A 53686-nucleotide genomic window follows, 5' to 3' on the forward strand; every position below is an offset into this window, starting at 1 on the left:
AGGTTATAACTGAGAACGGCCTCTCGGAGACGGAACGGCCCATCCTTATCTCGTAGCCCTCAACGACCATTCCCTTAGCTCTCTCCCAGAGGACTTCAGCCTTCAGATGGTTCGTCCGCTTTTCCCTCGTGAAGACGGTTTTCGCTGGAAGGAGTCCGATACCCTTAACCCTTCCGCGCTTCGATTCGACCTTGTCTATAATCTCCTCCCCAAGCATCTGGAAACCGCCACATATTCCGACGACGAAAGCCCCTTCGCGGTGGGCCTGAATTATAGCCTCCTCAATGCCATTCTCGCGCATCCAGAGTAAATCTTCAACCGTGTTCTTGCTCCCGGGAATTATGATGACGTCGCCCTTTATTTCCTCGGCTCTGGTAACGTAGTCAACGCCGTTGGCCCAGTGGAGCGGTTCAAAATCGGTGAAGTTGCTTATGTGAGGGAGCTTAACTATCTGGATGTGAAGCTTGCCCTTAACCTTCGGGAACTGAGTTAAGGAGTCTTCCTCTGGTAGGTGGTGCTCAACGTAGGGGATAACTCCAAGGGTCGGCTTCCCGTAGCGCTTCTCAAGGTACTCAAAGCCCGGCTTTAGGAGGGACGCATCACCGCGGAACTTGTTGAAGACGAAGCCCATCACAAGTTCCCGCTCTTCTTTGCTCAGAAGCTCCATCGTGCCGACTATCGAGGCGAAACTACCCCCTCTATCAATATCAGTAACGAGGATAACCCTCGCGTTGGCGTGTTTTGCCACTCGCATGTTGGCTATGTCGTAGTCCTTCAGGTTTATCTCCACTGGACTGCCGGCGCCTTCGATTAGAACGAGGTCGTGCTTCTCCTTCAGCTCGTCGAGGACCCTCATTGCCTTTCGGAAAAACTCTTCCTTCCGCGAGAGCATGTAGTCTCTGGCTGAGACACTACCTATGGGTTTTCCCATGAAGACGACTTGGCTCCTCATGTTTCCTTCGGGCTTGAGAAGGATTGGGTTAAACTTCACGCTCGGCTTCTTTCTGCAGGCTATCGCCTGAAGGTACTGGGCGCGGCTTATCTCACCACCTTCGATGCTCGGCGCCGAATTGAGGCTCATGTTCTGGCTCTTGAAGGGAACGACGTCGTAGCCGAGGTTAGAGAAAATCCTGCATAATGCAGTGACAAGGAGAGACTTACCTGCCCCAGATGATGTCCCCTGAACCATCAAGGCCTTTCCCATTTTCCCACCAAGGAACATTGGCCGAAGGCCATATAAACCCTTGGATAAAACCTCCAGCGGTGGTCGAAGTGGAGAGCCTTTTCCTTCTCGTCTTGGGAAACACCGAGATAAGCACAGTCCCGGGAATAAGCGTGGCCGGAGCAACGCCCGAACTAACGAAGCTAACACCGGTTGCCGATGCCGAATACCTCTTTCACGAGAAGCCTCTAACGATTGATGTCATCCCTGTAACGCCTGAGGGTCATCCAACTCCTGCAATAATCGCCAAAGCATCTAAAGAGCTGGCAAACTTCCCGGTTCTTGTGGTTCGTGGGGGGACTTATTTAGCACCCCTCGTTCCTCACGTTCATATAAGCAACGCCGTCGGGCGGGACTTTAGAAAGGAGCCAGCTTTACCTGAGTTCGGTGAGATAATAAGGCGTGCCAAGCTTTTCGGAGAGGAACTGAACAAGATGTCACTCAAGGAACTCGTTATCGGAGAATCAACACCCGGAGGAACGACAACCGCCCAAGCAGTCCTCTGGGCACTCGGTTACGAAGCCAGGACCTCCTCGGCCTCGCCGGACAACCCTCAGAGTCTAAAGGAGCGGGTAATCAGCGAAGCTTTCAAGCGAGCTGGCATTGAAAAGGGTCAGTTGAAGGGTAATCCCCTCGAGGCACTGAGACAGTTCGGCGACCCGATGATGGCAACGGTGGTAGGCCTGGCATTGGGCTTCAGGAAGAATATCGTCCTTGCCGGCGGAACCCAGATGTTAGCGGTTTCTGCCCTGCTAAAGGCCCTCGGTGAGGATTTGAGTCGCTTCATGATAGCAACCACTAAGTGGGTGGTCAATGATAGGAGTGCGACCTTCTTGGATACGGCCAAAGAGATAGGGATAGTAACGTATTCTGCTGACCTCGACTTCTCGAAGAGCGAGTTCAAAGGTTTGAGGGACTACGAGAAGGGCTACGTCAAGGAAGGAGTTGGCGCTGGAGGAGCAACTTGGTTGGCTGTGAAGGCTGGCTTCTCGCCGAAAGAGGTTAGCGAAAAGGTCGAGGAGCTTTACAAGAGACTCATGGAGATGCGGTAATTTCTATGGTTCTCTTCTGCCTTTTTGCAAAAGGGCATGATAACCTGTATATTAAAACCTTAGAAACTGAGAGAACATAGGAACTTAAGATTTGAGAAATAACTCGGAGGATGATACCATGTTGCTCTCGGAGATAAAGAAAAGGGCCTTAAAGCTGATTGATGACCTTGAGCTGGTGGACTTCGGCTTTGCCTTACCTTACACATGGGTTTTACTCAAAGGACCGGAGGGAAAGGCCCTCGGCGTCGCGATGACCCTGCCGGAGGAGGTTCAGCGTTACAGGAACTCGATAGGCGAGCCTTCACTCAATGCCTTCATCGAAAAGGCCGACAGCCTAAACGTCATCGAGAGGACCTTAGGGCTGGCCGCCATCAACGCGGTTTCACAGTATTACATTGACCTGAGCGATGCTGAATTTGCCGACGTTCTTGAACTCCTGCCCGAAAACGCCGGTAAAATTGCCCTAATAGGCAACATGCCACCCCTAGCGAGAGAACTTCGAAATAAGGGCTATGAGATATACGTATTCGAGCGGAACGCCAAGCTCTGGGATAGAGATACTTACAGCGACGCTTTGGAGTACCACCTTCTCCCCGAGATGGACGCGGTCATAGCGAGCGCCAGCTGTTTGGTCAACGGGACCATAGACCTTCTGTTAGATAGGGCGAAGAAGACTGAGCTCTTCGTTCTCACGGGCCCAACGGGTCAGCTCCTGCCGGAGTTTCTGAGGGGGACAGGGGTTACACACCTGGCCGCGATGAAGGTGATAAACCTTAAGAGAGCCCTCCTAGGGTTGAAGCTCGGCTCCTTCAGGGGCTTCGAGGAGGGGAACAGGAAGTACGTCGTTAAGGTGCCCTGAGTTTCGCAGTGGTTCCGCTAAATTTATATTCCCAGCTAGATGTATACATTCCGGGGGTGGTACTATGAAGAGAATTGCATTCGTGCTGTTCGGAATTCTCCTCCTTGGTGCTATCGTTCCACAGGCTGGTGCAATCCCTGTGACTGGAAACAAGGGCATTTCACCAACACTCATAATGACCCTAACGTACTTCTACTACAGGAACTACAACGCCCTCCTTCCAGAGTTCAACGCCACCTACCAGAAGGTCCTTAAGCTCGGCGTTGACAACGAGACACTCTCCCAGGCGATGAGTCTCTACGCCAACGCCACGCTCTTTATGGAGAAGGCCACCAACTTCTCCGTCGGCGGAAACGTCCTTGCTAGCCTTGGAAGCTACCGGGTCATGATACTTGTCAGGAACGCCTACTTCTACCTCAGAGACGCCATCAGTGTCCTCACAAAAGCAATGGAGAACGAGACCACTGTAACGTGAAGTGCCCTTCTTAGAGGGAGTAACTTTTTAACCTCCCTTTTCAATTTTAACCCCGGAGGTAAAAGATGCCGAGGGGAATCTACGAATGCCTTAACTGCGGTTACCGCGAGGAGAGGGACTCCAGTGAACCCATTCTTGAAGGTTCCTGTCCTCGATGCGGCGGCGACATGATTCTTGTTGGCTATTCCTTCGATTCAAAAGGCGGAATTAGTTTAACGTCCCCAGAGGACGTAACGTCTGCTTTGCCCCCCGAGGTTGAAGCCAAGTTGAGGACTTTCTATGACCTCGATTTCGCGGGTTTTGATGGGAAGGTTTTTATCTTCGAGGTCAGGGAAATCCTGGAACCCAACTTTGAGAAAGTCCTCCGTGAGGTAGAGAGATTTGGCTACTGGTGTGCCCTTAAGAAGCGGGATGGTAAGGTTTTACTCTTTGTATTTCCCGCAGGAGAAGTGAAGCCGGACAATAGATGGCTCCCTTGGGTTTTCCTGCTCGCCACTATAGCCACGACCCTCTTTGCCGGTTACATGCTGGCCCTGAACTACATCTCGGTTCTTGACTACTACCATCTCCCCGGGATGAGGGACCCCTACCTGATAGCCCTTTCGTTTTCGGTTAGTGTTATGGCAATTCTTGGAACCCACGAGCTCGGGCACAAGATAGCGGCCGCTTACCATGGTGTCCGCGCTACGATGCCGTACTTCATACCCTTTCCCTTTAGCCTAATTGGAACCCTTGGCGCTGTAATCCGGGTTAAGTCTCCCCTTCCCACGAGAGACGCGGCGATAGACTTAGGTGTGAGCGGACCGATTGCGGGATTTCTGGTGGCTATTCCGGTGACAGCTATAGGAATTAAGCTCTCCGTGATTGTCCCATCAAGCTCGCTTCCCAGTTCGGAGGGAGGAATATACTTTGGGACGAACCTGCTCTTTGAACTTCTAACGAAGGTTGTACTCCACGTTCCTGAGGACTACGTTGTGTTCCTCCACCCGATTGCCATGGCCGGCTGGGTTGGACTGCTTGTAACCTTCCTGAACCTAATTCCCGTTGCCCAGCTCGACGGCGGCCATATTCTGAGGGCCTTCATCAGTGAGAAAACTCACAGGATAATAACCTATGCAACGGCCTTCGTTCTATTTGGGATGAGCTACCTCTGGAGCGGCTGGTTTATATGGGGTCTCCTGGTGTTGTTGATTGGCTCCGCAGGCAATCCTGGGGCGTTGGATGAAGTTTCACCGGTGTCAAAGAAGAGAATAGCTCTGGCCGTAATTGCGGCGGTTATCTTCATTCTCACGGCGACACCAAGACCAATGTGGACTACTTAGATTTGCCGGCCTCCTTGAGTATCTGCTCAATGTCGTAGTATATTGAGTCCCTGGAAACGCCGAACACCCTTGCGAGCTCCGAGATGTTAAGGACCTTGGGGTTGTAGTTGAATGCCTCCAAGACCATCGCTATCAGCTTTCTCCTCTCTTTTAGAGTGTATTCTTCGATGGACTTTCGTCTCTCAAAGACGTTGTAGACCACTACACTAACGGCGTATGTCCTCCTCGTCACGGGGGTTGTGTATGTTTTTACCTCAAATTCGACTATTTTGCCATTTTCGGGAATCACTGGGTTAAGTTTTTCAAGGGTTTTGTTGATTGCGTCCTCCTTGTTTCTGCCGGAGGAAAAATCGGCTCTCACGACCTTGTGGGCTGTTAGAGACTTGTCAATGACTAGCACCACACCCAGGTTCATAAATGCTCCAAAGCTCAAATGTATCTTTGCAGAATTTACAAAACCCGGAAGATCTCGTAAGATATTTTCTGATTTTTTGTTGATTTCTCCAATGCAATCTTCAATGCTCGATGATTCACAGTGAAAACTTACTAACATAAGAGAGCACCCCTTGGAGCCTTTGCAATATTGCGCATGCCTATACTCAGTATTGAGTAGAAAGATATATAAGCTTTTTTAGTCGAGTTTAAGTTGAAGTAACTCTCTGGAGGTGATTTGCCATGATGAGGAAGGCCCAGGGTGCAATTGAGTACCTCTTCATGATTGCCGCGGCGCTGGTTATAATCCTGATAGTTGTCAGGCAACTGCAGAACAGGGGTAAGACGGCTTCATCAACTGCCAACACAGCCGAGACTTCAATAAACAACACCCTTAACAGCATGCTCAGTGGATGATGTGGGTGATTTTGTAAAGTGTTAGTTCCATTTTTAAATTTCTCTCTTAATGTTAATTTGTAAATATTTATAAGTGCACTGTATACAATATTTGGTCAGGGGTGCAATATGAGGCATAGTGCTCAGGCATCACTCGAGTATATATTTATGTTTGTACTTGCACTTGTTGTTATATACTTGGCATTAAAGGAGTTTATAGATCCTCGAACTGGCACTATACGGAAGGAAGGACAATTTGTAAATGCAACAATCGACAGGGTTAAAACTTCTCTAGATTCTATACTTTCTTCTGAACCATGATTTGAAAAGGACCTCTTACTAGAATTTTATTTTCTGAGACATCAATTTTTCCTGTAAAGAGGAAACATATTTTCGGGGTGCAGAGAATTACGTTATTCACAGAACCTCTATCAATTGGGACTCCTTCATGTAATATAATACCTTTAGAGATTGTAATCGTTGATATAACATTTGCAGGAAGAGATACATTGATTGAGTTATTACTGAGAACAATTTCCCCGTGGATTGTTTTGTTGTTTGTAATGGCTAATATATTGTACAAACTAGACTCATTATTATTTCTAAAAAGCTTTAAAAGTTGGGGGGATAAATTAAAATTAATATTAATTTTGGTCATATTGTAATAAACATAGAGAGAAACCCTGTGGAGGTTGACTCTCCATGGATAAGTAGGTTTTTTAAAGGAAAATAAAGCGATAATTTCCCCATCTTTTAAGGACTCTCCAAATAACAGAGTACCATTTTGGAGGGTGTAATTAAACAATAACCCATATACCCGTTGGAGGGGCTTGTTTTTCATCATATTGAACATCCAAGTATCATAAATCACATAATCGGGAGAGTACTCTCTGGCTATATTTACTAAGTTGTACTTCCTAAGGTATCCTAGTCCAAAGGTATCGACCATATATGGAACAACTTTGAGTTTCAGATAATACGCGTCCATAGGGTTAATCGAAAGGTATGTGCCATTTAACGCTTCTTTGTGGACGTAGTTTGATAAGTCATTTCTGAGCTCTTTGGTGTGGGGAGCACAGGCTATCCTGAGGGCTCCCTTTGGGTAGTTATAAGCAATCCCTACGTTAATCAGTGTGAGGAGGAGAATTAGGGTCATGGTGATGCCAAGAATCTTTATCTCTAGTTGTTTGATTTCAACAACCCCTGAGAGGAGATACAAATAGGAGACTAATAACAGGGGATATATGAATCTTGGATTGGGAATTATGGGGACTGCAATCAGGTAGAATATCACGTTCAGGAAGAAAAGGGCTTTGAGAGGCTCGGAAAACTTAATTTTGTTTCCAAAAGCTTTAATGATTAGGACTGTTGCAACCAAAACAATAAGGGGGGCATAGTAAGCAAGAAGTTCGAGGGAAGATTTTTGAATATTGGACAAAATGTTTCCTATAATCCAGAAAATTCCGACGAAGGGATACCCCCTGCTGCTTTGCGCTATGTAAGTTTGATACACATAGTCAGGAGAAACCAGAACACCAAGTGGAACCTCTATTAAAGCCTTTGATATAATCACGAGGGAAATTAATACCGCTCCATAATTAATGACTCCCTTAAGTTCCTTGAGCGCGTGTTGGAGAGGTTGAAGATATTTGATGTTGATTACATAAACAGTTAAAAACACCCAGAGGAAAAGAAAAAGGATACACGTATATACGTGGCCGACCTTTGTTATGGGGTGTATTCCTGGGACACTGGCGATTATCCTAGTTACTTCCTGGGGATAAAGCGTGATTGCTGCCATAGAGATCATCGTCCAGAGCAGATAGGTGAGAGGGATGATATACGATTGCCGACGGGTTAGAACTTTTGTTCCTGACAATATCAGGTTTCTCAACTCCTCGGACTCGTAGAGAACCAAGAACACGAAAACTGCAAGAAGGTAAGGTATCATAGTAAATTTAGTGGATGTTCCAATAGATGCAATGATTATTGTTAGATATGCGTATAACCTTCTTTTCTCGTTAAGATATTTTGCGAGGAACCAGAGGGAGAGGAGTGTGAAGAACTCAATCATGCTCTCGTGAAGAACGAGGGTGTTTACCTTAATGGCCAGAGGGTCCATTGCTATAAGAAATGCGAACGCCAGCCCGAGTTTTTCACCGGTTAATTCCCTTCCCGTGAGATAAGCTAGAAAAACTGATATTAATCCAAGGAAAAGCGAGAAAGCACGGCCTACTATATAGTTATCGCCGAAAAGTCTCAGCCAGCCGGCTAAGGTGTAGTAGTAGAGGGGGGGATGGACTGCAAAAATGTCCCTGTAGGGGAGAACTCCATGGTTGATGAGGCGGGCGATAAGAAGATACGTACCTTCATCATAATCAACATATGAGTTCATAACGGGTAGAAGAGGAAATCTAATTATTAATGTCAAAAAACATATCAGTAGCAGGTAAAATGAGAACTTCCTCATGTTTTTCACCCCATTTTAATTCTATACACCATGAGCACTCCTAAGGATTTAGTTATTTCTATTGTGTTTAAGGAATTTTTTTGAATAATTGCACTAATTTTGACAACGTTAAGTCCTCTATTTAACTCTTGGGTTAATACTCTCTTTCCGTTGATACTTACATTAATTTCCATTTTTGTAGATGCAAAGAGAGTGAGGTATATTTTATCATAGTTTTTGCATGGATTAAATGCTATTATTCCCGTCTTCCCTGAAAGCCAAGCCACGTATAGTCCATTGAATGCAAAATATTCAACGTAAAAATATTTCTTGGTAAATCCCCAAACATAATATTTACCAAATTTATAAACGTCTCCGGGAAGCGTGCTGGAGCATAAACGAAGATTATCGAGGATAACTTTTTCATTTTTAGAAAGATTATGAGATGATAAATCAAAAATCCAGTCATTTCCGTTTATCCTAAGAAGAGAGTACCTCTTAGCAAACTCTAGAGGATTTAAACTGGGTGCGTTGGTATCTATAAAAGCAAGGGTATTAGGTAATGTCTTATTTTTAGATAGAACCTCTTCTACAAACCTTTCTATTGTTTTGCTCCCGATATGGCATTTCCTGAAATACGGTTCCGAAAGGAGAGTGTAATTTGTCCCCTCAAAAAAAGGTAACCATGGTGATGAATCAGAATGACAAGATCCTAAGATGGACGTTGAACTGTAATGGGTTGAAATCCAGTTGAAATCCTCAATCACATCAGGGGTTACATAGAAGTTTGCTTCGGCTGAAACAATGTCTCTAGCTGTTCCATAAGCTGGAATTAAAAAAAAGGATGCAATAATCAGTGTGTAAATAAACACCGAAATACCTCTTACAAGTTTATTTTTGAGACTACTCCTAAAATAGTTCAGAAGAAGTGATAGACTTCCCATGCCGGTACCAACTAGTACAGGAAACAATGGCACGGTCCACAGAAACTGCCTTTCCATAGCTGCAGCACTGTAAAACGGAATGGGCATGTTGAGTGTAAGTTTATCTATATTTAATAAAACAACAAATAGAATGAATATATAAATTGAAAGAATTTCAGGTTTTTTCGATGACTTTTTGAGTAAATAGTAGGTAAATCCTAAGATAATGAAAAGAACCTCAGCATAGTTGTTGTTCCTAATAGTCGCCCACTTCCACATGAACTTAAAGAATGTCCAATTATCATGGCTTGTTGATACATTAAAAAAGTATGCTCCCTTAGCTTCAATTCCTCGAACAAGGATTTCAGTGAAATAGGGATTGAGAACAGCATAAAAAAGTAGTGGGATAATGAGATAAACAAAGATTGTCTCTCCAACACTTCTTTGAAGAAGTTTACTTGTCTTTAGACCTGTCTTTAGCACGATGTATACTGTAATTACTAGCACATAGTTTTGAAAAGAGTAGGGATGGAAGAATATAGATGCTGTTCCAATAATAACCCCGAGTATTTTATAAAAGATTATTCCACGTCTAAGCTCATTGTCGTTAATATAAGAGAAAGTTAGAGTTAACATGACCAAGAAAAAGTAAAAACCGATAAAATTTGGTTCAACATAAACAAGTAAATAATAGTGGACAATGTTCGTGGAAATTATAGCGATGATAGAGTACATAGCAATTTTACTATCAAACCATATTCTTGCAAAAAAATATACCCCAAACACAAACAATAACCACGCCAGAGTTCGTATGGCAAGCATAACACTTGGTATTGATGAGCTAGTAATTTTCACCAAATAACCCGCTAGAGAATGGTATCCCCCCGGGTAATAGACCACACTAAAGGAAGGAGCATCCATTGGGAACATTGAATCAGATTTAAGCATATACAGTATTTTCGTTGCATGAAAATAGTTATCAACATTATCAGTAGGATAAGTATATGCGAAATAATGGACAGTTACCAAAAGAAGTGCTGAAAGAAGAATAGTAAATGTCTCCTTAAAGTCAAGTGATAACTTTGAATGTATCTTAGCTCCCAGAAGTAGCGAGGTAAGGGCAACAAAAAGAGTATATCCCCAGTAATATGTATGAAGGGGAATATTAAAATCACTACTAACATAAGCTCCGATAACAAGAACGGAAAGGCCCAATGCAGGAGAGAGTGTAAAAAGCATGCTAAACGGAATTCTAGATTTCGTCAAGAATATCAAAAGATTAAAGCCAAGGATAAAAGGAATGAAAAATCCCAAGTATGGATTGTTCAAATAATTTGCCAAAAAAATAACAACAATTGTTAAAAGACTCCACGACATGAGCTTTAGTATTTTATCCATAGTGATCCTCATCATAAAGCATTGAAAGTAGGGAAGTCTTATAAAACATGCACCTTAGAAGAATTTTAATGGGGTGACAATAATGGCGTTATTCGGCTTTGGCTCCAAAAAGAAAAAGGTCAGGGGGATGCTTGAATCGGGACAGTTCGAGCTTCTAGTTCAGGAGGCAATAAAAGACAAAAAGGTCATGGGTGCGATAGTGGAGCTTCTGGACGATGAGAACCCGGGAATTGTGGGCGATGCACTTCTGGCGCTCACCCAGATTCTAGAGACCAGCAGGGAAACACTATCGAAATATATGAGCGAAGACAACTTCAAGAAGCTGATGGCACTAATTCACCACAGGAATCCCTACATAAGGGAGAATGCCATGGTGCTCGCCTATGATATTATACGAACCTATCCAGAACTGGCCAAGAAGTATCGCTCTTGGATAGTCGAGGAGATTAAGCAGGGCCTTCGCGAGGGTAAGAGAGATGAGAAGGGTTTCCTCCTCGTCGTGATAGGGGAACTTGGACTGAGCGAGTTAAAACCCCTCGTCGAGGAACTCACGGGCGTTGAGGACAAGGTCGTCCTCCCGTTCGAGGGCAAGAAGTGGGTTCCCCTCGGCCAGATTGCCAAGGAAACACTTGAAAAGCTCTGAGGTGGTTTCATGAAGGATTTGTTGCTCTAAGTACTCTTCCTTTTTCCCTGTTTCTCTTCGGATGGGTCATCCTTGCTCTAACGATAGCAATACTCAAGTGGCTCACGGTTAACGTTATAGTTGAACTTCTTGTGATTGGCCTGCTGAACTTTCTCGGAGTTACCCGCGTTCCCATCAATCCAATGACCCTTCTCATACTCGCCGTCGGTGGAATCCTCGGGGCCTTCATTCTTATAGTCCTCTCGGTTCTGCACCTCCTCTAACGCCAAACTTTTATAAGGGCCCCTTCTACCCAGAAACGGGAAGAGAAAGGGGTGATGCTCATGTCTCACAAATCAGCTGAGATGTACGAACTGAAAAAGAAGGTCGAGGAGCTCAAAAGCTATCGAGGTCGTGCCACCGAACTGGTAAGCCTATACATTCCAGCTGGCTACGACATAAACAAGGTCATGCAACAGTTGAGGGAAGAGTACGGAACGGCACAGAACATCAAGAGCAAATCAACTCGAAAGAACGTTCTTGGCGCGTTAGAAAGGGCCATGCAACACCTCAAGCTGTATCGAAAGACTCCCGAGAACGGCCTCGCTCTCTTCGTTGGCAACGTCAGCGAGCAAGAGGGTGTTAGCGACATAAGACTCTGGGCTATAGTTCCGCCGGAACCCCTCAAGGTCCGCCTTTATCGCTGTGACCAGACCTTTGTCACAGAACCGCTCGAAGAGATGCTCCGCGTAAAAGATGCCTATGGGCTAATAACGGTCGAGAAAAACGAGGCTACGATAGGGCTCCTTCGGGGGAAGCGCATAGAGGTTATAGACGAGCTTACCTCGAACGTTCCCGGAAAGACTAGAGCAGGTGGTCAGTCGGCGAGGCGTTATGAGCGCATTAGGGAGCAGGAAACCCACGAGTTCATGAAGCGCATAGGAGAACACGCCAACAAGGCCTTCCTACCGCTCCTTGAAAAGGGCGAGCTCAAGGGAATAATCATCGGCGGTCCCGGGCCGACGAAGGAGGAGTTCGTTGAGGGGGACTACCTCCACCACGAGCTCAAAAAGAAAATCATCGGCGTCGTTGACATAAGCTACCATGGCGAATACGGTCTCAGGGAGCTCGTTGAGAAGGCCAGCGACATACTCAGAGACCATGAAGCAGTGAAGGAGAGAAAGCTCATCCAGGACTTCTTCAAGCACCTCGTCAAAGATACTGGCATGATAACCTACGGTGAGAAGGAGGTAAGGCAGGCCCTCGAGCTCGGAGCCGTTGATACCCTCCTCATAAGCGAGGGCTACGACAAAGTTCGGGTGAGAGTCAAGTGCAACAACTGTGGCTGGAGCGAGGAAAAGACAATGAGCGAGCAGGAGTTCCACGTCTACAAGAAGAAGCTAACGCACTGCCCCAAGTGTGGAAGCCAGAACCTGAGTTTTGAAAAGTGGGACGTTGCCGAGGAGCTCATCAAGATGGCAGAGGAGGCCGGCTCAAACGTTGAAATAATCTCCCTAGACACTGAGGAGGGCCAGCAGTTCTACAAGGCCTTTGGTGGATTGGGAGCTTTCCTCAGGTACAAGATTCATTGAGCCCCCTTTTCTTTAGCTTGTTATGAGTTTAGTATATGAGGAAGTCAAAGTGAGGCCGTTTCCAAGAGAGTTATCAAAAGATTTCCTGAGGGTGGGCTTCTCGGAAGTTGGCCTGAAAGTTCCCGAGGAAGAGATAGAAACTCGATGGCATTCCCTGCTGGCTTGTGGAGTTCGGTTTCAACTACTGGAGGAGAGGTAGCTTTGAATGTGCAATGGGGGGAATGATTGCAAGGGCGCAATCGGTGATAAGGGAGGAGCCGGTTGACGTCGTTGAAAAAAATACTGAAGGAGTGAAGTCACATCTTCTCCGGGGCCTCTATGCCGAGGACATCCAGACCGTTCCTGAGAACCTGCTTGACGGCTAAAACGAGCAACAGGCGTTCCTCTCTTATGCCTTCCTCAGCTTTAAGCACAGGGTGGTCCATGTAGAACCTGTTGAAAAGCGAAGCGAGTTCGTTGAGGTAGGCGGGAATCAGGTGGGGCTTGATGTCCCTCCCGGCCTGCTCTATAACCTCCGGGAATTTGGCGAGGAGCTTTATCAGTTCCTTCTCGCGGTTGGTGAGCTTCGAAAAGTCGGCTTTCTCAAGGAGAGCCCTCCAGTCCGTTTCGATTCCGCTTTCCTCGGCCTTCCTGATTATGGAGGCACAGCGGGCGTGGGCGTACTGGATGTAGGGAGCGCTCTCGCCTTCGAAGTTGAGAACATCATCCCAGCGGAAGGTGATTATCTTATCAGGGCTGTACTTGACGAGGTTGAAGCGCACCGCCCCAACGCCAACCGCTTCCGCTATCTCGTCCTTTTCCTCCTCACTTAAGCTGGGGTTCTTTTGTTCAACTAATTCCCTCGCCCTCTGGACGGCTTCATTGAGGACTTCATCAACTGTAAATCCGACCCACGTTCCCTTCCTGCCTGAGAACTTGCCCTCTTCACGGACAACGTGCTCGTAAGCTAAGTGGTGGAAGTTCTTCGCGCTTTCCTCGAAGCCGAGCAATTGTAGGGCATATTTTATCGCCATTTGCGGATGCCTCTGCTCTGCTCCAATTACATTGATAACTATATCGGCCCTTCCAAACCTGCCCGGCATCCCCTCCCCATCCGGTGCGGTCGTCCAGGTCTCGTGGTTTTCCCGCCTGTCCCAGACCTTATACAGCATATCTGACTTCACCTTGCCGAACTTCCAGAGGTGATAGGCTATGTCCTTGCCCGTGTATGTGGCAGTTCCGTCGCTCCTCCTGAGGACCAAAAACGGGTTCTTCATGTCTGGGAAGAGCTTCCTCAAATCCATCACGAAGGCTCCCTTGTATTTTCCCTCCTCGGCCCAGAAGAAGTTCTCGTTCTTTTCGATGAGCTCGTAGGCTTCCTTGAAGATTCCGCTCCTCATTATGTCGCTCTCCCAGCTGAGTAAATCATAGGCTATGCCCATCCGATAGGTAGTGAGCATTTGGGCTTTGACAACTCTCTCGGCCAGTTTCCTTCCAATCTCGGCTATCTCGTTATCGCCCTCTTCCAGCTTCTTCATCAGCTCGCGGACTTCCCTATCTACATTGGAGTTCTCCTCAATTTTTTTGTTCACCTCGACGTAGAGCAGGCCCATGATGTGGTCTATGAAGTCCTCCTTGAGGCCCTTTTCACGGAGTTCAGACTCAATCCTCTCGAATTCCTCCTTGAGGTTGAGGTATCCCCAGAGAACCTGCGCAAACTGCACCCCAAGGTCGTCTATGTAGTTCTGAACCTCGACGGTGTAGCCGAGCTTCCTCATAATCCTCGCCATAGTGTCGCCGAGAACGGCGTTCCTCGCGTGCCCCATGTGGAGTGGTTTCGTTGGATTAACGGAGGTGTGTTCAACGATTACCTTTTTGCCCCTTCCAGTCTCGCTCTCACCGTAAGATTCACGTTTCTCAAGGATTTCCTTTATGAGGGCATTTCCAAAGTAGGAGTAGTCGAGGTAGAAGTTTATGTAGCCGTTCACGGCCTTAACTTCCCTTACTCCTTCGGGAAGGTTCTCACCGATTCGTTTAACCAGTTCCTCCGCTATGAGCTTCGGAGCTTTCCTGAAGACCCTCGCGAGCTGGAAAGCTAGGGCGGTTCCAAAATCCCCAAGCTCGATGCTCGGCGTATCGTCGAAGGTTATCTCGCCGTCCCACTCCTTTCCTACCTCGGTAAGCATCTCGTCGAGTGCCTTCCTGAGCGCGAGCCTCGCCTTCTCCTGAATTTCCCTATAGGCCATCTTTACCACCGCTCTCAATTCAGCCCAACCTTTAAAAGCTTCCCCTACTTACTCTCTCCGGGGGTGAGAAAAATGAAGCACCACGTCGGCGAGCACAAGGCCAAGAAGGGCCTCATAAGGATTGAGTTTGACGAAGAAAATGGCATAGCTGAGCACGTCAAAATTACCGGAGACTTTTTCATGCACCCTGAGGAAGCCCTTCATGAGCTTGAGCAGAAGCTTGAGGGACACAGGCTGGAGGAGCTTGAGTATCTGATTGATGAATTCTTTGCGATGAGGCTCGACGTGGAGATGCCCTACGTCAACGTCGAGGACTTCAAGATAGCCCTCAAGAAAGCCATCAAAGGGTGATATCGTGAATGCAAAGAAAATCTTCAGTCTGCTTTTGCTGACCTTTGGTGTTGGGATAGTTTTCGGCGTTGCCTATGCCTACGCTCAGCCTGAAAGAGCGGGTGAATACGTTCTCAAGCTGGCCAACGAGCTCGGTGGCCTCTCGCCGAATCCATTCGATAACTTCATCAAAATATTTACCCACAATGCAAGTGTTGCGCTCCTTGTCTTGGTCTCTGGATTGTTTTTCGGCTTGGGGCCTTGGGTGATGATGTTTTTCAACGGTGCCGTTGTTGGGGTTGTCGCAGGGGTTTTTGTCGGACATGGCTTTCCCGTTGAGAAAATTGTTCTGGGCCTAGCTCCTCATGGAGTAGTTGAAATCCCTGCCTTTGTTCTGGCCGGAACAGCTGGGGTTCTCTGGTACAAGAGCATAAGAAACTCGGAGGAACCGGCGAAAGGATTTAAGGAGGGAATGAAAACGGCGTTGAAGCTCTACGGTTTAACGCTTATCATGCTCTTACTTGCGGCTTTCATTGAGGCTTACATAACCCCCAAGGTTGCCGGCCTCTGAGACCTCAAAACTTCCGCTCTCCTCATAGGTTTCTATTTCCTTCAGTATGGCATCCATAGGATTTTCAAGGCCCGAAACAACGCTCCTTATGTAGTTTCTGTAGCTTTTACCCGACTCCATCATGTACTCCGCGACCTCGGCTATTTCCGCGGGGTCAGTGGAGTGGAACTTAACGCCGAGCTCGACAAGCCATCTGGTAACGGCCAAGAGCCTTCCCGGGTAGGTAGAGATTGTCGGTGTCCCAAGGGCTATGGCCTCCCTGTTCATAGTTCCCCCGGCCCCTATCATTAATCTGGCGTAATAAAGCAGGCTCAAGCTGTCAACGGGTTTTTTCGGCATTATAACGTTATCAAACTGCTCAAAACGCCTTCTCTGCTCCTCCGTTCTTGGGAAGAGAACTATCGGCATCTCGGGCAGGAGTGGGATTACATCCTCAAGGATGCTCTTCTCGGGGCTGTTGAAGTAGTTGGCCTTGACCGGCTCGGTGCGCATCACTATGTAGCCGTTCTTCCTGAGGCCGAGCTCCCGCAGAACTTTTCTGCTCGGTCTGAAGCCGTAGAGGTGCGCCAGCTCCGAGAAGCCGTTGACGGGCTTCATGCCGTTGGGGTCGGCACCGCACTTGAGGAGCTCGTAGGCGTCTATTGCCTTAGGATACAGGAGAAGCTTGGTCAGCGGGAGCATCAGCTTGTTCTGGGCTATTGCCGTCTCGTTATCAACGAAACCTATGCTCGGAATTCCGAGGCCGAAGGCAACGCGAGGTGCCTCAACGGAGTGCTTGTAGATGGACAAATCCGGTTTTTCCTCGATTATCAGCCGGCTGAGCTTGTAAACTCTCTCGGCACTCGCTATGAGTTTACCCTCGAGCGTGGAACCTCCATGCTTCCCGACCACGTAGTAGTCAAAACCTAGCATGTCAAGAATCTCCGTTAAGCCATCGAACTCCCTCGTCGTGATTAGAACCTCATGACCAGTTTTTTCAAGCTCCTTGATGAGACCCTTGAAAAAGTGAACGTGAGGCGCGTTCGTTATATCAATCCACACCTTCATTCTACCACCCGCCGATGAATGAACGGTTTTGTCCAATATAAGGCTTTCCGAAAAACGGTTGTGGAAGCGTTTTTTCAATTGGTTCTGGGAAGTCCGTTTGATGAAAAACGATTTCTAACGCTTTCCTTCCATGAGGTGAGTTTTAAACGGGCCATCACAGAAAGATGGAATGAACAGGGATGTTCCTCAGAAGGAAGGGGGCAAAACCCGAGTAAGAACCGTTTCAACGGTTTCAAAATCGTTACCTAGAAAAGGCTTTTATCCACGGTTTCCAACGAGCCTCGGTGAGTGGAATGAATGAAATGCAGGAGATAGCGGTCATAGGGCTTGGATACATAGGTCTCCCCACGGCCATAATGTTCGCGAATTCCGGGTTTAGGGTTATAGGTTATGAAATCAAGGAAGAAGTCGTCAGGAAAATAAACTCTGGGGAAGCCCACATCGTCGAGCCTGAAATAAACGAACTGCTCCGAAAGGCTATAGAGAGTGGCAACCTCAGGGCGACGTCGAATCCGGACGAGATACGTGGAAAGGACGCCTACATAATCTGTGTTCAAACCCCCCTTAGGGAGGACAAAACCCCAGACCTTAGCTACCTTGAGAGTGCCGTCAGGACGGTCGCTCAAGCCATGAAAAGGGGCTCCCTCGTGGTGATAGAGAGTACGGTTCCACCCCTAACAACGGTAAAAATGGCACGTCTAATTGAGGAGATTACGAGTTTTAAAGCGGGCAAGGACTTCTACATGGTCCACGCCCCGGAAAGGGTAATGCCCGGGAGGATTTTCAAGGAACTGGTTTACAACTCAAGGATTTTCGGCGGAATAACCCCGGAGAGTGCGGAGATGGCCGAAAAGCTCTACAGGGCTTTTGTCAGGGGCCAGACCTTCAAAACAAGCTCCACCGTCAGCGAGGTTGTTAAACTGATGGAGAACACCTTTAGGGATGTTAACATAGCCCTAGCCAACGAGTTCGCCTTCTTGGCTCACCAGTATAAGATAGACATCTTCGAGGCAATAGAGCTCGCCAACACGCACCCAAGGGTTAGAATCCACGTGCCGGGGATAGGCGTTGGAGGCCACTGCCTTCCCAAGGACCCGCACCTCCTCCTCTGGCCGGCCAAGGAGGACTTCGGGCTCATAAAGCTCGCGAGGGAGATAAACGACTCGATGCCCCTCTTCACCAAGGATTTACTATTCTCCGCCTTAAGGGAACTCAACGTTCTGCCGGAGGAGGCAGTTATTGCCGTTCTGGGTCTGGCTTACAAGGGTGATAGCGACGACACGAGAAATTCCCCTGCTCTGGCCTTTATAGAGGCCATAAAGGACGATGTAAAGGCCGTTAAGACCTATGACCCCTTTGTTGGAGGAACCTCTGAAAGCGTTGAGGAAGCAGTTAAAAACGCAGACGCGGTTGTTATAGCCACAGACCACACGGCCTTTAAGTCTCTCGACTGGGAAAGCCTTGGAAATCTTATGAGGACGAGAATCCTCATAGACGGCAGGCACGTCGTTAAAGAACCGCCGAGGGGATTCCTCTTCAAGGGCATCGGGAGGGGCGAGTTTTGAAGCCGGCCTTCGTCTTTGGGACGAGACCTGAAATAATAAAGCTCTCCCCGGTGGTAATGGCCTTCATTGAGGCGGGTGTTAAACCCCTCCTAATACACACGGGCCAGCACTACGACTACGAGATGAGCAGGATTTTCCTGGAGGAGCTTGAACTGCCGGAGATAGACTACCACCTTGAGGTCGGCTCCGGAACCCAGGCGGAGCAGACAGGGAAGGCCATGATAGAAATCGAGAGGGTCTTAGTGAACGAGAAGCCTGACGTAACGCTCGTCCAAGGCGACACGAACACAGTTTTGGCGGGGGCTCTGGCGAGTGTCAAGCTGAAAATCCCTGTTGCACATGTTGAAGCCGGACTGAGGAGCTTTGACAGGACGATGCCTGAGGAGATAAACAGGATTTTAGCCGACCACGCGAGCGAGGTTCTCTTCCCGCCAACAGAGGAAGCGAAGAGGAACTTAGAGCGCGAGGGAATAACCGAGAACGTCTACGTTACAGGGAACACGGTTGTTGATGCGGTTTTACAGAACGCCGAGGTGGCGGAGAAGAAAAGCAACGTTCTGGAGAGGTTTGACCTCAAGCCGGGGGAATACCTCCTCATAACCGTCCATAGGGCTGAAAACACGGACAGTAAAGAGAACCTCAAAAAGCTAGTTGAGATACTCGAAAGCCTTCCTATGAGGGCGGTCTACCCGATGCATCCGCGTACGAGGAACCGGCTTAAGGAGTTCGGCCTCTGGGACCGGGTGGAGGCGGTAGAGAAACTGACGATAACTAAGCCACTCGGCTACCTCGACTTCCTGAAACTGGAAAAGAACGCCTTCGCGATAATGACAGACTCCGGTGGAATCCAGGAGGAGGCGATAACCCTCAACGTGCCCTGCCTGACGCTCCGCTACAACACTGAGAGACCGGAAACTGTTAAAGCCGGCGGAAACGTCCTGGTCGGCCTTGAAAAAGATAGGGCAATAGGCTACCTGAAGAGGCTGATGGAAGACAAGGAATTCTACGAAAGGATGGCCAAAGCCAAGAATCCCTTCGGCGATGGAAAAGCAGGGAAGAGAATAGCCGAAATCCTATTGGAGCTTTACAAGAGGGGAGAGCTAAAGGTGAGGAGCTCAAGGTCCATTTGACTCGTCACTCCTGAGGAACTGGTCGAGCTGAGATGCTATCTCGTTGGCAATCATCTCGTAGGGGTTTTCACTCTTTAATTTTCCGACCTTTGCCTTGAGGTTCCACCAGTAGGCAACATCGCAGGTCTGATTGGCTATCTTCAGCTTGAGTAGCCGTTCCATACTGGCCCTGCAGAACTTATCGGCTGATTTTGATATTTCTGTTGCAGAGAAAGCCAGACCGTTGTTTATAACTTCGACCGCGGACTTTGCATCGCCTGCGTAGGAGTAGTAGAGTATCCCCGAGATGGAACGCTCCTCGGTTAGCAGGTAGTCTGCCCGGCTGATAACAGGTGCATAGAAAAGAACAACCCTGCCCTTGAGGTCATACGCTGTGATGTTCTGGATAATCACAGGTTTAAGACCGTGCCTTTTGACAACAGCCACGAGTGCGCTCTGAATGTATCCTTCATACGGCTTGGGGGCCCAGACCGCTATGTAAACTACATTGGGGTTCTCCGGGGCGCTCTTCCAGCCGTAGTTATTGTCAACTGTCGTGGTCTTTCCGTGTTGGACTCCCCCTGAAACGTCTGAGATAACGTAGGACTCGCTAGCTATTGCTACTCCAACCACGGATGCTATCAAAATTAAGAGCATTCCTCCAACTAAAAGAAATCGTCTCATTTCCTTCACCAATATGTAATGATAGTAAAACAATTAAAAATGTTTCTCTCACACTTCAGTTCCGATGTAAATCCCGTGCCTCGTCCTGACGATTCTCACCTTAATCCTGTCCCCGACCTCTGCCCTAGTTCCAACGACTTCGATGAGCCTGTTCCTCGCTTTGGCAAGCATTTCACCCTCTATCCTGCCCGGTAGAACGACTTCGGCCTTGACAACCTCCCCGGGTCTGAAGGCTAGAGGTATGAACTCTCTCTTCTCCATCCCGAAGTGGCTCGGCTTTAGGACCAGTGGTCTCATTCCCGTCTTCTCCTCCAGCTGTCTAAGCCAAGCGTAGAACTCCTTGAAGGGCTTTACCCTAGCTATCGTCGGGTTCCTCCCGAACTTGTAGGGTATGTAGTTCTGGAAGCCGAGTGCGGGCCAACGCTTTCCGGCTCCAATCTTCCGAGCGAACTCTATGAAGGCCTCAGCTTCATCGTCGTTGATTCCGAAGATTATGACGGGGGCGATTAGAACGTCGATTCCCGCGTTTACCAGAGCTTCCGCCATGTCGAGGACGTGCTCTAAGTCATAATCCTTCCTGCCCATTAGCATCTTAGCTTTATCGGGGTCGAGGGAGTGAATGGACAGGTTCACCCTGTCGAGTCCAGCCTCGGCAAGCTCCTCAACAAGCTTATCTGTTAAGAGCGTCCCGTTGCTCTGCATTGATATTACAGAAACGTTTGGATGCTCTCGCAATGCCTGAACCAGCTCAACCCTGAAGGGATAAATCAACGGTTCCCCCTGACCGTCGAGATGTGCCTCCAAACCCTTCCCCTTTATCCTCGCAACGTCGTCGAACCACTTCATGAGGTAGTCAATGTCAACTACGTAGTCGAGCTTCCTCGTCCTTGAATAAGGCCCCTCGTCAACGGAGCAGAAGATACAGCTCAAATTACACCCGCTTACCCCCCGGATTTGAATCAGGTTTGTCCCCCTGTCTATAAGTCCGAAGGCGTTGTAGCCGAGAAGCGGGACGTCGAGTCCCCCGTGGATGTAAAGAACTTTCCTCTTTGTATAGCGATTCCTCAAAAGCGCGCCGAGGTTGTTCTGGATATAGAGTGCAATGAATCCTTCAACCTTTTCGTAGTCCGTGTCGATTACCAGCGCGCCGTCTCTGGCCGACACATCGGGGGGGACTCTGTACTTCTTCCTTATAACCCGCTCAAGCTCTCTTTTGGGAAAGTCTGCATAGAGAGTTTCACGCCAGATTAACCTAATTGTGTCTCCAAGGTCTTCGAACGTAACGTGGGGAAGGCGGAGCTCTATCATGGTCGTGTGTCGTCACGTTTTGGTTTAAAAAGCCGGCGGTGGATAAAACATCCGTAGGGAACTCTGGAAAAATTTTTAAATTCCACCGGTGAAGGCATGCGGGCATGGAAACATTTTAATATTATTGGATTAAAAAGTCTATTGGTGAACTTAACTGGGTGATAGTCCATGTGGGGAAAGATTGAACACTATTTTGATGAGTATCCTGTCAGGAAACAGATTGCCAAAACCCTCCTGAAGTATGGCCTGAAAGTCTCGGATGACATGAAGATTAAGGCAGGGGACATAGAGGTGCCATACACGAAGATAGCCAAGGCCCTCGACGTTGACAGGCGCGTTGTAAAGGAGACCGTTGCTATGATACTCAAGGTTCCCGAGCTCAGGGAGATTTACACCAACCTCGAACCGACTGTCCATATGAAGTACGTTGGAAGACACGTCGGCTATGGCGTCATCGAGATTGAGCCCGAACCAAGGGCCATAGGAATCCTCGCCAAGATTGCTCAGAAGATAGCGGAGCGCGACATCAACATCGTTCAGGTCGTTGCTGAAGACCCCGAGCTCTATCCCGAGGCAACGCTGACGATAATAACGGAAAAGCCCATACCCGGCGACCTTATCAACGAGCTCTCAAAGCTCGAAGGTGTCAAGAGGATATCCATCTACTAACCGAATTTTTTTGGCCTTCTTCGCCTTTTTCTCCAAAAGATTTTGTTACCTCATATCGAAGAACGAACGGCCATGAACGCTTTTCTGAACTATGGGACAAATTAGAGGCGCCTATTTTAACCAAAAGTTCTAAACCTCTCTTCTTCCCAGGTAAGGTTTATAAGTTATGGTTGGTAACTCCCCAGTAGTCACTCCCAATGAGTGTCATTGCTGGAGGGTTGAGTATGGAGGAAGCAAGTCGCGCCAGCAAGTTCGCGTACACTTTTATCGTGCTCTTTATTCTGTGGCTGGTGGTTACCTCAAGCCTTGACGTTCAGGAAGTGATAACCGGGGCAATTATAGCGCTAATAGTTGCGGCACTGACGTACGACGTTTTCACAAAAGCAGGGCTGGCGAACCTCCACCCAAAGAGGGTCGCCTACGCTATAGCTTACCTACCCTACTTCCTGTGGGCCATGATAATGGCCAACCTCGACGTCGCCTACAGGGTTCTCCATCCGGCGAGGCCTATAAGGCCTGGAATCGTCAAGTGCAGAACAATCCTCGACAGCGACACCGGAAAGCTCTCGCTGGCCAATTCCATAACCCTCACTCCCGGAACGATAACCCTTGATGTTGACGGAAAAGACTACTTCATTCACTGGATATGGGTTCCGGATGAAGTTCTCAACGCCAAGGACGATTCTGAGCACGTTGAAAAGGCCTCCGAGGCCATAACCAGACCCTTTGAAAAATTCCTGAGGGTGATATTCGGATGATAGGGATTAACATTTATCTCGCCCTGATTGCGATAGCAACGCTCTTCAGCACCTACAGGGTCTTCAGGGGGCCAACAACTGTTGACAGGCTGGTCGCGGTTGATATCATGACCACGATAACCACCGGGTTAATGGTCCTCTTTGCACTCTACTACGGCAGGATGATATACATCAGTGTCGCTTTGGTTTACGCGCTATTAGCTTTCGGTGGAGTCATAGCCTTCGCCCGCTACCTGGAGGGAGGCCTATGAATGCCCTGGCTATAACCGGTGAAATCCTAGTCCTCATAGGAACGTTCTTCTACTTCCTGTCCGCTCTCGGCCTAATCAGGATGCCAGACGTTTACAACAGGATGCAGACCTCGACGAAGAGCGCCACTCTTGGAAGCCTGGGTGTCATAGTAGGAACTGGAATCTGGGCCGTTGGCAAGGGTTACTCTCCGGCGTGGATAGTCCAGACGATAGCGGTTGCTGGGTTCCTCCTTCTCACGAACCCAATAAGCGCTCATGCCCTTATAAGAGCCGCCTACAAGCGCGGAATTCCGCTATGGCACGGTAGCGTCGTTGATAAGTACGCCGAGCACCTCGCGAGCAAGGCACAGGCCGAAAATATTGAAGGTGAGGCCTCTGGGGAGGTGAGCGAATGAACTGCATAACCTGTATTGACTACATCATAGTCGCCGTCATGATAGTCTCGGCCATACTGGCGGTTGAATGGAGGGACTTACTCGCTGCGGCCGTTGGCATGGCGGCGGTAAGCTTATTCGCCTCGATACTGTTCCTTATCCTACAGGCTCCGGACGTTGCAATGACTGAAGCGGCCATAGGTGCCGCGCTGAGCGGTGCGATATTCATCTTCGCCATTAAGAGGACCAAGCGCTTTGAGACCGAAGAGGAAGAGAGGCCCGGGTGGTGGGTAAGATGGTGAGCATTCTGAAGCGCGGTCTCGCGATAATTACAATTCTAATCATCGGTTACTGGCTCGCTCAGGGATTGGCGGGAGTTCCCTTTGGGCAGGATAAGATGCTCGTCGGCCAGTACTACCTGAACCACGTTAAACAGCAGACGGGGGCAATAAACGCTGTAACAGCGGTTGTCGTCAACTACCGTGGTTTCGATACCCTCGGTGAAGTCACTGTGCTGTTCATAGCATCAACCGGTGTCGGAGCCCTCCTATGGGAGAGGAAGAAGAGGAGAACCGCCAAGACCGAGGGTTCAATCGTTCTCACAACCGGAACGAGACTCCTTGCCCCCTTCGTGATACTCTTTGGAGCGTACATCTTTATCCACGGACACCTCACCCCGGGTGGAGGTTTCCCAGGAGGAGCCACTATAGCGACCGCCTTCCTGTTGCTCTACATGGCCTTCACCATGTACGAAATCCCGCACAAGGCCTTCGAGAAGACTGAAGGAATTGCAGGAATGGGTTACGTCATAGTAGGTCTCATAGGCCTCGCGATAGGTGGCTACTTCCTCTTTGACTGGATATGGCAGACCTGGGGCTGGGGACACGAGAACATAGGCCGGCTCTTCAGCGGTGGATTCATTCCGATAATTTACATCATCATAGGCCTCAAGGTCGGCACCGAGCTCAGCGGAATCATTGACAACATGCTCAAGGAGGGGGTGAGCGAATGAGCCTTCCTCATATAAGCGTCTTCTACTTCGGGGCCATTTCCCTTGTCCTCATAGGCCTTTACGCGATACTGGTCAAGAAGAATATCCTCAAGATGCTTATTGGCTTAAGCATAATGGAAACCGGCGTTAACCTGCTCCTCGTCAGTATAGGTTACATCTACGGAAGGAGTGCTCCGATTTTAAGCGAGGGAATAGGTCCAAACCAGGCAGTTGACCCGATTCCGCAGGCTCTCGTTCTGACTGCGATAGTCATAGGCGTTGCCACAACTGCCATGGCCCTTAGTGCCGTTATTGTCCTCTACAGGCATTACGGAACCCTCAACATTGAGGAGATAAGGAGGTTGAGAGGATGAACGGGCAGTATGCTTCACTCCTCATAGCGTTACCTCTCCTCGGTGCCTTCTTCGTTCCCCTTATCAAGGGACTCGGGAAGAAGGCCATTAAGACCTACGTGCTCATAATCACCGCGCTCCAGGTTGGAATAGCGGCGTGGGTCTTCCAGCAGGTCTACTCCACGGGAAAGCCGATTATAGTAATGGCAGGTGGCTGGAAGCCGCCCGTTGGAATAAACCTTTACATCGGTTACTTCGCGGCACTCTTCATACTCATAGTCGCCATGGCGAGCTTCCTCATGGCGGTCTTCAACTTCAAAGCTGTGAACGTTGAGCCGATTGACAAATACGCCATGCTGTTCCTGCTCCTCATGCTTGGAGCCACTGGAATGATAGCAACCGGTGACATCTTCAACCTCTTCGTCTTCATGGAAATAACGGCAATAACCGCCTATGCCTTGACGGCCTACAACAAAACAGGTGAAGCCGCCGAAGCATCCCTCAAGTACATGATTCTCGGTGGCATAGGGTCAAGCTTCTTCCTAATCGGCGTTGCCCTGATTTACGGCGCCACCGGGACTCTCAACATGGCCCAGATTGCCCAGCTCGCAGGCAACATCAACCCGACGGTTGCCCAGGTCGGATTGGCCCTTATAGTGTTCGGTCTTGCCGTTGAGGCCGAGCTCTTCCCCCTCAACGCCTGGGCCCCCGATGCATATCAAGCAGCACCGCACCCGATAACGGCAATGTTTTCCGCCTTTGTCGTCAAGGCCGGCCTCTACGCTCTGGCGAGGGTTCTCTACCTCCTCAGCGCCGTTGGAACCTGGCATAACGTCCTCAAGCTCCTCGTTGTGATGGCCACCCTGACGGTGGTCGTTGCGGAGTTCTCAGCTTTGAGGCAGAGGAACGTTAAGAGGATGATAGCCTACTCGTCAATAAGCCAAGTTGGACTCATAGCCCTTGCCTTTGCCCTCGGAACCCAGGCTGGAGTTGACGCCGGAGTCTTCCAGATGATAAACCATGCAGTAATCAAGCTCCTTCTGTTCCTTGGCGTTGGTTACGTCGCCCTACAGCTTGGAGGGGCGGAGATTGAGAACTTCAGGGGTCTTGGTAGGAAAATGCCCTTCACAGCCCTTGGAATAACAGTCGGCTCTATGGCGGCCGTGGGAATACCACTGTTCAACATATTCTGGAGCAAGCTCAGGATAATCTTGGCAACAATTGAAGCCGGCTATACTTGGGCCGCTTTCCTCGTCTTGGGTGCCAGCGTCGTCGAGGCCGTCTATTACTTCAGGCTAATCCACGCCATCTGGTTCGAGGGTAACGGTGAGAGGATTTCGGAGAGTGTTCCCCTCGTTGCCATAGTTGTTGCCCTGGTGATACTCGTGGTTGCAATAGGAATCTACCCGAACTACCTCTGGAGCGTTTCCCAGAAGGCCGGAAGCGACATATTCAACGTGGCCAACTACATCAAGAACGTTCCCTTGATGGGGGTGGGAGCATGAACGAGCTAATAATAATGCTCTTCGCTCCTCTCATAGCTGGCTTTATAGCCTGGGCCCTTGACATCAGGGGCGTTCGCGAGACCGTTGGAATACTAGGGGCACTAGTTCCCATCGGAATACTAGCCAAGTATTATCCGACCATAGCGGGTAGCAACCCCGAGACCGTGACCCACACCCTAACCGTCGGCGGGTTCAAGCTCATCTTTAACCTCAACCAGATAAACTGGTACTTTGCCGTTATCGCTTCCCTCGTTGGAGTTGCGATGGCCTTCGGAATGGCCAGCACTTCCAGGAACTCCTACGAGTGGCTCTTCGCCCTAATGAGCTACACCGGTGTCCTCGGCGTCTTCCTCAGCGGAGACTTCGTGAGCTTCTTCCTGTTCTGGGAGCTCATGACCTTCGCGAGTTTCATGATGGTACTCAAGAGGAACAAACACGAGTCCCTGAAGTACTTCGTGCTCAGCGTTATAGGCGCCTATGCAATGCTCATAGCCATCGGTATACTCTACGCCAAGACCGGCGCCCTCGACTTCGCGACCATCAAGCAGGCTATGTACATGGACGCTATGCTGGGAAGCATGAGCAAGAGCCTAACCGCTCTCGTGTTCCTGCTCTTCATCACTGCCTTCGGTGTCAAGGCCGGTTCAGTTCCGCTCCACGTCTGGGCGCCGGGGGCTTACAGCGAGGTTGACCAGAGCTATACAACCTTCTTCAGCGGTGCCCTCAGCAAGGCTGGGGCCTATGGATTCCTGCTCCTCTACATCCTGATGGGGGCCAAGCTCTACACTGCCCTCGGCGTCTGGCACAACCACTTGGTCTTTTCATACATAATAGCCTGGCTTGGAGCGATAACCGTCGTCGTTGCCGGTTTCCTCGCAGTCCTCCAAGAGGACATAAGGAAGCTCTTCGCTTACTCATCCGTCAGTCAGGTCGGCTACATACTGCTGGGTCTTGGAGTAGGTACCTCACTTGGTTTCATGGGAGCGCTCTTCCATGTGCTGAGCCACGCGGTCTTCAAGGGCCTTTTCTGGCTTGTGGTCGCGGCCCTAATACTGAGAACGGGCAAGACGCGCTTTGAAGACTTTGGAGGTCTGGCAGAGAAGATGCCCATAACCTTTGCCATGTCCCTCATAGCCGTCCTCAGCTTAGCGGGAATCCCGCCGATGGCGGGCTTCGCCAGCAAGTGGCTCCTCTATGAAGCGGCAATACAGGCCCACATGCCACTCGTTGCCGGAGCGATATTCCTTGGCAGTGGACTGGCCTTTGCCTACGTAGTCAGGTTCCTCTACGCTGTCTGGTTCGGCCAGAGGCCGAGTGACCTTGAAGACGTTAAGGAGGCACAGCTCCCGCTCCTCATTGGCATGGCAATACTCGCTATTCCAAACCTCGTCTTCGGTATAGCCCCCGGTCTGGTCACAGAGTACCTCGGAAAGTTCCTTGGAAATTCGGTAGGGGGCGACTACTTCAAGCTGGTGACCCCTGTCGGAACCTACAACGCGCTCCTTGTTACGGTAATCCTTATCCTGGGCCTCGCGATAGCTGGACTAATCTTCCTTTATGGTGCTAAGGCCAGAAAGGTTCCCGTCACGGACACCTACCAGTCTGGTAACCCGGTTACAGAGGACTACAACCTCAGCATAAGGAGGAACTTCTACAGACCACTTGCAGAAGCCCTCGACTTTTGGCTCAAGTACAGCTGGGACAGGTTCTACGAGAGACTAGCAGGAATAGCCGAGGACTTCGCTGACTGGCTTAGGGAGGGCTTCTACAACGGAAACGTTCAGAGCTATGCCTGGTACTTAGCTGTTGTGCTCATTATACTGGCGCTGTGGGGGGTGTTGTGAATGTTCGACTGGAAGCTTGCCCTCGAGACGATAGGCATGATAATCTACGCCACCTTCATGGGTTTCATCTTCATGGGTATCGAGAGAAAGGCCATGGCGAGAATACAGAGGCGCGTTGGGCCTCCCATCTACCAGCCCCTGATTGACACCCTGAAGCTCTTAGGTAAAAAGGAAAGCATAAGCCACGGCTTTGTCTATGACTTCGGCCCAGTGTTCGCGCTTGGAGCGAGCATAGCGGCGCTCCTCTTCATCCCAATAGCCAACTTCCAGCTCTTCAGCAGTAACGCCGATTTAATCGTCGTCGCTTACCTTCTCGAGGTTCCGATGCTCGGAATAATGCTGGGTGCCATGAGCTCAGGAAACCCGTATTCCGCGGTCGGTGTCCAGCGTGGTCTGCTCACCATGGTGGCCATGCAGTTGCCCTACGGTCTGGCCATAATAGCCCTCGTTCAGCACTGGGGAACCTTCAAGCTCAGCAACATCGTTGCCCTCCAGCAGGTTCACGGGTGGAGCATAACGGTTCCTGCCCTGTTCTTGGCCTTCATAGTCTTTGACATAGTCTTCCAGGCAATGCTCGGTCTGGAACCGTTCGACATCATAACGGCCCCAGCGGAAATCTCTATGGGTCCGATGCTCGAGTACGGTGGCAAGCACGCGGCACTGCTCTTCACCCAGCACGCGGTTCAGATATTTGCCGAGACGGCCTTCTTCGCGGTGCTCTTCCTTGGCGGAGCGAGTAACCTCCTAGAGTTGCTCATCAAGCAGTTAGTCGTGCTTTTCATAGCAATATTCGTTGCCAGCATCTACCCGCGCTTTACAATAGACCAGGCCGCTAAGTTCTTCTGGAAGTGGCCGACCATACTGGGAATAATAGCAGTTATCCTTACGATGGGGTGGTGAAAGATGGGTGAGGACTTCATAAGCTACGAACTCAAAGAGTTCAAGCTCTTCGAGCCTCTATTCAAATGGGCGAGAAAGAAGAGTCTCTGGATAGTAGCGTTCTGTACAGGGTGCGGTGGTATAGAGATGCCACCCCTATTTAATGCCAGATATGACCTTGAACGCTTTGGTATGATGCCTAACCCGTCCCCCAGGATGGGGGACCTCTTCCTCATTACCGGCTACGTCACGCCGAAGACCCTCAAGAGAATTATCATAACCTACGAGATGATGCCGGACCCCAAATACATACTCGCCCACGGTTCCTGTCCTATTAACGGGGGTGTTTACTGGGACTCCTACAACGTCGTCAAGCAACTCGACAAGTACATCCCGATTGACGTTGCAATAGCTGGCTGTATGCCGAGGCCTGAAGCCGTTATGGATGGTATAATGGAAATCATGAGGAAGATTGAAGACGGTACCGCCGACGGCTGGAAGCGCTATAAGGAGAACTACGAGTACTACAAAAAGAACCAGGACAAGCTCTTTGGCGAAGGCTGGCGTGAGAGGGAAGCCAAGAGGTGGTTGGCATGGCTGTGAATGAAAACGTTAAGAAAGTTGAGGCCCAACCCGTTGAGGAAAAACCGACCCTTCCAGACACCAAGGAGGGAAGACTCGTAAAGCTCATCCTTGAGAAGGCTCCCTACGCCGAGGGGAACGTAAGAAGGGAGAGGCGCGTTGAGTTCAAGGTTCCAGTGGAGAGAATACACGAGTTCCTCGAACTAGCGAGCGAAACCTTCGAGATGCTCATACAGATAAGCGTCGTTGACTGGCTTAAAGAGAATGAGTTCGAGCTTGTCTACCAGCTCTGGAGCGTTAGCGAGAGCGTGCATGCCTTCGTCAGGACGAGGGTTCCGAGGGAAAATGCAAAGCTCCCGACCATGATGGACATATGGCCGGTCGCTGAAACCTACGAGAGGGAGGCACACGAGTTCTTCGGGATAGTCTTTGAAGGCAATCCAAGGCTCGGGCCCTTCATCCTTGAGCCGAGGGAGTACGAGAAGCATCCCTTCAGAAAGGACTTCAACACGCTGAGCTATGTCAAGATCATCTATGGAGAGGACTTCGACAGGTATGATGAGAGCAAGACGAATTATGTAATCTGAGGTGATGCTCATGGCGAATTTAGAGGTTCCGAAGGAGCTTAGGGAGGAAGCAAAGGCCCACGACATGTACCTTCATCCGATAGCAAAAGACACCTACGAGCTGTTCTTCGGTCCACAGCACATGGCAACCGAGAACTTCAGCATAATCCTCAAAATGGACGGCAACAGGATAGAGAAGGCCATAGTCAATCCTGGCTTTCTGCACAGAGGTTTTGAGAAATTAGCGGAGCAGAGGCCCTACTTTACCAACATCGCTTTACTCCTCCGTATCTGTGTCCCCGAGAGCGACGTTCCCGAGAACATCTACTCGATGGCCGTTGACGAGATAGTCGGCTGGGAGGTTCCCGAGAGGGCTATATGGATTAGGAACGTTGTTCTTGAGATGGCAAGGGTTTCAGCTTGGATGTTCTGGATAATGGGTTTTGGAAACGAGATAGGTCTCTACACCCCCGGTCAGTGGGCTGCTGCCTACCGTGAGAGGCTAATGCGCCTCTTTGAGGAACTCACTGGAGGGAGAGTCTACCATATCTACACCGTTCCAGGGGGAGTGAGAAGGGACATACCAGGCGACCGCTGGTTGAGACAGCTCCGCGATACCGTGGAGTACATCAAGTCCAAGCTCAAGGACTTTGACGAGATACTCTTTGACAACTACATAACCTTTGAGAGGACCGAAGGCGTTGGTGTGATGGACAAGAAGTTTGCCCTCAAGCATGCTGTAACCGGTCCGAACCTCAGGGCCGTCGGCGTTCCCTACGACGTCAGGAAGGACGACCCCTACTACCTCTACGACCAGCTCGACTTCGAGGTTCCTATCTTGAAGGAAGGAGACAGTCTTGCACGTGTTCTGGTAAGGAGGTACGAGCTAGAGCAGGACCTCTACATACTGGAGCAACTCCTCGACATGGGGCCGCCCAGCGGGCCTTACATGGTTCAGGACGCCCGTCTAAAGGCCCTGCCGAGGTTCAAGCCACCTAAGGGAGATGCCTACGCCCACGTCGAGTCAACGAAGGGCGACTTTGGAGCGTACGTCGTCAGCGACGGAAGCCACAAACCCTACCGCGTCCACATACGCGGACCGAGCCAGAGCCACGGCGTTACAGTGCTTGAAGAACTGCTTAAAGGTGCCCGCCTTGCAGATGTTCCGGTCATATTGAAGACCCTTGACAACTGTCCGCCCGACATAGACAGGTGATGAAGATGGCGAGAGTTGTTGGCGAGGAGAAAGTTAAGCTCAAGAAATCATTCGTCAAGCCCTGGATGGGCCTCAAGTACCTGTTCAAGAAGCCGGTGACGATAAAGATACCCTTCGAGAAGATAGAGCCCGCTCCGAAGTACAGGGGATTCCACACCCTCGACTGGAAGAAATGCGTCGGCTGTAACTTCTGTGGACAGATATGTCCAGCTAGAGCGATAGAGATGACGTGGCTCGAAGTGGACGGCAAGATGGAGAAGAGGCCTCACCCTAAGGTGGACTACGGAAGGTGTACCTTCTGCCAGTTCTGTGTGGATGTCTGCCCGACAGGAGCGCTCGGTTTCAGCGAGAGTTACATACTGACTACAGACGGAACGGGAGATGCCCTTGAGCTCTTCAACTGGGTGCCCATTCACCCCGACAAGGTTAAAGAGCTCAACGAGCGCTTTGGGGACTACCGCTTCCCCGTGGTCAAGATAGAGAAGAAAGCCGACGGAACCTACGTCTACTACCTCCGCGACGGTTCGAAGATAGAGTTCAAGGTACTCGGCTACGGCATAAGGCCACCGAAGAAGTCGACACCTGCGAAGCCTGCGACAAAATCCGCACCGGCAAAGACTACCGGCACCACGGAGAAGAATGAGAAGTCCTCAGGAAAGGACTCCAAGGAGTGAGTTTTCTTTCACCATCCCTGCACCTTTTTTACAACGTCTTCCGGGACATCTCCGTTTTCAACGTCTTCTATCGCTTCTTCAAGCCTGTCAAGACCTTCTTCGAGGAGCTCCTCTTCTATTGTAAGGGGCGGTTGAATCCTCAGGACGTTGCCCTGGAGGAACGCTACTATAAGGCCCAGCTCGTAGGCCCTCCAGACGACCTTTTTGGCTTCGTCGTAGGCCCTCTCCTTCGTTTCCCTGTCCTTTACGAGCTCAACACCGAGCATGAGGCCGAGACCGCGGACGTCACCTATGAGCTCATGCCTTTTCTTCATCCTCTCGAGCCTGTTCTTGGCTTTCTTTCCAAGTCTTTCCGCTCTAGCCAAAAGGTTCCGCTCCTTGATTTCCTCGATAACGGCCAAAGCCGCGGCGCTCGCCACGGGATTCCCGCTCAGGGTGAATGCATGGCCGAGCGGTGGAAGAGAGTCCATTATCTCAGCTCTCCCGATTACAGCACTTATCGGGAGTCCACCGCCGAGTGGCTTCGCGAGGGTTATTATGTCGGGCTCAACACTGAAGTGCTCGATGGCGAACCACCTGCCAGTCCTCCCAAGCCCGCTCTGGACTTCATCAACGCCGAGGAGGATTCCATGCTCGTCGAGGAGCCTTTTCAGTTTTTGGAAGTAACCCTCAGGTGGAACCACCATTCCTGCATCGCCCTGTATCGGTTCCGCCAGGAGGAGCGCGACGCCCTCCGCGTGAACCTCCCCCTCGAACTTCTCCTTCAGGTATTCCAGGCATTCCATACGGCACTTTCCGGGTTCTTTTCCAAAGGGACAGCGGTAGCAGTTTGGATAGGGAATAAAGTGGATGTCGCTAAGCTGGCCGACCTTGGAGCGGACTTCAAAGTCTAGTCCAGTGACGCTCATAGCTCCGTAAGTCGAGCCGTAGTAGCTCCGCAAATAGCCTATGATGGCCCTTCTGCCTGTGTAGGCCCTCGCGAACTTTATTGCCCCGTCGTTGGCGTCGCTCCCGCTCAGACCGAAGGCCACCTTCGGGCTTTCTATGGGTGCTATCTCGGCCAGCTTCTTCGCCAGCAGGTAGGGCTCGACCGGGAAGCCGTAGATGAAGGTGAAGTGGAGCAACCTATCCGTGGTCCTCTTAACGGCCTCGACCACGCGGGGGTTGTTGTGGCCGACGTTCTGAACGGCAGCATCGCTTAGGAAGTCTATGTACTCCCTTCCATCAACGTCCCACACCAGGGCATTCCGGGCTTTGTAGGGAACAATGGGGGTATATGTAACGTGGGAAGCCCTCGAGATGTAACGGGAGTAGCCATCTATGACCTCTTCCTTCCCGGGTAGCATGGGACCACCGTTTCCTTTTTGCTTTTGAAATTAATAGTAATTTCGGTCAATTTTTGCTAATTTTTTAGAAAAATTTAAAAATATGATACTAAAAACTTAAAATTGGTGATATAAAATGGCTGAGGTAGAAAAGCTGGACGAGCTGGACAGGGCGATACTCCACATACTCCAGGAGGATGGGAGGGCCAGCTACTCTGAGATAGCGAGAAGGTTGAAGGTGCCCGAGTCAACGGTCAGGTTAAGGGTGAAGAAACTTGTTGAGAGGGGCATAATCAGAAAGTTTGTCGCACTCATAAACCCCTTCAAAGCCGGCTACTCTGTTGTGGCATTTATAGCGGTTGACGTAGAGCCGAGCAAGATAAAGGAGGCCGTCGAAAAGTTGAAGGAGTTGCCGGAGGTTGATGTTTTAGGTATAGCCACAGGGGCACACGACATACTCATGCAGGTAACGGTAAAGGACCTGCAGGAGCTTGAGAACTTCCTCGTTGAGAAGCTTGGAAGGATAGAGGGGATAAAGAGCACCGAGACATCAATCCTGACGAGCGTTAAGAAGTGGGGCTACGCTAGGGTGTTCTAAGGCAGTAAGAGAAAGAGAGGGGAATCAGTCAAGAAGCGGGGAATCCTCGCTGACCGCGGTGGTCGAGTTGAGCATCCTCTTGAGGTCCTCCTCGGGCTCGCTTATGAGCCTGAGGTCAAACTTCTTTCTGATTGTTTCGAAGACATTTGGTGTGAAGAACTCGGGAGCCTTAGGCCCGATGTAGATTCCCTTGATTCCGAGGTAGAGGAGGCTGTAGAGTATCCCTATGGCCTTCTGCTCCATCCAGCTGAGGACTATGCTGACGGGCAAGTCGTTGAGGCCAACGTCGAGCTCCTTGGCGAGCGCACCAGCAATCTGGATTATCGAGTAGACGTTGTTACACTGGCCGAAGTCCATGAAGCGCGGGATTCCCTCGATTTCACCGTAGTCGCGCCTGTTGTAGCGGAACTTACCGCACGCGGCCGAGAGGATTATCGCATCCTCAGGAACTATTGCGGTGAGCTTCTCGTAGTAGCTCATCTTCGGGTTGGGAACGTCACAGCCACCTATGACGAAGACGTGCCTTATCTTGCCCTCGTTGATTAGTTCGATGAGCTTGTCCATGAGGGGAAGAACGTTGGTGTGGTGGAAGCCGGTGACTATATAGCCATTCTCCTTCCTTTCCATCCTCGGCGTCTCCAGGGCGCGCTTGATTAAGGGTTCGTAGTCGTTCTCGAGGTGGAGAACACCTTCGAGGCCAGCTATATCCGTCGTGAACATCCTGTCGGCGTAGCTCTTCGGCGGCTGCTGGACACAGTTGCTCGTTCCGAGGATTGCTCCCGGGAACTCGCTGAACTCCTTCCTCTGGTAGACCCACGAACCTCCCCAGTTGCCGTAGAGGGACTCGAACTTCCTGAACTCGGGATATGAATGGGCCGGGAGCATCTCGGAGTGGGTGTAGACCCTTATTTCATCCTCGAGGCCCATCTCCCGTATCTGCTTGAGGAGTTCGTAGAGGGCCCTGTAGGTGTGGCCGGTGATGAGTATTCCGTGGCCCTCGTCGGTTCCGGTCGGAACCTTGACCGGCTCCGGGTTTCCGTAGGTCTCGGTGTAGGCCCTGTCGAGAAGCTCCATCGCCTTGAGGTGTATCCTTCCGTTTTCAAGGATGAGCTCAAGGAAGCGGTTCTTGTCGAAGTTCACGTTGGTGAGGGTCGAGTAGAGGGCCTTGCTCAGGAAGAAGCCGATTTCATCGTCCTTGTAGCCGAGCTCGTAGGCGTGGTAGTAGTAGGCGGCCGTTCCCTTTATTCCGTAAATGAGGGCCTCTTGGAGGGAGTTCAGGTCGGGGTCCTTTCCACAGATTCCCCTGAAGGTACATCCTCCCGGAAGGCTCATCGAACACTGGTCGCACCTCATGAGGATTCCAGCTTCCTTTCCGTTGTTGGGAACTTTCACGGCCATGGTCTCACCCCAGATTATGACATTTGTCATATGAATATTGGAGCAAGTGGTTTAAATTTTTTATTGGAAAGAACATCAAGAGCAGAATTTATGAACTCCAACCTAATGGTTCTTACCAGTTTGCATATACATCAAAACCCTTAAGTATTCCGCGGGATAGGTTGAACCATGAAGGTTACAGCCTTTGAGGTTGCATCGCGCTATGTCTACCCCTCGCTCAGAAGGCGCCTTGTTGAGCACCTTCGGAATAAGGGGCTGAAACAGGTTGAGATAGCGGAGCTTCTGCACGTTACCCAGTCGGCTGTTTCGCGGTACCTCAACATGGACAGGGGCTCAATGATAGATGTCTCGAAGTTCAGCGATATCGACAGAGAACTGGAGGAACTGGCAGACGAAATTCTTGAATCCCATCCGGGCGAGTATGTGATTCACCGAAGGCTCATTGAAATAGCCCTTAAAATGCTCGGAAGAGGTTACGTTTGCACCTTTCACTCTAGGATAGACCCCGAAGTTAACCCCGCGGAATGCAGGATTTGTATTGAGCTGTTCGGATGAAATAACCCCATCTGCTTTGGAGGGATAGACATGAAAAACAAGCTGACCGTTGCGTTTGTGATACTCCTCCTGCTGGTTCCTCTGGTCCTCGCCGATGAATACGAGAACGAAGAGAACGAATACGAAGCCGGTTACACCGCATTTGCAGTCGCAGGAGTTAGCCTCATAGGTCTAGGGGTCGTCTACTATGCAATGACCAAGAGGAAGCTCATCATACGCCATAAAAAGGGCGAAAAGTGGGGTTTTGAAATCCAGCCCGAGCATCCGTACATAACTTTCATAGGACCAATATCACCGATGACGGTTCACCATGCCCTGACGATAATAGGAACACTACTCGTCTTCGTCCACTTTTTCTCGTGCGGAAACTACTCTGGAGTCGGAGGAATAGCGGGGCTGGGAATGGGAATAACACTGGTTATAATCAACGCCCTTGGGTTTATCGGAAGGGCAATAAACCGGAAAATACTTGCACTCGCCAAGGAGGGCAAACGTGACAGTGCCAGAAAGTACATAAGGATTTATCAGACATGGAAAAAGATTCACATAACCTTTGCCATTCTCTTTGCAGTACTGCTGGTGATTCACCTGAACGCCGTTGATTGAGAATTCTCACATCTTTTCTGACGTTAGTGTTTTTAATTTTCTAAAATTCCCTTTTTTTTTTGGTGGTATCATGGACGAGTTGGAGATAATAAGGCGAAAGAAAATGCTCGAACTCATGAAACGAGCTGGTATGATTGAAGTAAAGCCGAAGCGAAAAGTGATTATAGAAGTCATAACCGCACCAGGATGTCCCTACTGCCCGATAGCTATACAGATGGCGAGAGAACTTGAGAAAAAGTATGAAGGTGTTGTGGTAAGGGAACTGAGCGTTGCCACCCCCGAAGGCCAAAGGAAGGCCATGGAACACAACATCCTTGGAACGCCGACGATACTCATAGACAACAAAATTGAATTTATCGGAGTCCCAAATTTCGTGGAGTTCGAGAGGAGAGTTAGAAAAAGGCTGGGTCTAGCTCCCCAGTAAGACCCATACCCCAATTCCGATGAGCAACAGACCTGCTACAATCGAGAGCTCCATGCTGTGCCTCACCATCGCCTGAGAAAAGCGTTTGCTCCCGCTAACGCTTCCCATCGCTAGGAGTATCACAACGAGGGGCAGGACGAATATCAGGTTGTAGAGCGCCAGCAGGAAGAATGCCAGTGCCCTGCTTCCATGGGCAATAATTGTGGCATAAACAAGGTAACTCCCAGCGGAGCACGGTAGGAGGGTTGTAGATACGATTACGCCCAGCAGAAAAGAGCCGATAAACGTCGCATCGGCGCTGAAGATTTTTCTTCTTATTTTGGCCTTATCTCCAACCCTCGAACGCTTAAGGATTCCCGTGACCATTGTGTATATTCCAAAGCCTACGGCAAAAACCCCCGCGAGCCAGAGCGGGATGTACTGACCGAGGTAAAGGAGGCCGACTCCGAGGAGAAAATACGAGAGGTAAACGGCAAGTATGAAGGCTGACCCTATTACGTAGAGCCTCCTCCGTGATACCTCCCTCACGGATATCGCGATGAGAAGCATCGTGTAAATCACGAATGTGCAGGGGTTGATTGAGTCGCTCATGGCCAAGGCGTAGAACTTTGGAATGAACCCCGATATGCCGAGGAGGTACAGGGCTAAAGCACTGATTCCAAAGGAGGAAACTAGGATTGCCACCAAAGCTTTGATTTCGCCTTTCATGAAGGCTAATATTCAGAAGGGCTTTTCACAGTTTCCGGAACAAAAGGTTGAAAACAAAAGGTCATCTAGTTTAGTTGCCAGTTGAATTACCTGTCGAGTTACCCTTCAGCTCGTTGAGTATCTCCTGAACGTTAACCGGCTCATGCCTGACGAATATTGTGTAGAGCGCTCTTATGACAAGCTTAGCCTTAGGGTCCTTGTAGGAGAGCAGGTACGTCTTCCCCGTGAAGAGTAGCACACCGTCGTTCTTAATTGCCGTAGCGAGGATTTCCGGCGTTGCGGTAACGTTGAACTCCCCCTCAATGACCGCGTAAAGTGTTCCGTTGTAGGTAATTGCTATGGCTGGAACACCAGTTATACCAGTCAGCTGGGCAAGTTGGTTGAAAAGGTTCATGTTGGTCTTGTTGTCGAGGAGCTCGTAGTATGTCAGGGCCCTTTCGCCGTATTCCTGGGGAATCCATTCATGCATGTGCCTGCAGTGGGGGCAGGTTTTAAGCCCGTACATGTAGAAGTGAATCTCGTTCAGATAAATCCTTGTCCCATTGACGTCAACGTATGATGGCTTCTGGGGTTCCTTGGAGGTTGAGATAGTGGATGCGGTGGAGTTGCTGGAGCTCCCTATACAACCGGCCGAGAACCCAACAAGAACCAGCAGTAGGAGAACCATTCCAGCCTTTTTCATCCAACCACCGTCTCCCCATAGTAGGGGAGGGGTTATAAACGTTGAGACGCTTTTGGTGACATCGAACGGAACCCTTAAATCGTGCCAGTCCCTAATGGTAGGGGGGTATTCATGCAGGCATGGTACCGCTCGCGGGCCCTTTACGATGCCGTTATGAAGCTTGTAAAGGCGGGAAGGTTTGAGGAGGCACTAAAGCTCGCCTCTGGAATACCAGATGGAAACGTCCGCTCCAAGGCTATGACCGGAATAGCGGTCGAGATGGCCCGTTCTGGAGTTGACTACAGAGAAGCCCTAGAGCGGGCAATTGAGACGGCCCTTGAGACAAAAAGTTCAATCAAAAACCTCATGGGACTCGCCTTTGAGTTCATGGAGCTCGAAAAGTTCGAGGATGCTCTTTACATAGCGGAGCATATAACCGACCTCCCAAACCGCTCAAAGGTTCAGGCGGAGGTCGCTCTGAGGCTCGCGAGGAGAGGGGAACTTGAGAGGGCCATGAAGCTCATAGAGGATATCCTCGATGAGGACGTCAAGACGTGGGCGACGTCAATGCTAGCCAGCGAACTTTAGCTTGCATGAGTTAAAACGGAAATTTTTAAAGGGAGTATTTTGACAGAAACCCCGCCACAATCCTTTTTTAAGGGAGCCCGTTTTTATCCCGGGTGAGACCATGAACGGTGGAGAGATAATCGGACTCCTCGGAATGTTGCTCCTTGTAAGCGCATGGGTTCCCCAGACCTTGGAAACGATAAAAACGAGAAAATGCCCCCTGAACATGCAGTTCATAATAATCTACGTGACGGCATCAACGTTATTGACTATATACTCCTACATAATCGGAGACTGGATATTCTTCGCTCTGAACTTCCTTGCGGCGCTCCAGAGTGCCATAAACCTTGTGATAAAACTGACGGAAAAGAAGTAAAGTCATTTCCTCTCATAGAGGCCAACGAGCTCTCCCCACTGGATTACGTGTCCTTCCATTGCCTTTTCAAGTTCTTTTCTCGTTGCTCCTGGCGGGAGGTTCAGGGTGGTATCGAGGGCGTAAACTTTGAAGTGGTAGTGGTGGGGTTTTCCTCTCGGGGGACACGGACCGCCGTAGCCTATTTTCCCGAAGTCGTTCCTTCCCTGAACCATCGGAATCGGCTTCTCCACCCTTCCAACCTTTGGAACTGCTTCGGGAATCTCGCCTCGAGGTGGAATGTTCCATGCTATCCAGTGGGTGAACGTTCCCATAGGGGCGTCAGGGTCGTCAACTATAATGACGAGGCTTTTTGTCCTTTCGCTTATGTTGCCTATGAAAATCGGCGGGTTTATGTCCTCCCCGTCGCAGGTGAACTTGGCCGGGATGTAGCCCCCATTGTGGAAGACGGAACCGACCTCAAGGGTCTTCGGGGCGCTCATTTTCTCACCCCCACCTATACAGCCGGCCCCGATTAGGAGTAGCGCTATTATCAGCGGAACCATCTCCCTCATAGTTGAACCTGCGCTTTCCTCCGTAAAAGGGTTTTGCCAAATGTTAAAATACTCCAAAAGCGTTCAACGAACTATGAAGGTGCTCTGGGAGAAAGAAGTGCCGGCGGAGAAAATAGTGGTCTCTCCTCGACCGGTGTGGAAGTGCCGGGCCTGTCCCATGTACGGCAAGAGGCCAAGCTGTCCCCCGTACGCCCCGGAGTGGAGGGAGGCAAGGGACTGGGTCGGTCACTACAGGAAGGCCCTTCTGATAAAGTTTCAGGTGGACATGGCACGATTTGAGGAGGAAAAGAGAAAGGCCATCCTCTACCTCCTAAAACGCGAGGAGGAGCTCTTCAAAGAAGGAAAGCTCTACGCAATGGCACTCTTTCCCGGGAGTTGTAACCTCTGCGACGACTGTCCCTTCGAGAAAGGGAAGGCCTGCAGAATTCCAACCAAGGTTCGCCCGAGTGTTGATGCCATCGGGATAGAGATAAGCTCGCTCGTTCAAATCAACTTCTCGGAGAGCGTCCTCTACGGGATAATCATGGTGGAGTGATTGATATGGCGATAGCCTACGTTACACTGCTCGGTCGCTCGCCCTGGGCCGTGGTGAACACATATTACAAAATCCTGCGCGAGGGGAAAGGTAGAAAGGAAATCAAAAGAATCTACATCTTCACGGAGCAGAGGTACAGAAACCTTCTCCCCAGGGTCGTTAGCGCCCTCAGGGAGATATCGAGAGCCTATAACATAGACCCCGTCATCGAAACCGTCGTTATCAGGGACTACGGCTTTTTTGAGGCGGATAAAAAGTTCAAGGAGCTGTTTTCAAAGCTTGAGAGCGAGGGATTCAGAATAGGCCTCGACATAACCTCGGGCAGGAAAGCACTAGTTGCAGCTGCCATAGTCCAAATCAAGGACTTCCCGGTGGAGTTCATAGTCTACATGGGACTCCTCGATATGGACTTCCCGGACAGGCCCTACATGATGATTCCAACGCACATGCAACCGATAAAGAACTTTCTCGGTGATGGGAATGAAACCCGCTGAGGTCATAACAAAGCCCGAACTTCAGGTTCTCCTAAACGTCTTAGCCGAGAGAGAAGAGCTCCTCGTGAGCTATCCCCTCTACGGCATTCCACTCCTCAAAGCCCGGCCGAGCGAGAAAGGCTACACCGTTGAAGTTATCGCAGATAGGAAGACCTTTAACTCCCGCGTTCCGCCGAGGCTATCCTCCGAACTCCCGACGTGGAGCGACTTCTACGAGTGTTTTATCTCATCGGGAATACTCAGGTACGACAACGTTGGCGAGTTCCTCCAGAACCTTGAGCTTTATCAGCGGCTTAAGAAGGGTGTTGTCTTTGCCCCAGACACAAACCTCTTCTACCACCGCTTTATCTCCTCATTCAAACCCCTTGACGGCTACCAAATCGTCGTTGCAGAGGCAGTTAAGAAGGAAATCGAGGACGCGATGAACTACAAGTACAGGCACAGGCAACTGGAAGAAATTGCGAGGGATGTTCTCAACGCCCACCTCCTGAAAGAGTTCAGCAACAGGAGGACGAAGAGGAGCAGAAAAGCGGCCTATATAGCGCTCAAAGAGTTTGAGAGGCTCAAGCCAAGGATAATCATAGCTGAGAGTGTTAGCGAAGTTGCCCACAACAACGACGAAATCATCGTGAAGTCGCTCAAAAGGTACGACAACATGACCCCGACTCTACTCGTCTTCCTGACGGCCGACATAGCGATAACCGACGTTGCCGAAATGGAGGGTCTTGAGTACTTTCTCTTCAAGTATCCTCGGGAGGAATTGGGACGGCATGAAGTTTCTGCATACCAGCTCAGAACGTTGCTCTTCAACCTCTCAGCCGTTTTTGGGGTTATTGAGCTCAACGGGATTCTGATTTTCGGAGAGTTCGGTGGTAAGGCGAACCTCGATGAGCTGAAGGTTGTCTTTGAAGGAGAAAACGGAGTCTACCATGAGTTCTTCTTCCATCTCAAGCTGAGCAGGAAGCTGATGGAAATAATGAGGGATTAAAGTCCTTTAGCTTTCACCAGGACTGCAAAGAACTCGAAGGCGAACATAAAAGCCGTGAAAACCTCCGCAAACAGGGTTAAATACCCTCCCAACGGCAGGAGAACGATGGCCATTGAAATGCCAAAGGCCACCAGTTCTTCGCCTTCCTTCGATTCGCCCCCGTAGCGATACTCAAGCAAGAATGTGAGCCAGTTGAGAAGGACAAAGAAAGCAAGAACTGGGCGGAACATCCAGAACAGATAGGCCAGAGAATAAACCAGAAAGGGCACCGCTATGTAAAGCCTTCTCATCGTTCCACCTCCATACCACCAGCGGAAATCTTCGTGTCGTTGTAGAAAACTGCAAAGATGTAGCTTCCGGGTTTGGAAACGAGGACAACAAAGCGAAGTCCGTTGATGGTTAGAATCGTCGAGCCGTTGAGACTGTCGAGCTCCGATTCCATCAGGTTTCCCGTTCCCTTAATAACGTTCCCTGGGCTGACCTCTAGGTATGAGGTTGTAGTAACATTGCCGAACTCAACCGAAACCGGAATCGTCCATGCATAGGGGACAAAGGTCGTCCCGTTGACAGGATGGGCGTTTATTGTTACCCTAAAGTCCTTCGGGATGAAAGGCGGAACTAGCTTTAGAACGTAAACGGTAATACTTGAGTTGGACTCGTTCCCAATTATTCTGGCCTCAAAGGAGTAAAGGGTTGCGTTCATTTTTTCAAGAAACTTCTCGACCTTCCCAAAGATTTCCTCAGGAGCAGTTAGATTGCCCGAGAACGTGCCGTTTATTGGTGAGGTCACTATTGAAACGTGGAGGGAAGATGTTTCCTTTTTCGTTTGCCCGAAATGGGGGGAAGTTGCGGTGGGGCTGTTCGAGACCGGGGAGGAGCTTGGCGTCTGAGCGTTTGAAGATAGGCATCCGGCACCTAACGCCAGTAAGAGAATTACAAGGAACACAATGTGGGCCTTACGCATACTCCCACCGAGGGTATTAAAGGAAATAATCCTTAAAAGTGTTGTGGAAAAGGGAATTAGCTAAGCATGCCCTCAAGCTTTTCAACGAACTCGATGCTCCTCTTGAGGTCAGCGAAGTATTCCTTGGCCCTCTCAACGTGCTCCTTCTCGACTCTGCCTCCCTTCGCCAGCACGCTTGCCGGGGCTAGAAGCTGAACGGCGTAGCGCAGGCTCGTCTTCTCACCGAGTTCGGCCAGATACTCTATTGCCTCCTCGCTGACGTCTATTTTCTCCTCCTTGGCGCGAATCTTGATGATTTCCCTGATTTCCTCCTTCTTGTAGGGTTCCGTGTTTATTATGAGCAACCTGTCGAGCATGTCAATCGGTATGCCGTGGGGTGCCTCTATGTCGGTGCCCCTAATCTTCGTCCTTCCGCGGTTGGTTGCTAGGATAAGAATCGGCGCAAGCTCGCTCTCCATAGCCCTCGCAAGGAACGAGAAGGCCTCTATGTCAAGCATGTGAACCTCGTCAATGAAGAGCACTCCGGGGACGAGCGTGGCCCTGCCCTCCTCAATCCAGCTTTTGACGGTCTCATCCACGCGCCTCCTTACCTCATCGCTTATCTCCGCGCCGGTGCTGAAGAGCAGGCCGAAGATGTTTCCACGGGCGTTGGCGACATCCAAATCGTGGAGTGTAACCGTGTAGGTGAACTCCTTTATCTTGAGCACAGGACCGCTCGGGAGGCTGACCTTCCTCTTGAAGAAGAGACCCTCTTCTTCCTTCGTCGTTCCGACCTTCGAGACTTTGCCGGTTTCCGCGTCAATCTGTATGACGTCGCCCTCCTCAACGCCGAGTTCCATGAGCTGGTAGGCTATCTCCCTGCCGGCCCTTATCGTTTTCTCATCGTCCTTGGTGCGGAGTGTTATTATCACGCTCTCGGGGATTTCGACGTAAGGATTGAAGGGATGCCTTGTCCTCTTGATTTCGATTTTCTTGACCTCGCCCTCGTAGACCTTTCTCTCTTCGCTTATTCTAACGCCTATGGCCCTTCTCATCGCCTGTTTCAGGAACTCGGTCTTGTTGACTTCAGCTGAATAAATCTCGCTTCCAGCTATTTGAACGAATGGAACGTCCTCGCCGAGTTCCCTCGCTATGCCCATCGCTATCGCGGTCTTTCCGCTACCCGTGGGTCCAACGAGGAGAATTCCCTTGCCCGCAAGCTTCCCACGCTTTATGAGCTCGACCGCTATGCCAGCTGCCTCCCTGGCCTTTATCTGTCCCACCATTCCGTCTGCCTTAAACTTGGCCTTTCCGTTTTCATCGAGTCCGAGTCCCTTTATGTGGGAGTGCATTCCAACCCTCTCAAAGGAAACCTTGGCAACCTCCTCTATTACAGCGGGCAAGGTCCCACCCCCTTTAATTTTCCCGAAGGTAACTAAAAGGGGGGGTTTAAAAATTTGACGGAGGTCATCTGAAAATTCGCCTTATGTGTTTGAATGCCTCCTCTTCAGGCGCGTGCTCCTCTTTGACCTTGGAGAGGAACCTGTGTTCGCTGGCCCTTCCCCTGATTGCAAAAGCCCTCTTTAATGAGGGATAGGATGCCACAATAGATGCGGGAATTGAGCCCAAGGGCGCTATTGCGCTTTTAAATGGAAGGTTCTTTGCGACCCAGACCCCGGATGCGAGGAGGAGAAGACCGAGGGTTAAGTTTACGACCCTTTTGAAAACCGATATTGGGAACTCGGCGTAGGGAATCCTTCCGTCGGTTCCATCAACGTAGGCGCGGTATCTGAATGGGCCGTATTTGTACTCGATGTGCCAGATGGGGTAGTAGACTAGGCCGTCCAGTTCGGGCTCAAAACCAGGCATCCCGACCTCAACGTTCTTCCAGTGAAAGTACCGCTCGGCCTCGTGTTTCAGAAGCTCCCTAATGCTGTTTTTGAGGAGTTTTCTGGCATCTTCTTCGCTCAGGTCACCTTTCAAAAGCCTGCCCTTCACGTGGCCGTCGAAATACCTCCTGCCTCTGACGGGCAGGGGATAGCCAACGAGCTCTTCAAACCCCTTGACAGCCGGAACCGTCATGTAGTTAAAGAACTCAACGTAGCCGGCCCCGTCCTTCGAGATTAATCCTCTTCTTGCAACCCCCCGGGCCCTCACAAAGAAGAGGTAAAATGGAACGTAGAGAAGCTCCCTTTTGACTATGCGAGCCTTCCATTCAACGTCGTTGGGGGATAGGCGCTGTATCCTTATGAACGCCATCAGAGCTTTCCAGGGGTTCTCAACGCGCAGTGGATATGTAAACGTTCTGGCCTCGCCGAGCTTTATCTGAAAACCACAGTAGGGACAGGTAACCACACCGGTTTCTTCAGTCTCAAACTCGGCGCCGCAGTGAGGGCATCTCACTTTCATCTCTCCACCCTCACATCCCTTGCAACTTTCTTTCCGTAGCCCCTGGCCAGCTCAAAGCCGAAGTAAGTCCCGATAGCCGGCAGGATGAACAAGACACTTCCACCCTTTCCGGCGTGAACCAAAGCTTCCCAGTAGGTAAAGTTCCCGTAAATGGCTAGAGAGAAGCCGGCAATTGCTATCCCAATTAATGAGACAAGGGCGTAGTGGATTTTCCTCCACAGCCTAACGGGTTCAACCGCCAGAACTTCTTTACCATAGTGACCATCGTAGGCGACGAAGTACGTCCCGCCTTCAACGTCGTAGTAGACCTTCCAGAGGGGGTAGAAAACGAGGGCAATCTCTTTTACATCCCCCTCAAATTTAAAAAACTTCAGCTCAACATCTTCAGGGACGCGCCGTTCTTTTGCTACGTCGGAGGCCCTGTCGGAAAGTGCCATCTTCGCGTATTGCTTTCCAAAGTCAGCGTTTAAGAACGCTAGCTCAAGGCTCTCCCACTTCTCCGGCGTCAGCGAGCCAATCGGCCTGACGTCCATCATATATTTTAGCGTGTCCTCTATCCTCTTGAAGGAGAGGTAACCATAGCGCTCGAACTTAAGGGCCAGCTCTTCAACGGCCGGGTCATAAACGTTTCTTCTGGCAGGGACGCATACGAGGGACTCCATCTCAAACTTTTTGAACTTCACAACAGCTTTGGTACTGTTCCCCTTCTTTTCGTAGATGATATATCGCATGTTTCCCCCACCCTCGACAATCCCCAGCCACAGCGGGACGTAATAGCCCTCAACCTTGACAACTTTTATCTTGCCCCTTATCCCTCTGTAGTCCGGGTCTTTTCGGACCCTCTCCTGAAAACGGCGTAGGATTTCCTTTTTGGGCAGGCTCTCCACAAAGAAGACGTTTTTCTCCGTGAAAACCCTGTCATATGCATTCGGGTAACCGCAGTAGGGGCAGACGATGATTATATCCTCCGGAGTTACGTCGAGGGTGCCCCGCAGTGCTCGCACTTGAAAACTTCGATGATTACCACCGAAGATTAGGACATAGTTAAGGATTAAAAGTTTTTGGCTCAGGCGGGTTTTCCGGGCATCGGTCACCCCAAAGGCCAATGTCATCATCGCCTGAGGGATTTCTCAAAAGCTTTTTAAAACGTTCTCCTCAGAACAACTATGGTGAGTAACAGGATGAAGATGAGGGGTTTAGTCATTGCCTTTGTCCTCCTGTTCTCCACGATGTCCTTTTCCTCCTCGGTTTTGGGGAAGACGGCATGTCCCCCTGGAATAGACTACCCGAACCCGGTTCTGTTTGAGGTAACCCCCTACTCCTCGGGCGACGGCCTAGTTCTCGGGGTTGATGTTTACTCCTTCTACCAGCCCTACGAGGGGATGTGCCCAATCTCCTCTGTAACGGACGAGCTAGACTGCCTCAGCGCCGATGCCCTCGATTTCTCAGTCCACTATAACGTGACGGGGAACAACGTCACGGGGGAACTAGGCAGGCCCAGTGGAGTCCAGCTTGAAACATACCTCCTTAACGTGACGAACGACACGGTCGTGATTGACGTCAACGGTTCAAGGATTTCCCTCCCCTTCGGGCTTCTCAGGGAATACCTGTCGTCCCTGAACATTTCGGGTATGCTGGCCGACCACATCTACTCCGACTCCGACAACTGGTTCTTCATTAAGGACTTCAACTTGACCGGTGTGGTCAGGAGAATGAGAGCCTTCTCCTATGAAGGCAGGTTGTACCTGTACTTCCCTCAGGTCCAGCTCGTTGACTGCAGGTACTTCATACCCGAGAGGTTCTACAGCGGCGGACGTTACGTTTCCCCGATTATACCGATGGAGTTCAACGGTTCCGTCCCAATCATCCCGCCTTTAGTCCTCGAATACTCCAACGGAAGCCTGAGGCCGGTCCTGAGGGTCGAACCTGTAAAGAAGAAAGGCGAGTGGGGTTACTACTACGAATGCGGACTTCCAAACCTTCGGCTCCCCGGGACGGTGAAACCACCCCTTCAACTTTGGGATGGCCGGAACTACTCCTACGTGTACATCGCCCCCGAGAAGGTCGAGGTTTCGATTAATGGCTTCACGAACGGGACCTTCGCCCTTCTCCTGATGAACCTAACCGTCGAGGGAATTCTAATCCCCGGTGCGCCCCAGGAACACGCCAGCATGAGATACACCCTCCTCTTCGGCTACAACGGGAGACCCTTCCAGATAGACCTGAAACCGATACTCAAGCAATTCAATCCCCCTGAGGAGGACGAATACGGGAACCCTGCCTTCCACTTCAGTGGGGTTGACGACGGTGTCTTCAGCCTCGGCGTTGCGTTCATCAACGGGAAACCCTACATTGGGGTCGAGGAAAGGGGTTCCGAGAACGTCACCATGATACGCCTCTACCCTGAAAAGAACGAGTGGATGGCTAATGGCACGGTATCCCTAAAACGATGGGACGAACTTGTGGCGGGTTCCCCAAGGGGAAAATCCCTGGAAAACGTATCCGCCTATGCGAAATACTTTCTATCTGTCCCACGCCTTGATTACGTCCCCGCTAATGGTGGAACCTTCGTTTATCCGGAGAGGTATGCCGTAAGCTCCTCCGGACTTCCCAGCGGATACGCGAGGGTCGGTAACAGGATAATCCCACTCTGCTCCATCTGGCCGGTCTACGCGTTCTCGGCCAACGGCACTGCATACGGCCTCTTTCTAGCCGGCGACAACTTCACGATTTACCCACCGCTCGTTGAATACCACAAAGCCCGACCAGAAACCACGCCTAAGCCCGAAACCACTCCAACTTCATCGCCCACTGAACAAACAGCCCCGGAAAAAGGGGAGTCAATCTGCGGGCCCGGGATTGTGGCTTTAATGGCCCTCCTGGCCCTTGGGTTCAGAGAACGTTGAGGTACTTATGCACCTGGAAGCTTAGCCCGACGTTCTTTTTTCCCATTGTCAGCGCGGCCTCGCGGTAGAACTCCATGAGCCTCTCCTGTGAGATGTCAATCGGTTCCTTGGGCTGTATCACGAGGGGAGCTAAGTTTTTCAAAAGCCCCGCGTACCAGCGGACGTTTTCGAGCTTGGTCTCCCTCGTGACGACGAGCTTAGCGTAGACCTTTGCACCCGCATTCCTTAGGATTTTGATGCTTTCCACTTCCCTGAGAACGAGACCTTTCCAGTCTTCCGTGGCCTTGGCCGTCTCGTCCTTTATGTCCACGCTCGCGTAGTCCACCAGGGGAGCTACCTCCCTGATAAGCTCCGGAAGGCCGCCGTGGGTCTCAAGGAAGTTGTCAAAGCCAAGACTTTTCATGCGCTCCATAAGGGCCTTCAGCGGCTTCACCTGGAGAGTCGGTTCGCCACCGGTGTAGCTTATCGAGTGAATATCACCGGTATCGAGCCGCAGAACGGCGTTAACGACTTCATCAACGCTCGCTGGATTTGGCCGGTACTCGAACTTCCCGGTGAAGGGCTCGACCTCGTAGCGCCAGCGGGAAACTCGGGAGGCGTTGATGTACTGCTTTGAGTCACACCATCGGCAATAGAGGTTACAGCCCGCGAAGCGGACGAAAACCTGCCTCCTCCCGAAGGCGCTCCCGGGGACGCTTCCCCCTTCGCCCTGCCAGCTGTTGAAGACCTCGGCCATTATGAGTCTCATGTTCTCAGCTCCTCCACGTTCAACCCCTTCACCTTTTCGCTCACGAAACTCTCGAGTATCTCGACTTTAACTCTTCTCTCCTCCCCGGTCATATCCGCCATGAGCTGAACGGCCCTCGCGTAGTCCCAGAGCCGTCTCTTTGCCTCGGGGGTAACGCTCTCGGCCATAACTATTAGCTCCCGCTCCTCAGGATGGGCACTCATCCATTCCGCAACCTTCCTCGCATCTCCCTCATCGAATACGCCTCTCTTTTTGAAGAGCACACAAGTCACCTCCCATTATTGTTCAATTCTGCAATTATGTAATTATGCAATTTGGCAATTCGGGAATGTTTTAGAGGTATTTCAGCAGGACCTCAACGGCCTCCTCGAAGATTTCCCGGTCTTTGCCGTCCAGAACCCCCTCAAGGTAGTTCAGCGCAACGAGGTTGATTATGATGTAGGCAGTGTTTCTGTCGAGGCCGAGGGAATAGGCATCGTAGTAAACCCTCTCTTCGCCTAAGGCCTCGTTGAGCATCTCGACGAAGTAGTTAATCTCCTCAACGCTCAGCTCGTCCCATCTGCTCTCGAGCTCGTCGAGGTAGCGCTCCATTACCCTGAGCGTTTCGAGGTCGAGTTTCAGCGTTCCCCGAAAGTACGGGAACTCGCCGACGCGGAAGAGCTTTATTCCCTCCTCGTCTCTCACCGCTATGCTGTCCCAGAGGACGATGCCCTCAACGGGGTTATGACCGTACTTGCTAGCCAAGTAGGAGAAGCGCTCAAGGGCAAAGTCTATGTCGTCTATAAACTCCTCCCCATCATGGAAGTGGATTATCTTGCTCACTGTTCCAGCCATTTTTTGCACCGGTTCACGGTAGGTGGGGCAGTATAAAAATGCTTTGAGTGTTATTCCTCAGTTCTGTTCCCCCATTTGGAAAGCCACGCAAGGTCGCACCGACGATTTAGCTCAAAGTATTCATCGGAAACCTCTCGAAACGAGACGACATTCCAGCCGGAGTCAAAGGTTACCTCATAAAACGTTCCGTTTTCGTTTTCACAGTTATATCCCCTGCAAACAGTGGTGTAGTTGGCGTGAAAGAGGAAGGTTATGGTCCTGTTCGGCCAGAGGCAGTACGTCAAAACCCGGCACTTATGGGCAAGATTATAACGACAGTAATCCAGGCCCTTCTTTTCTACCCTGTCCCACACCTCTTCACATCTGTTTGCCAGTTCGTTATAGGTGTTTGAGTGTACTTTTCTGAGCGAAATCAGGCCCAGATTTGTCAGGTTGATGTTTACCGCGTAAATAGTGCCGTTAATGTTCGAGCAGGTGTATCCTTTGCAATTTATCGTGTAGTTGCTGTAAACTAAAACAGTAGCGGTTTCGTTTGGCCAGATGCAGAAGGTCGCTACGCTCCACTGCCAGTTGGGATGAAGGCTCTGGGCGTAGTCAAGGGCCTTTGTTGTTATGTTGTCCTGAAACCTGAGTTCAGAGAGCGTGTAGACATTCCAGTCCTGTTTTTCCCCATCTTTCTCGTTAGCATGAATGAAAATCAGCAAAGACAGAAAGAGTAAAAGGAAGAAGGCAGATACAGCTTTTCTGTTCATCCTTCTACCCTCACATGAACGTTGTCTGGGTTTTTAATTAAGTAAAACGGCCTATTCAGTTTCACAAAGTGGTTTATAATATCCTCCGGAATCCCAAGCTCTTTTCCAAATTCTATGAGCCCCTTAGGAAGGATAACATAGTATTCTATAGTTCGTCCTTTATAAGGTATCTTCTCAATGATAACGTTGCCCCTGTATTTATAGGGTATTACTATAACCCCATTTTTCAATGTAATGGTTGTATCCTTGATGTATCCGCCTTTGGAGCTCAGGATAACCTTTGCTGGAGGTATTGATGTTATTGAGATTGGTCTGGGATAATCTGGATAATCCCCCATTATATACCATGTTATCGTGGTGTCGGGATTGTCATCGATTTTGCTTATAAGTTTTATTTCAAACAGTGGATTGTTCTCGTCAACTTCTACGTTAAACCTGAAGTATGTATGAATTTCAGTAGGATCTGTCCCCTGCCATCCACCAAGAAATGAACAAAAGTTCCATTTGACGTCCCAATAGTTCTGTGTATGGCTCTTGGAGCTTATGCCCTCAGCCAAGTCATACATTAACTGCCCGATATCTTTTGCGGTTGCAACATAAGAGTTAAGAAGATCTAAAGCAACGCTCATGGAGTCATATGCAACTTTTCTAGCAATATTCTCATCGTGTCTGCCGGACCAAGGATCTGCCCCAGCATAGGAAAGGCTATTGGGATCTGTGAGAATTGCCATGTATCTACTACCTCCAAGCTTTTGGATGATGTACTCATTCTTACATATTGGGAATGGATGTCCATAACTGGCCGTTGACTTTCCAATGGTAGATACAACAAAGATATATGTGGGTCGTATTCCTGGTTGGGGTGGAATATAATACTGAAGTTCCAAGTCTGCGGAGTTGTAAGTTGTGTATCTAACTGTAGTTTGAGGGTCGACGGTGGTTGCGTATTTTATTTTGGACCAATGATATCCCAAGTACTCTGCACTTACACTTCCAGTCATTGTTCCAATCATTAGCAGTCCCAAAAAGACTGCGAACAGAGACCTCCACTTCACCGAGTTCACCTCCACACTGTTCTGCAATAGATTATATTACACTAATGCTTATAATGTTTTTCTTTTACTTAGAGTAAAAATTCTTTCTTTTTTTTTTCGAGTATAAATTTATTCTAATGATAATTTTTCGATTAGAATTATCAAAAAGAAGCCAGAGTAAAAGACTGCACTCTTCTGCTCAGCAAACCTTTTATCACAGTTACTCAACACTCAATCGCCCGACGAGTAGGGGGTTGCGATGACGTCGGGACCCCCAGGGGGGCGACAGCCCAAATGCCCCCCTTCAAACTTCGCGCGGGCGAAGTTTGGCCAAGGTTTGTAGCTCCTTTTCAGAGCCAAGTTCTTGGGTGGTTTCTTGCTAAATGAGTGTTTTGATATTGAGAATCTGCTAGATTGCGTTTTTTGAGTGGGTTTAACTTTAGAATAGACGCCCTTCGGGCGTCGGGAGGGAGTAAACCCTTTTTTAAAGAGCTCTTTCAAAGTGTTTTCAGTTTGAAAAATGAAAATTTGGAGTGTGAAACCTAACTCAATGGATTCCCTTAAGGAGGAGCTCCGTGCTTTTGGTGAAGCTTTTTCTAGAGCTTCCTTCCCAAGCGCTGGCGGAAAAGTAAGTGCTTTTTGAAATTTGCCTTTTTGAAATTTGCAGTCTTCAAAGTGGGTCTTTGTTTATTCGCTCCTTAATTAGTGTTTCGTTAATCAAGAGGCACATATTGAGCACCGATAAAAAAGTAAGTTTTGGAGTGGTTTCCCTTGGGTGGGCGTTTGGATTGCCTTTTTACTCATCATCCTCGACGTATGGAGCCGTAATAACCTTCCTTATCTCCCTTGCCTTCTTCTCGCCGATACCCTCGACCTCCTTGAGCTCCTCTTCAGTGGCTGTGAAAACCCTCTCGACGTTGCCAAAGTGCTTCAAGAGTCTCTTCGCCAGCGTTGCAGAAACGTTGGGCAGGCCTTCAACTATTAGCCTCTGCCTTTCCGCTAACGTTAATGCCTTCTTCTCACTCCTCAGGCGGACTTCCTTCTTCCTCTCCTCCTGCTCGCGCTTCGCCAGAAGGTAGATATAGCTCGCGGTTTCCTCCTTTCCTGAGGAGAAAAGCACAGGAACGCCCCAGTCAAGCGTTACGGCCGTTATGGCCCCCCTTATCGCGTTGGGATGGACGTTTCTAATACCGTAGAGCTCACCCTCGATGATTATTACAGGCTTTTCATAGGCCCTCTTAAGCCTCTCTACCTGGTCGAAGAGCCTGCCGTCTATGATGGACTGAATGAAGTCGTTGGCGCTCTTCCTCTCTATTCCAACATCTTCGCTGACCACATAATCGGCAACGTCCAAAGTTTTGACTTCCACTTCGGCGCCAAGTTCTTTCAACAGCTTTGGCACGCCACTCCTCAGCTCGCGGGAATCAACGTAGACAACTATACCCTTTGGCTTTCTCACAAAAATCGGCTTTATTGGGAGTTCTCCAGCATGCTTTCCGGCTTTGACTTCCTCTTTTCCGACTTTCCGACCTTCTTCCTTACCCGTATCTGCCCCAATGGATTCAATTTTCTCCCTTTTTGGCTTCAGAAACGCATCTAGGGGAGTTATTTTGCCCTTTCCCATCGGCGCACTCTCCGGAACTTTTTCCCTTATTTTATCCCCACTACTTTGCTTTTCGAGTTCTCTAGCTATTCTTTTGATTGCGTCGAACATTCCCTTCTCCTTTCTTCGGGAGCTCCAATAGTAGGCTTCATCGCGGGTCCCCTTGGCCATTAGGACGACTACCCTGCCGGGCCTGTGCCTGCCGGTTCTACCACGCCTCTGAATGCTCCTTATCGCTGAAGGCACCGGCTCATAGAAGACGACCAAATCAACTTCCGGGACGTCAAGACCCTCCTCGCCGACACTTGTTGCGACGAGAACATTGAAATCCCCCCTGGAGAAAGCGTCTAGGACTTCCTTCTGCTCCTTTTGACTCATTCCCCTGTCACTTCCCCTGCTGGCCTGACCTATGAACCGTCTGGCAGAAA

60 protein-coding genes are annotated in these 53686 nt (G+C 50.1%); 36 read left to right on the plus strand and 24 right to left on the minus strand.

Translation table 11 applies throughout. From position 1 onward, the window contains the following. The coding region (locus tag F7B33_RS09085) for a cobyric acid synthase (protein ID WP_297065885.1) at positions 1-1204 on the minus strand (1204 nt) is incomplete at its 3' end. A 68-nt stretch (positions 1205-1272) separates the two neighbouring features. On the opposite strand from F7B33_RS09085, the gene cobT reads away from it, so the two are divergent. The 4 genes from cobT to F7B33_RS09105 all read left to right on the plus strand — a co-directional run bounded on the left by cobT (position 1273) and on the right by F7B33_RS09105 (position 4930). After that, on the plus strand, positions 1273-2274 hold the full coding sequence (cobT, locus tag F7B33_RS09090) for a nicotinate mononucleotide-dependent phosphoribosyltransferase CobT (protein WP_297074250.1): 1002 nt from the start codon (positions 1273-1275) through the stop codon (positions 2272-2274). Positions 2275-2392: 118 nt separating this feature from the next. Continuing rightward, complete coding sequence (locus F7B33_RS09095) at positions 2393-3133, plus strand: DUF364 domain-containing protein (protein WP_297074251.1); 741 nt, start codon at positions 2393-2395, stop codon at positions 3131-3133. A gap of 64 nt (positions 3134-3197) precedes the next feature. Continuing rightward, positions 3198-3608 (plus strand): hypothetical protein, encoded by a 411-nt coding sequence (locus F7B33_RS09100; RefSeq protein ID WP_297074218.1) that lies wholly within the window; start codon positions 3198-3200, stop codon positions 3606-3608. Between the two features lie 65 nt (positions 3609-3673). Then, the gene (locus F7B33_RS09105; protein WP_297074219.1) at positions 3674-4930 is read left to right on the plus strand and encodes a site-2 protease family protein; all 1257 of its coding nucleotides are present in this window, start codon (positions 3674-3676) and stop codon (positions 4928-4930) included. Here F7B33_RS09105 and F7B33_RS09110 read toward each other — a convergent pair. Continuing rightward, complete coding sequence (locus F7B33_RS09110; RefSeq protein WP_297065894.1) at positions 4923-5330, minus strand: hypothetical protein; 408 nt, start codon at positions 5328-5330, stop codon at positions 4923-4925. The two genes, F7B33_RS09105 and F7B33_RS09110, sit on opposite strands and share 8 nt — an antisense overlap. Positions 5331-5605: 275 nt before the next feature. Between F7B33_RS09110 and F7B33_RS09115 the strand changes: the two genes are divergently transcribed. Next, entirely contained in the window at positions 5606-5779 is a 174-nt protein-coding gene (locus F7B33_RS09115; RefSeq protein WP_297065897.1) for a class III signal peptide-containing protein, read from the plus strand. A 277-nt stretch (positions 5780-6056) separates the two neighbouring features. On the opposite strand, the gene F7B33_RS09120 is transcribed toward F7B33_RS09115, so the two are convergent. Both F7B33_RS09120 and F7B33_RS09125 read right to left on the minus strand, forming a co-directional pair. Continuing rightward, positions 6057-8228 (minus strand): glycosyltransferase family 39 protein, encoded by a 2172-nt coding sequence (locus F7B33_RS09120; protein WP_297074220.1) that lies wholly within the window; start codon positions 8226-8228, stop codon positions 6057-6059. 5 nt (positions 8229-8233) lie between these two features. Further along, entirely contained in the window at positions 8234-10543 is a 2310-nt protein-coding gene (locus F7B33_RS09125; protein WP_297074221.1) for a DUF6541 family protein, read from the minus strand. A gap of 67 nt (positions 10544-10610) precedes the next feature. Between F7B33_RS09125 and F7B33_RS09130 the strand changes: the two genes are divergently transcribed. The 3 genes from F7B33_RS09130 (at position 10611) to prf1 (ending at position 12742) form a co-directional block, all read left to right on the plus strand. Beyond that, positions 10611-11171 (plus strand): hypothetical protein, encoded by a 561-nt coding sequence (locus tag F7B33_RS09130; RefSeq protein ID WP_297063231.1) that lies wholly within the window; start codon positions 10611-10613, stop codon positions 11169-11171. Positions 11172-11302: 131 nt separating this feature from the next. After that, entirely contained in the window at positions 11303-11434 is a 132-nt protein-coding gene (locus F7B33_RS09135) for a hypothetical protein (RefSeq protein WP_297063229.1), read from the plus strand. A 60-nt stretch (positions 11435-11494) separates the two neighbouring features. Beyond that, positions 11495-12742 (plus strand): peptide chain release factor aRF-1, encoded by a 1248-nt coding sequence (gene prf1, locus F7B33_RS09140; RefSeq protein ID WP_297063240.1) that lies wholly within the window; start codon positions 11495-11497, stop codon positions 12740-12742. Between the two features lie 296 nt (positions 12743-13038). Here prf1 and F7B33_RS09145 read toward each other — a convergent pair whose 3' ends face one another. Beyond that, complete coding sequence (locus tag F7B33_RS09145; RefSeq protein ID WP_297074253.1) at positions 13039-14967, minus strand: arginine--tRNA ligase; 1929 nt, start codon at positions 14965-14967, stop codon at positions 13039-13041. A 72-nt stretch (positions 14968-15039) separates the two neighbouring features. Here F7B33_RS09145 and F7B33_RS09150 point away from each other — a divergent pair, with 72 nt between their 5' ends. Both F7B33_RS09150 and F7B33_RS09155 read left to right on the plus strand, forming a co-directional pair. Further along, the gene (locus F7B33_RS09150) at positions 15040-15318 is read left to right on the plus strand and encodes a lipoate protein ligase C-terminal domain-containing protein (protein ID WP_297063236.1); all 279 of its coding nucleotides are present in this window, start codon (positions 15040-15042) and stop codon (positions 15316-15318) included. 4 nt (positions 15319-15322) lie between these two features. Next, the gene (locus F7B33_RS09155) at positions 15323-15868 is read left to right on the plus strand and encodes a stage II sporulation protein M (protein ID WP_297063225.1); all 546 of its coding nucleotides are present in this window, start codon (positions 15323-15325) and stop codon (positions 15866-15868) included. Here F7B33_RS09155 and F7B33_RS09160 read toward each other — a convergent pair. Next, complete coding sequence (locus F7B33_RS09160; RefSeq protein WP_297063223.1) at positions 15815-16915, minus strand: DUF354 domain-containing protein; 1101 nt, start codon at positions 16913-16915, stop codon at positions 15815-15817. The two genes, F7B33_RS09155 and F7B33_RS09160, sit on opposite strands and share 54 nt — an antisense overlap. 293 nt (positions 16916-17208) lie before the next feature. Between F7B33_RS09160 and F7B33_RS09165 the strand changes: the two genes are divergently transcribed. Both F7B33_RS09165 and wecB read left to right on the plus strand, forming a co-directional pair. Beyond that, complete coding sequence (locus tag F7B33_RS09165; protein WP_297063234.1) at positions 17209-18480, plus strand: UDP-N-acetyl-D-mannosamine dehydrogenase; 1272 nt, start codon at positions 17209-17211, stop codon at positions 18478-18480. Beyond that, the gene (gene wecB, locus F7B33_RS09170) at positions 18477-19610 is read left to right on the plus strand and encodes a non-hydrolyzing UDP-N-acetylglucosamine 2-epimerase (protein WP_297074222.1); all 1134 of its coding nucleotides are present in this window, start codon (positions 18477-18479) and stop codon (positions 19608-19610) included. The genes F7B33_RS09165 and wecB overlap by 4 nt, the downstream gene beginning before the upstream one ends. Here wecB and F7B33_RS09175 read toward each other — a convergent pair. Both F7B33_RS09175 and F7B33_RS09180 read right to left on the minus strand, forming a co-directional pair. Next, entirely contained in the window at positions 19596-20282 is a 687-nt protein-coding gene (locus F7B33_RS09175; RefSeq protein WP_297074224.1) for a hypothetical protein, read from the minus strand. The genes wecB and F7B33_RS09175 overlap by 15 nt on opposite strands. 39 nt (positions 20283-20321) lie before the next feature. Beyond that, on the minus strand, positions 20322-21581 hold the full coding sequence (locus F7B33_RS09180) for a radical SAM protein (RefSeq protein WP_297074226.1): 1260 nt from the start codon (positions 21579-21581) through the stop codon (positions 20322-20324). Positions 21582-21749: 168 nt separating this feature from the next. Here F7B33_RS09180 and F7B33_RS09185 point away from each other — a divergent pair, with 168 nt between their 5' ends. The 14 genes from F7B33_RS09185 (at position 21750) to nuoI (ending at position 32243) form a co-directional block, all read left to right on the plus strand. Beyond that, the gene (locus F7B33_RS09185; RefSeq protein ID WP_297062115.1) at positions 21750-22250 is read left to right on the plus strand and encodes a regulator; all 501 of its coding nucleotides are present in this window, start codon (positions 21750-21752) and stop codon (positions 22248-22250) included. A gap of 224 nt (positions 22251-22474) precedes the next feature. Further along, a complete protein-coding gene (locus F7B33_RS09190; protein ID WP_297062114.1) occupies positions 22475-23008 on the plus strand; it encodes a Na+/H+ antiporter subunit E in 534 nt (177 codons plus the stop codon). Next, positions 23005-23259, plus strand: coding sequence for a monovalent cation/H+ antiporter complex subunit F (locus tag F7B33_RS09195; RefSeq protein WP_297062112.1), 255 nt, complete (start codon positions 23005-23007; stop codon positions 23257-23259). Before F7B33_RS09190 ends, F7B33_RS09195 begins: the two co-directional genes overlap by 4 nt. Beyond that, a complete protein-coding gene (gene mnhG, locus F7B33_RS09200) occupies positions 23256-23654 on the plus strand; it encodes a monovalent cation/H(+) antiporter subunit G (protein WP_297062110.1) in 399 nt (132 codons plus the stop codon). The genes F7B33_RS09195 and mnhG overlap by 4 nt, the downstream gene beginning before the upstream one ends. After that, a complete protein-coding gene (locus F7B33_RS09205; RefSeq protein ID WP_297062108.1) occupies positions 23651-23935 on the plus strand; it encodes a DUF4040 domain-containing protein in 285 nt (94 codons plus the stop codon). Before mnhG ends, F7B33_RS09205 begins: the two co-directional genes overlap by 4 nt. 2 nt (positions 23936-23937) lie before the next feature. After that, entirely contained in the window at positions 23938-24645 is a 708-nt protein-coding gene (locus F7B33_RS09210) for a Na(+)/H(+) antiporter subunit B (protein ID WP_297074254.1), read from the plus strand. After that, positions 24642-24998: an NADH-quinone oxidoreductase subunit K gene (locus F7B33_RS09215; RefSeq protein ID WP_297062107.1), complete on the plus strand. Its 357-nt coding sequence runs from the start codon at positions 24642-24644 to the stop codon at positions 24996-24998. Before F7B33_RS09210 ends, F7B33_RS09215 begins: the two co-directional genes overlap by 4 nt. Then, complete coding sequence (locus F7B33_RS09220) at positions 24995-26482, plus strand: proton-conducting transporter membrane subunit (RefSeq protein WP_297074227.1); 1488 nt, start codon at positions 24995-24997, stop codon at positions 26480-26482. Before F7B33_RS09215 ends, F7B33_RS09220 begins: the two co-directional genes overlap by 4 nt. Beyond that, complete coding sequence (locus tag F7B33_RS09225) at positions 26479-28326, plus strand: proton-conducting transporter membrane subunit (RefSeq protein ID WP_297074229.1); 1848 nt, start codon at positions 26479-26481, stop codon at positions 28324-28326. Before F7B33_RS09220 ends, F7B33_RS09225 begins: the two co-directional genes overlap by 4 nt. Next, positions 28327-29226: a respiratory chain complex I subunit 1 family protein gene (locus F7B33_RS09230; RefSeq protein ID WP_297064379.1), complete on the plus strand. Its 900-nt coding sequence runs from the start codon at positions 28327-28329 to the stop codon at positions 29224-29226. A gap of 3 nt (positions 29227-29229) precedes the next feature. Beyond that, entirely contained in the window at positions 29230-29808 is a 579-nt protein-coding gene (locus F7B33_RS09235; RefSeq protein WP_297064382.1) for an NADH-quinone oxidoreductase subunit B family protein, read from the plus strand. After that, the gene (locus F7B33_RS09240) at positions 29799-30374 is read left to right on the plus strand and encodes an NADH-quinone oxidoreductase subunit C (RefSeq protein ID WP_297064385.1); all 576 of its coding nucleotides are present in this window, start codon (positions 29799-29801) and stop codon (positions 30372-30374) included. The genes F7B33_RS09235 and F7B33_RS09240 overlap by 10 nt, the downstream gene beginning before the upstream one ends. A gap of 10 nt (positions 30375-30384) precedes the next feature. Then, positions 30385-31569: an NADH-quinone oxidoreductase subunit D gene (locus F7B33_RS09245; protein ID WP_297074255.1), complete on the plus strand. Its 1185-nt coding sequence runs from the start codon at positions 30385-30387 to the stop codon at positions 31567-31569. 5 nt (positions 31570-31574) lie between these two features. Beyond that, entirely contained in the window at positions 31575-32243 is a 669-nt protein-coding gene (gene nuoI, locus F7B33_RS09250) for an NADH-quinone oxidoreductase subunit NuoI (RefSeq protein WP_297074256.1), read from the plus strand. A gap of 8 nt (positions 32244-32251) precedes the next feature. Here the strand turns inward: nuoI and F7B33_RS09255 are convergent, their stop codons facing one another. Next, entirely contained in the window at positions 32252-33589 is a 1338-nt protein-coding gene (locus F7B33_RS09255) for a leucine/methionine racemase (protein ID WP_297064388.1), read from the minus strand. A 115-nt stretch (positions 33590-33704) separates the two neighbouring features. On the opposite strand from F7B33_RS09255, the gene F7B33_RS09260 reads away from it, so the two are divergent. Then, positions 33705-34166 (plus strand): Lrp/AsnC family transcriptional regulator, encoded by a 462-nt coding sequence (locus F7B33_RS09260; RefSeq protein ID WP_297074230.1) that lies wholly within the window; start codon positions 33705-33707, stop codon positions 34164-34166. A gap of 24 nt (positions 34167-34190) precedes the next feature. Here the strand turns inward: F7B33_RS09260 and hcp are convergent, their stop codons facing one another. Beyond that, entirely contained in the window at positions 34191-35564 is a 1374-nt protein-coding gene (hcp, locus tag F7B33_RS09265; protein WP_297074232.1) for a hydroxylamine reductase, read from the minus strand. A gap of 168 nt (positions 35565-35732) precedes the next feature. On the opposite strand from hcp, the gene F7B33_RS09270 reads away from it, so the two are divergent. The 3 genes from F7B33_RS09270 to F7B33_RS09280 all read left to right on the plus strand — a co-directional run bounded on the left by F7B33_RS09270 (position 35733) and on the right by F7B33_RS09280 (position 37149). After that, entirely contained in the window at positions 35733-36119 is a 387-nt protein-coding gene (locus F7B33_RS09270) for a helix-turn-helix domain-containing protein (protein WP_297064396.1), read from the plus strand. A 30-nt stretch (positions 36120-36149) separates the two neighbouring features. Next, positions 36150-36725 carry a hypothetical protein gene (locus tag F7B33_RS09275; RefSeq protein WP_297064399.1) on the plus strand — a complete coding sequence of 192 codons (576 nt, stop codon included), beginning with the start codon at positions 36150-36152 and terminating at the stop codon, positions 36723-36725. A gap of 70 nt (positions 36726-36795) precedes the next feature. Then, positions 36796-37149, plus strand: coding sequence for a thioredoxin family protein (locus F7B33_RS09280; RefSeq protein WP_297074234.1), 354 nt, complete (start codon positions 36796-36798; stop codon positions 37147-37149). Here the strand turns inward: F7B33_RS09280 and F7B33_RS09285 are convergent. Further along, a complete protein-coding gene (locus F7B33_RS09285) occupies positions 37135-37857 on the minus strand; it encodes a cytochrome c biogenesis protein CcdA (protein ID WP_297074235.1) in 723 nt (240 codons plus the stop codon). The two genes, F7B33_RS09280 and F7B33_RS09285, sit on opposite strands and share 15 nt — an antisense overlap. A 70-nt stretch (positions 37858-37927) precedes the next feature. Beyond that, positions 37928-38539 (minus strand): glutaredoxin, encoded by a 612-nt coding sequence (locus F7B33_RS09290; protein WP_297064406.1) that lies wholly within the window; start codon positions 38537-38539, stop codon positions 37928-37930. A 111-nt stretch (positions 38540-38650) separates the two neighbouring features. Between F7B33_RS09290 and F7B33_RS09295 the strand changes: the two genes are divergently transcribed. Both F7B33_RS09295 and F7B33_RS09300 read left to right on the plus strand, forming a co-directional pair. Further along, positions 38651-39106 (plus strand): hypothetical protein, encoded by a 456-nt coding sequence (locus tag F7B33_RS09295; protein WP_297064409.1) that lies wholly within the window; start codon positions 38651-38653, stop codon positions 39104-39106. 100 nt (positions 39107-39206) lie between these two features. After that, entirely contained in the window at positions 39207-39461 is a 255-nt protein-coding gene (locus F7B33_RS09300; protein WP_297064411.1) for a hypothetical protein, read from the plus strand. Between the two features lie 2 nt (positions 39462-39463). On the opposite strand, the gene F7B33_RS09305 is transcribed toward F7B33_RS09300, so the two are convergent. Then, positions 39464-40012, minus strand: a complete 549-nt coding sequence (locus tag F7B33_RS09305) for a YbhB/YbcL family Raf kinase inhibitor-like protein (protein ID WP_297064413.1) — start codon at positions 40010-40012, stop codon at positions 39464-39466. Between the two features lie 73 nt (positions 40013-40085). On the opposite strand from F7B33_RS09305, the gene F7B33_RS09310 reads away from it, so the two are divergent. Genes F7B33_RS09310 through F7B33_RS09320 form a run of 3 tightly spaced genes read left to right on the plus strand, consistent with a single transcriptional unit; the run spans position 40086 to position 42029 of the window. Then, positions 40086-40547, plus strand: a complete 462-nt coding sequence (locus F7B33_RS09310) for a DUF2284 domain-containing protein (protein WP_297074236.1) — start codon at positions 40086-40088, stop codon at positions 40545-40547. 5 nt (positions 40548-40552) lie between these two features. Beyond that, positions 40553-41041, plus strand: a complete 489-nt coding sequence (locus F7B33_RS09315; protein WP_297064434.1) for a hypothetical protein — start codon at positions 40553-40555, stop codon at positions 41039-41041. Beyond that, positions 41028-42029 (plus strand): PIN domain-containing protein, encoded by a 1002-nt coding sequence (locus F7B33_RS09320; RefSeq protein ID WP_297064437.1) that lies wholly within the window; start codon positions 41028-41030, stop codon positions 42027-42029. Before F7B33_RS09315 ends, F7B33_RS09320 begins: the two co-directional genes overlap by 14 nt. Here the strand turns inward: F7B33_RS09320 and F7B33_RS09325 are convergent. The 5 genes from F7B33_RS09325 to F7B33_RS09345 all read right to left on the minus strand — a co-directional run bounded on the left by F7B33_RS09325 (position 42026) and on the right by F7B33_RS09345 (position 46385). Then, on the minus strand, positions 42026-42319 hold the full coding sequence (locus tag F7B33_RS09325; RefSeq protein WP_297064420.1) for a hypothetical protein: 294 nt from the start codon (positions 42317-42319) through the stop codon (positions 42026-42028). The two genes, F7B33_RS09320 and F7B33_RS09325, sit on opposite strands and share 4 nt — an antisense overlap. Next, positions 42316-42993: a hypothetical protein gene (locus tag F7B33_RS09330; RefSeq protein WP_297064423.1), complete on the minus strand. Its 678-nt coding sequence runs from the start codon at positions 42991-42993 to the stop codon at positions 42316-42318. Before F7B33_RS09330 ends, F7B33_RS09325 begins: the two co-directional genes overlap by 4 nt. Before the next feature lie 56 nt (positions 42994-43049). Then, positions 43050-44375: a RuvB-like helicase gene (locus F7B33_RS09335; RefSeq protein ID WP_297064425.1), complete on the minus strand. Its 1326-nt coding sequence runs from the start codon at positions 44373-44375 to the stop codon at positions 43050-43052. 64 nt (positions 44376-44439) lie between these two features. Then, positions 44440-45381: a hypothetical protein gene (locus F7B33_RS09340; RefSeq protein ID WP_297074237.1), complete on the minus strand. Its 942-nt coding sequence runs from the start codon at positions 45379-45381 to the stop codon at positions 44440-44442. Beyond that, positions 45378-46385, minus strand: coding sequence for a hypothetical protein (locus F7B33_RS09345; RefSeq protein WP_297074238.1), 1008 nt, complete (start codon positions 46383-46385; stop codon positions 45378-45380). The genes F7B33_RS09340 and F7B33_RS09345 overlap by 4 nt, the downstream gene beginning before the upstream one ends. Before the next feature lie 162 nt (positions 46386-46547). Here F7B33_RS09345 and F7B33_RS09350 point away from each other — a divergent pair, with 162 nt between their 5' ends. Continuing rightward, positions 46548-48287, plus strand: coding sequence for a hypothetical protein (locus F7B33_RS09350; RefSeq protein ID WP_297074239.1), 1740 nt, complete (start codon positions 46548-46550; stop codon positions 48285-48287). Here the strand turns inward: F7B33_RS09350 and F7B33_RS09355 are convergent. From F7B33_RS09355 to F7B33_RS09380, 6 genes are all read right to left on the minus strand, one after another. Further along, positions 48274-49035 (minus strand): 7-carboxy-7-deazaguanine synthase QueE, encoded by a 762-nt coding sequence (locus F7B33_RS09355; protein ID WP_297074241.1) that lies wholly within the window; start codon positions 49033-49035, stop codon positions 48274-48276. The two genes, F7B33_RS09350 and F7B33_RS09355, sit on opposite strands and share 14 nt — an antisense overlap. Continuing rightward, entirely contained in the window at positions 49032-49298 is a 267-nt protein-coding gene (locus F7B33_RS09360) for a hypothetical protein (protein WP_297074242.1), read from the minus strand. The genes F7B33_RS09355 and F7B33_RS09360 overlap by 4 nt, the downstream gene beginning before the upstream one ends. Before the next feature lie 70 nt (positions 49299-49368). After that, positions 49369-49869 carry a hypothetical protein gene (locus F7B33_RS09365; protein ID WP_297074244.1) on the minus strand — a complete coding sequence of 167 codons (501 nt, stop codon included), beginning with the start codon at positions 49867-49869 and terminating at the stop codon, positions 49369-49371. A gap of 50 nt (positions 49870-49919) precedes the next feature. Continuing rightward, positions 49920-50621, minus strand: coding sequence for a hypothetical protein (locus tag F7B33_RS09370; protein ID WP_297074245.1), 702 nt, complete (start codon positions 50619-50621; stop codon positions 49920-49922). Next, a complete protein-coding gene (locus F7B33_RS09375; protein WP_297074246.1) occupies positions 50618-51676 on the minus strand; it encodes a hypothetical protein in 1059 nt (352 codons plus the stop codon). The genes F7B33_RS09370 and F7B33_RS09375 overlap by 4 nt, the downstream gene beginning before the upstream one ends. Positions 51677-52451: 775 nt before the next feature. Then, a partial coding sequence (locus tag F7B33_RS09380; protein WP_297074248.1) for an ERCC4 domain-containing protein occupies positions 52452-53686 on the minus strand: 1235 nt, incomplete at its 5' end.

Origin of the sequence: Thermococcus sp., assembly GCF_015523185.1 — an archaeon.
Lineage (GTDB): Archaea > Methanobacteriota_B > Thermococci > Thermococcales > Thermococcaceae > Thermococcus.

What these genes read in the sequence shown, in the direction of transcription:
- F7B33_RS09130 (WP_297063231.1), top strand. Translation starts at nt 10,611, where the DNA reads ATGGCGTTATTCGGCTTTGGCTCCAAAAAGAAAAAGGTCAGGGGGATG.
- F7B33_RS09290 (WP_297064406.1), bottom strand. Translation starts at nt 38,539, where the DNA reads ATGAAAAAGGCTGGAATGGTTCTCCTACTGCTGGTTCTTGTTGGGTTC.
- F7B33_RS09365 (WP_297074244.1), bottom strand. Translation starts at nt 49,869, where the DNA reads ATGGCTGGAACAGTGAGCAAGATAATCCACTTCCATGATGGGGAGGAG.
- nuoI (WP_297074256.1), top strand. Translation starts at nt 31,575, where the DNA reads ATGGCGAGAGTTGTTGGCGAGGAGAAAGTTAAGCTCAAGAAATCATTC.
- hcp (WP_297074232.1), bottom strand. Translation starts at nt 35,564, where the DNA reads ATGGCCGTGAAAGTTCCCAACAACGGAAAGGAAGCTGGAATCCTCATG.
- F7B33_RS09340 (WP_297074237.1), bottom strand. Translation starts at nt 45,381, where the DNA reads ATGAAAGTGAGATGCCCTCACTGCGGCGCCGAGTTTGAGACTGAAGAA.
- prf1 (WP_297063240.1), top strand. Translation starts at nt 11,495, where the DNA reads ATGTCTCACAAATCAGCTGAGATGTACGAACTGAAAAAGAAGGTCGAG.
- F7B33_RS09235 (WP_297064382.1), top strand. Translation starts at nt 29,230, where the DNA reads ATGGGTGAGGACTTCATAAGCTACGAACTCAAAGAGTTCAAGCTCTTC.
- F7B33_RS09285 (WP_297074235.1), bottom strand. Translation starts at nt 37,857, where the DNA reads ATGAAAGGCGAAATCAAAGCTTTGGTGGCAATCCTAGTTTCCTCCTTT.
- F7B33_RS09300 (WP_297064411.1), top strand. Translation starts at nt 39,207, where the DNA reads ATGAACGGTGGAGAGATAATCGGACTCCTCGGAATGTTGCTCCTTGTA.
- F7B33_RS09325 (WP_297064420.1), bottom strand. Translation starts at nt 42,319, where the DNA reads ATGAGAAGGCTTTACATAGCGGTGCCCTTTCTGGTTTATTCTCTGGCC.
- F7B33_RS09125 (WP_297074221.1), bottom strand. Translation starts at nt 10,543, where the DNA reads ATGATGAGGATCACTATGGATAAAATACTAAAGCTCATGTCGTGGAGT.
- F7B33_RS09320 (WP_297064437.1), top strand. Translation starts at nt 41,028, where the DNA reads ATGAAACCCGCTGAGGTCATAACAAAGCCCGAACTTCAGGTTCTCCTA.
- F7B33_RS09115 (WP_297065897.1), top strand. Translation starts at nt 5,606, where the DNA reads ATGATGAGGAAGGCCCAGGGTGCAATTGAGTACCTCTTCATGATTGCC.
- F7B33_RS09220 (WP_297074227.1), top strand. Translation starts at nt 24,995, where the DNA reads ATGAACGGGCAGTATGCTTCACTCCTCATAGCGTTACCTCTCCTCGGT.
- F7B33_RS09295 (WP_297064409.1), top strand. Translation starts at nt 38,651, where the DNA reads ATGCAGGCATGGTACCGCTCGCGGGCCCTTTACGATGCCGTTATGAAG.
- F7B33_RS09225 (WP_297074229.1), top strand. Translation starts at nt 26,479, where the DNA reads ATGAACGAGCTAATAATAATGCTCTTCGCTCCTCTCATAGCTGGCTTT.
- F7B33_RS09215 (WP_297062107.1), top strand. Translation starts at nt 24,642, where the DNA reads ATGAGCCTTCCTCATATAAGCGTCTTCTACTTCGGGGCCATTTCCCTT.
- F7B33_RS09195 (WP_297062112.1), top strand. Translation starts at nt 23,005, where the DNA reads ATGATAGGGATTAACATTTATCTCGCCCTGATTGCGATAGCAACGCTC.
- F7B33_RS09330 (WP_297064423.1), bottom strand. Translation starts at nt 42,993, where the DNA reads ATGCGTAAGGCCCACATTGTGTTCCTTGTAATTCTCTTACTGGCGTTA.
- F7B33_RS09185 (WP_297062115.1), top strand. Translation starts at nt 21,750, where the DNA reads ATGTGGGGAAAGATTGAACACTATTTTGATGAGTATCCTGTCAGGAAA.
- F7B33_RS09305 (WP_297064413.1), bottom strand. Translation starts at nt 40,012, where the DNA reads ATGAGGGAGATGGTTCCGCTGATAATAGCGCTACTCCTAATCGGGGCC.
- F7B33_RS09150 (WP_297063236.1), top strand. Translation starts at nt 15,040, where the DNA reads ATGAAGCACCACGTCGGCGAGCACAAGGCCAAGAAGGGCCTCATAAGG.
- F7B33_RS09315 (WP_297064434.1), top strand. Translation starts at nt 40,553, where the DNA reads ATGGCGATAGCCTACGTTACACTGCTCGGTCGCTCGCCCTGGGCCGTG.
- mnhG (WP_297062110.1), top strand. Translation starts at nt 23,256, where the DNA reads ATGAATGCCCTGGCTATAACCGGTGAAATCCTAGTCCTCATAGGAACG.
- F7B33_RS09260 (WP_297074230.1), top strand. Translation starts at nt 33,705, where the DNA reads ATGGCTGAGGTAGAAAAGCTGGACGAGCTGGACAGGGCGATACTCCAC.
- F7B33_RS09190 (WP_297062114.1), top strand. Translation starts at nt 22,475, where the DNA reads ATGGAGGAAGCAAGTCGCGCCAGCAAGTTCGCGTACACTTTTATCGTG.
- F7B33_RS09255 (WP_297064388.1), bottom strand. Translation starts at nt 33,589, where the DNA reads ATGCTACCCGGGAAGGAAGAGGTCATAGATGGCTACTCCCGTTACATC.
- F7B33_RS09370 (WP_297074245.1), bottom strand. Translation starts at nt 50,621, where the DNA reads ATGAACAGAAAAGCTGTATCTGCCTTCTTCCTTTTACTCTTTCTGTCT.
- F7B33_RS09355 (WP_297074241.1), bottom strand. Translation starts at nt 49,035, where the DNA reads ATGAGACTCATAATGGCCGAGGTCTTCAACAGCTGGCAGGGCGAAGGG.
- F7B33_RS09095 (WP_297074251.1), top strand. Translation starts at nt 2,393, where the DNA reads ATGTTGCTCTCGGAGATAAAGAAAAGGGCCTTAAAGCTGATTGATGAC.
- F7B33_RS09160 (WP_297063223.1), bottom strand. Translation starts at nt 16,915, where the DNA reads ATGAAGGTGTGGATTGATATAACGAACGCGCCTCACGTTCACTTTTTC.
- F7B33_RS09275 (WP_297064399.1), top strand. Translation starts at nt 36,150, where the DNA reads ATGAAAAACAAGCTGACCGTTGCGTTTGTGATACTCCTCCTGCTGGTT.
- F7B33_RS09270 (WP_297064396.1), top strand. Translation starts at nt 35,733, where the DNA reads ATGAAGGTTACAGCCTTTGAGGTTGCATCGCGCTATGTCTACCCCTCG.
- F7B33_RS09180 (WP_297074226.1), bottom strand. Translation starts at nt 21,581, where the DNA reads ATGATAGAGCTCCGCCTTCCCCACGTTACGTTCGAAGACCTTGGAGAC.
- F7B33_RS09310 (WP_297074236.1), top strand. Translation starts at nt 40,086, where the DNA reads ATGAAGGTGCTCTGGGAGAAAGAAGTGCCGGCGGAGAAAATAGTGGTC.
- F7B33_RS09280 (WP_297074234.1), top strand. Translation starts at nt 36,796, where the DNA reads ATGGACGAGTTGGAGATAATAAGGCGAAAGAAAATGCTCGAACTCATG.
- F7B33_RS09240 (WP_297064385.1), top strand. Translation starts at nt 29,799, where the DNA reads ATGGCTGTGAATGAAAACGTTAAGAAAGTTGAGGCCCAACCCGTTGAG.
- F7B33_RS09100 (WP_297074218.1), top strand. Translation starts at nt 3,198, where the DNA reads ATGAAGAGAATTGCATTCGTGCTGTTCGGAATTCTCCTCCTTGGTGCT.
- F7B33_RS09350 (WP_297074239.1), top strand. Translation starts at nt 46,548, where the DNA reads ATGGTGAGTAACAGGATGAAGATGAGGGGTTTAGTCATTGCCTTTGTC.
- F7B33_RS09120 (WP_297074220.1), bottom strand. Translation starts at nt 8,228, where the DNA reads ATGAGGAAGTTCTCATTTTACCTGCTACTGATATGTTTTTTGACATTA.
- F7B33_RS09245 (WP_297074255.1), top strand. Translation starts at nt 30,385, where the DNA reads ATGGCGAATTTAGAGGTTCCGAAGGAGCTTAGGGAGGAAGCAAAGGCC.
- F7B33_RS09230 (WP_297064379.1), top strand. Translation starts at nt 28,327, where the DNA reads ATGTTCGACTGGAAGCTTGCCCTCGAGACGATAGGCATGATAATCTAC.
- F7B33_RS09205 (WP_297062108.1), top strand. Translation starts at nt 23,651, where the DNA reads ATGAACTGCATAACCTGTATTGACTACATCATAGTCGCCGTCATGATA.
- F7B33_RS09145 (WP_297074253.1), bottom strand. Translation starts at nt 14,967, where the DNA reads ATGGCCTATAGGGAAATTCAGGAGAAGGCGAGGCTCGCGCTCAGGAAG.
- F7B33_RS09165 (WP_297063234.1), top strand. Translation starts at nt 17,209, where the DNA reads ATGAATGAAATGCAGGAGATAGCGGTCATAGGGCTTGGATACATAGGT.
- F7B33_RS09105 (WP_297074219.1), top strand. Translation starts at nt 3,674, where the DNA reads ATGCCGAGGGGAATCTACGAATGCCTTAACTGCGGTTACCGCGAGGAG.